Origin of the sequence: Streptomyces sp. NPDC090445 (assembly GCF_044769385.1) — a bacterium.
In the GTDB taxonomy this organism is placed as follows: domain Bacteria; phylum Actinomycetota; class Actinomycetes; order Streptomycetales; family Streptomycetaceae; genus Streptomyces.
Window position 1 is genome coordinate 1 of record NZ_JBIVXV010000045.1, and the last position, 45,022, is coordinate 45,022.

37 protein-coding genes and 5 pseudogenes are annotated in these 45,022 nt (G+C 71.9%); 19 read left to right on the forward strand and 23 right to left on the reverse strand.

Going from position 1 to position 45,022, the window contains the following annotated elements:
• Nucleotides 1-619: 619 nt before the first annotated feature.
• Nucleotides 620-1,051: a VOC family protein gene (locus tag ACIQUT_RS38210; RefSeq protein ID WP_403570091.1), complete on the reverse strand. Its 432-nt coding sequence runs from the start codon at nucleotides 1,049-1,051 to the stop codon at nucleotides 620-622.
• A gap of 110 nt (nucleotides 1,052-1,161) precedes the next feature.
• Between ACIQUT_RS38210 and ACIQUT_RS38215 the strand changes: the two genes are divergently transcribed.
• Entirely contained in the window at nucleotides 1,162-2,151 is a 990-nt protein-coding gene (locus tag ACIQUT_RS38215; protein WP_403570093.1) for a helix-turn-helix transcriptional regulator, read from the forward strand.
• Nucleotides 2,152-2,608: 457 nt separating this feature from the next.
• Nucleotides 2,609-3,502, forward strand: coding sequence for a methyltransferase domain-containing protein (locus ACIQUT_RS38220; RefSeq protein ID WP_403570095.1), 894 nt, complete (start codon nucleotides 2,609-2,611; stop codon nucleotides 3,500-3,502).
• A 33-nt stretch (nucleotides 3,503-3,535) separates the two neighbouring features.
• Here ACIQUT_RS38220 and ACIQUT_RS38225 read toward each other — a convergent pair whose 3' ends face one another.
• The 6 genes and pseudogenes from ACIQUT_RS38225 to ACIQUT_RS38250 form a co-directional block, all read right to left on the reverse strand.
• The gene (locus ACIQUT_RS38225) at nucleotides 3,536-4,156 is read right to left on the reverse strand and encodes a hypothetical protein (RefSeq protein WP_403570154.1); all 621 of its coding nucleotides are present in this window, start codon (nucleotides 4,154-4,156) and stop codon (nucleotides 3,536-3,538) included.
• A gap of 186 nt (nucleotides 4,157-4,342) precedes the next feature.
• Nucleotides 4,343-5,770 (reverse strand): rifampin monooxygenase, encoded by a 1,428-nt coding sequence (gene rox, locus ACIQUT_RS38230; protein ID WP_403570140.1) that lies wholly within the window; start codon nucleotides 5,768-5,770, stop codon nucleotides 4,343-4,345.
• A 786-nt stretch (nucleotides 5,771-6,556) separates the two neighbouring features.
• Nucleotides 6,557-6,760, reverse strand: a pseudogene (locus ACIQUT_RS38235) (transposase); the annotation flags it as partial.
• 103 nt (nucleotides 6,761-6,863) lie between these two features.
• Entirely contained in the window at nucleotides 6,864-7,106 is a 243-nt protein-coding gene (locus ACIQUT_RS38240; RefSeq protein WP_403570097.1) for a hypothetical protein, read from the reverse strand.
• A 449-nt stretch (nucleotides 7,107-7,555) separates the two neighbouring features.
• Entirely contained in the window at nucleotides 7,556-8,401 is an 846-nt protein-coding gene (locus ACIQUT_RS38245; RefSeq protein ID WP_403570098.1) for a hypothetical protein, read from the reverse strand.
• A 1,007-nt stretch (nucleotides 8,402-9,408) separates the two neighbouring features.
• Nucleotides 9,409-10,644 carry a PP2C family protein-serine/threonine phosphatase gene (locus tag ACIQUT_RS38250; RefSeq protein WP_403570100.1) on the reverse strand — a complete coding sequence of 412 codons (1,236 nt, stop codon included), beginning with the start codon at nucleotides 10,642-10,644 and terminating at the stop codon, nucleotides 9,409-9,411.
• A 758-nt stretch (nucleotides 10,645-11,402) separates the two neighbouring features.
• Here ACIQUT_RS38250 and ACIQUT_RS38255 point away from each other — a divergent pair.
• Entirely contained in the window at nucleotides 11,403-13,205 is a 1,803-nt protein-coding gene (locus tag ACIQUT_RS38255) for an amino acid transporter (RefSeq protein WP_403570142.1), read from the forward strand.
• A gap of 61 nt (nucleotides 13,206-13,266) precedes the next feature.
• On the opposite strand, the gene ACIQUT_RS38260 is transcribed toward ACIQUT_RS38255, so the two are convergent.
• The 4 genes and pseudogenes from ACIQUT_RS38260 to ACIQUT_RS38275 all read right to left on the reverse strand — a co-directional run bounded on the left by ACIQUT_RS38260 (nucleotide 13,267) and on the right by ACIQUT_RS38275 (nucleotide 16,015).
• Nucleotides 13,267-14,085, reverse strand: coding sequence for an alpha/beta fold hydrolase (locus ACIQUT_RS38260; RefSeq protein WP_403570101.1), 819 nt, complete (start codon nucleotides 14,083-14,085; stop codon nucleotides 13,267-13,269).
• A 719-nt stretch (nucleotides 14,086-14,804) separates the two neighbouring features.
• On the reverse strand, nucleotides 14,805-15,443 hold the full coding sequence (locus ACIQUT_RS38265) for a LysE family translocator (RefSeq protein ID WP_403570144.1): 639 nt from the start codon (nucleotides 15,441-15,443) through the stop codon (nucleotides 14,805-14,807).
• Between the two features lie 198 nt (nucleotides 15,444-15,641).
• A pseudogene (locus tag ACIQUT_RS38270) lies at nucleotides 15,642-15,686 on the reverse strand (hypothetical protein); the annotation flags it as partial.
• The gene (locus ACIQUT_RS38275) at nucleotides 15,674-16,015 is read right to left on the reverse strand and encodes a hypothetical protein (RefSeq protein WP_403570103.1); all 342 of its coding nucleotides are present in this window, start codon (nucleotides 16,013-16,015) and stop codon (nucleotides 15,674-15,676) included. The gene ACIQUT_RS38275 and the pseudogene ACIQUT_RS38270, both read right to left, overlap by 13 nt.
• A 132-nt stretch (nucleotides 16,016-16,147) precedes the next feature.
• Here ACIQUT_RS38275 and ACIQUT_RS38280 point away from each other — a divergent pair, with 132 nt between their 5' ends.
• Nucleotides 16,148-17,236: a DUF5937 family protein gene (locus ACIQUT_RS38280; RefSeq protein ID WP_403570146.1), complete on the forward strand. Its 1,089-nt coding sequence runs from the start codon at nucleotides 16,148-16,150 to the stop codon at nucleotides 17,234-17,236.
• A 696-nt stretch (nucleotides 17,237-17,932) separates the two neighbouring features.
• Here ACIQUT_RS38280 and ACIQUT_RS38285 read toward each other — a convergent pair.
• Nucleotides 17,933-18,409, reverse strand: a complete 477-nt coding sequence (locus tag ACIQUT_RS38285) for a hypothetical protein (protein ID WP_403570105.1) — start codon at nucleotides 18,407-18,409, stop codon at nucleotides 17,933-17,935.
• Nucleotides 18,410-18,528: 119 nt separating this feature from the next.
• Nucleotides 18,529-18,699: a hypothetical protein gene (locus ACIQUT_RS38290; RefSeq protein ID WP_403570107.1), complete on the reverse strand. Its 171-nt coding sequence runs from the start codon at nucleotides 18,697-18,699 to the stop codon at nucleotides 18,529-18,531.
• Nucleotides 18,700-18,971: 272 nt separating this feature from the next.
• On the opposite strand from ACIQUT_RS38290, the gene ACIQUT_RS38295 reads away from it, so the two are divergent.
• Entirely contained in the window at nucleotides 18,972-19,919 is a 948-nt protein-coding gene (locus tag ACIQUT_RS38295; protein WP_403570109.1) for a PASTA domain-containing protein, read from the forward strand.
• Nucleotides 19,920-20,130: 211 nt separating this feature from the next.
• Here the strand turns inward: ACIQUT_RS38295 and ACIQUT_RS38300 are convergent.
• From ACIQUT_RS38300 to ACIQUT_RS38315, 4 genes and pseudogenes are all read right to left on the reverse strand, one after another.
• Nucleotides 20,131-20,376: pseudogene (locus ACIQUT_RS38300) on the reverse strand (ATP-dependent DNA ligase); the annotation flags it as partial.
• A 285-nt stretch (nucleotides 20,377-20,661) separates the two neighbouring features.
• Nucleotides 20,662-22,125, reverse strand: a complete 1,464-nt coding sequence (locus ACIQUT_RS38305) for a hypothetical protein (RefSeq protein ID WP_403570111.1) — start codon at nucleotides 22,123-22,125, stop codon at nucleotides 20,662-20,664.
• A 274-nt stretch (nucleotides 22,126-22,399) separates the two neighbouring features.
• Nucleotides 22,400-22,753: a hypothetical protein gene (locus ACIQUT_RS38310; protein ID WP_403570112.1), complete on the reverse strand. Its 354-nt coding sequence runs from the start codon at nucleotides 22,751-22,753 to the stop codon at nucleotides 22,400-22,402.
• 4 nt (nucleotides 22,754-22,757) lie between these two features.
• Nucleotides 22,758-23,033 (reverse strand): hypothetical protein, encoded by a 276-nt coding sequence (locus tag ACIQUT_RS38315; RefSeq protein ID WP_403570114.1) that lies wholly within the window; start codon nucleotides 23,031-23,033, stop codon nucleotides 22,758-22,760.
• A 27-nt stretch (nucleotides 23,034-23,060) separates the two neighbouring features.
• Between ACIQUT_RS38315 and ACIQUT_RS38320 the strand changes: the two genes are divergently transcribed.
• From ACIQUT_RS38320 to ACIQUT_RS38330, 3 genes are all read left to right on the forward strand, one after another.
• Entirely contained in the window at nucleotides 23,061-23,537 is a 477-nt protein-coding gene (locus tag ACIQUT_RS38320; RefSeq protein ID WP_403570116.1) for a TetR/AcrR family transcriptional regulator C-terminal domain-containing protein, read from the forward strand.
• Between the two features lie 441 nt (nucleotides 23,538-23,978).
• The gene (locus ACIQUT_RS38325; RefSeq protein ID WP_403570118.1) at nucleotides 23,979-28,235 is read left to right on the forward strand and encodes a hypothetical protein; all 4,257 of its coding nucleotides are present in this window, start codon (nucleotides 23,979-23,981) and stop codon (nucleotides 28,233-28,235) included.
• Nucleotides 28,236-28,405: 170 nt separating this feature from the next.
• On the forward strand, nucleotides 28,406-28,762 hold the full coding sequence (locus tag ACIQUT_RS38330) for a hypothetical protein (RefSeq protein ID WP_403570120.1): 357 nt from the start codon (nucleotides 28,406-28,408) through the stop codon (nucleotides 28,760-28,762).
• 794 nt (nucleotides 28,763-29,556) lie between these two features.
• Here ACIQUT_RS38330 and ACIQUT_RS38335 read toward each other — a convergent pair.
• Nucleotides 29,557-29,802: a DUF6480 family protein gene (locus ACIQUT_RS38335; RefSeq protein WP_403570122.1), complete on the reverse strand. Its 246-nt coding sequence runs from the start codon at nucleotides 29,800-29,802 to the stop codon at nucleotides 29,557-29,559.
• A 64-nt stretch (nucleotides 29,803-29,866) separates the two neighbouring features.
• Between ACIQUT_RS38335 and ACIQUT_RS38340 the strand changes: the two are divergent.
• The 4 genes and pseudogenes from ACIQUT_RS38340 to ACIQUT_RS38355 form a co-directional block, all read left to right on the forward strand.
• A pseudogene (locus tag ACIQUT_RS38340) lies at nucleotides 29,867-30,142 on the forward strand (Hsp70 family protein); the annotation flags it as partial.
• Complete coding sequence (locus ACIQUT_RS38345) at nucleotides 30,114-30,443, forward strand: hypothetical protein (protein ID WP_403570156.1); 330 nt, start codon at nucleotides 30,114-30,116, stop codon at nucleotides 30,441-30,443. The pseudogene ACIQUT_RS38340 and the gene ACIQUT_RS38345, both read left to right, overlap by 29 nt.
• A 176-nt stretch (nucleotides 30,444-30,619) precedes the next feature.
• A complete protein-coding gene (locus tag ACIQUT_RS38350) occupies nucleotides 30,620-31,777 on the forward strand; it encodes a YbdK family carboxylate-amine ligase (RefSeq protein ID WP_403570123.1) in 1,158 nt (385 codons plus the stop codon).
• A gap of 1,007 nt (nucleotides 31,778-32,784) precedes the next feature.
• Nucleotides 32,785-33,021, forward strand: a complete 237-nt coding sequence (locus tag ACIQUT_RS38355) for a sigma-70 domain-containing protein (protein ID WP_403570125.1) — start codon at nucleotides 32,785-32,787, stop codon at nucleotides 33,019-33,021.
• A gap of 390 nt (nucleotides 33,022-33,411) precedes the next feature.
• Here ACIQUT_RS38355 and ACIQUT_RS38360 read toward each other — a convergent pair whose 3' ends face one another.
• The 4 genes from ACIQUT_RS38360 to ACIQUT_RS38375 form a co-directional block, all read right to left on the reverse strand.
• Nucleotides 33,412-33,711: a hypothetical protein gene (locus ACIQUT_RS38360; RefSeq protein WP_403570126.1), complete on the reverse strand. Its 300-nt coding sequence runs from the start codon at nucleotides 33,709-33,711 to the stop codon at nucleotides 33,412-33,414.
• A gap of 973 nt (nucleotides 33,712-34,684) precedes the next feature.
• A complete protein-coding gene (locus ACIQUT_RS38365) occupies nucleotides 34,685-34,888 on the reverse strand; it encodes a CsbD family protein (protein ID WP_403570128.1) in 204 nt (67 codons plus the stop codon).
• 756 nt (nucleotides 34,889-35,644) lie between these two features.
• Complete coding sequence (locus tag ACIQUT_RS38370) at nucleotides 35,645-35,968, reverse strand: transglycosylase family protein (protein WP_403570148.1); 324 nt, start codon at nucleotides 35,966-35,968, stop codon at nucleotides 35,645-35,647.
• A 1,261-nt stretch (nucleotides 35,969-37,229) separates the two neighbouring features.
• On the reverse strand, nucleotides 37,230-37,859 hold the full coding sequence (locus ACIQUT_RS38375; protein ID WP_403570130.1) for an STAS domain-containing protein: 630 nt from the start codon (nucleotides 37,857-37,859) through the stop codon (nucleotides 37,230-37,232).
• A gap of 41 nt (nucleotides 37,860-37,900) precedes the next feature.
• Between ACIQUT_RS38375 and ACIQUT_RS38380 the strand changes: the two genes are divergently transcribed.
• On the forward strand, nucleotides 37,901-38,047 hold the full coding sequence (locus ACIQUT_RS38380; protein ID WP_403570132.1) for a hypothetical protein: 147 nt from the start codon (nucleotides 37,901-37,903) through the stop codon (nucleotides 38,045-38,047).
• 308 nt (nucleotides 38,048-38,355) lie between these two features.
• Nucleotides 38,356-38,559 (forward strand): hypothetical protein, encoded by a 204-nt coding sequence (locus tag ACIQUT_RS38385; protein WP_403570133.1) that lies wholly within the window; start codon nucleotides 38,356-38,358, stop codon nucleotides 38,557-38,559.
• Nucleotides 38,560-38,952: 393 nt separating this feature from the next.
• On the opposite strand, the gene ACIQUT_RS38390 is transcribed toward ACIQUT_RS38385, so the two are convergent.
• Nucleotides 38,953-39,096, reverse strand: coding sequence for a hypothetical protein (locus ACIQUT_RS38390; RefSeq protein ID WP_403570135.1), 144 nt, complete (start codon nucleotides 39,094-39,096; stop codon nucleotides 38,953-38,955).
• Between the two features lie 603 nt (nucleotides 39,097-39,699).
• Between ACIQUT_RS38390 and ACIQUT_RS38395 the strand changes: the two genes are divergently transcribed.
• The 5 genes and pseudogenes from ACIQUT_RS38395 to ACIQUT_RS38415 all read left to right on the forward strand — a co-directional run.
• Nucleotides 39,700-40,365 carry a HemK2/MTQ2 family protein methyltransferase gene (locus tag ACIQUT_RS38395; RefSeq protein ID WP_403570150.1) on the forward strand — a complete coding sequence of 222 codons (666 nt, stop codon included), beginning with the start codon at nucleotides 39,700-39,702 and terminating at the stop codon, nucleotides 40,363-40,365.
• 97 nt (nucleotides 40,366-40,462) lie between these two features.
• A complete protein-coding gene (locus ACIQUT_RS38400; protein ID WP_403570152.1) occupies nucleotides 40,463-40,636 on the forward strand; it encodes a CDGSH iron-sulfur domain-containing protein in 174 nt (57 codons plus the stop codon).
• Complete coding sequence (locus ACIQUT_RS38405; protein WP_403570137.1) at nucleotides 40,633-41,661, forward strand: iron-containing redox enzyme family protein; 1,029 nt, start codon at nucleotides 40,633-40,635, stop codon at nucleotides 41,659-41,661. The genes ACIQUT_RS38400 and ACIQUT_RS38405 overlap by 4 nt, the downstream gene beginning before the upstream one ends.
• A gap of 470 nt (nucleotides 41,662-42,131) precedes the next feature.
• On the forward strand, nucleotides 42,132-43,646 hold the full coding sequence (locus ACIQUT_RS38410; protein ID WP_403570139.1) for a PE-PGRS family protein: 1,515 nt from the start codon (nucleotides 42,132-42,134) through the stop codon (nucleotides 43,644-43,646).
• A gap of 724 nt (nucleotides 43,647-44,370) precedes the next feature.
• Nucleotides 44,371-44,874: pseudogene (locus ACIQUT_RS38415) on the forward strand (YncE family protein); the annotation flags it as partial.
• Nucleotides 44,875-45,022 lie beyond the last annotated feature (148 nt).

Genomic DNA, 45,022 nt, shown 5'->3' on the forward strand with positions numbered 1-45,022 from the left:
AGCCCCGACGAATACGAACGCCGACACCACAGCGTTAAACTCACGCTCGCCGCGTGATCAATCCCCGCGTGCCCACCTTCACGGGGGAAGGCCCGGCCTCTACTCCCGTGGAGGCCGCCTCGGCTACGCCCGTGTCTCGACTCGAACGCAGGAGATCCCGTCGCAGATCGCCTCGATGGAAGCCTCAGGGGTGCACCGCCTGTTCCAGGAACGCATCAGCATCCGCGTGTGGGAGCAGCCGAGATGAAGGCCGCCACCATGCCCGCCGCGAGGGTCGCCCTCATCGTGCACGAGATGAAACGGCTCCCCCGCGGCTTCCTCCTGACCGGGCTGGTCACAGCCGCGAGCGTCTCCGGCAACGCCGGAGGCATCCAGGTGCTCTCACGGATCGTGAACGCCCACCCGAGCGTGACCGAGGCATGGGCCGATACCGGCTACGCGCGCCTTGGAGGACGACTCCTCCAAGACAAAGAACTCCTGACGCGGCGGGGCCGCGCCACGAAGGCCTGGCTCACGCTCCAGGGGGGGTGGGGCGGGCTCGGGCCGGTGTCGGACTCGTGGCCGTGCCCCGTGCCCCGCGCCCGTCGCGTTTCACCAGGGGCCCGGGGACCCGGGGACTTCAGGATTCCCGGGTGAGCGACCGTTCCCGGCCCGGGCGTGCGAACTTCTCGATGGCGGCCGGGGTGACGGGGGTGAAGAAGTTGACGAGGTTGCCGTCGGGGTCACGCAACAGCAGCGACCGGTTGCCCCAGGGCATCGTGGTGGGCCCGTTGACGAAGTCCGTGACGAAGCCGGTCAGGTTCCGGTGGACGCGGTCCACGTCATCGACGAGGAACTCGGTGATCACACTGTGGTTGTCCGCCGCGCGGGCGCAGCCCGGGGCGAACAGCGGGACGGTGCAGGTGCCGGCGATCGCGAGGGTGGCGCCCCCGGTCCTGAGCTCGGCGAAGTCCTCGGTGGCCCATGTCGCCCGAGCCCCTGTGGCCCGCTCGTAGAACGCGACGAGGCGCGCCACGTCGCCGGTGATGATGCGGATCGAGACGAAGTCCACGGGAATCTCCTTGGCCTGCCAGAGGCGGAAGTGGAAGCGGAGGCGTACGCGTCGCAGGCTAGTAGAAATAGTGGACAGAATCGGTCCTGTATCCGGGCTAGTCTGCAGGCATGCCCCGACCGACCGCCCGCGTACTGACTCTCCTGGAGCTGCTGCAGTCGGGCGGCACCCGGACGGTGGCCGAACTCGCCGACCGGCTCGGCGTCGAGGGGCGCACCGTGCGCCGGTACGTGGAACAGCTGATCGACCTGGACGTGCCCGTGGAATCGGTGCGCGGCCGCTACGGCGGGTACCGGCTCGCCCCCGGCTACCGCCTTCCTCCGCTCATGCTCAGCGACGACGAGGCGCTGGCCGTGCTCCTCGGCCTCGTCGTCGGCCGCCGAGCAGGGCTGCCGAGGACGGAGCACACGGCGAGCGAGACGGCTTCGGCCAAGATCCGACGGGTGCTGCCCAAGCGCACCGCCCGTCGACTCGACACGCTCCTGGACGCCCTCGCCTTCACCGACCAGCCCGACGACGTCGACATCCCGGACTCCGAGGTCCTGCTCACCATCGCCGACGCGGTGCGTCACGGCCGACCGGTCTCGATCCGCTACACCGACCGCGACGGACGGCGCAGCGAACGCACACTGCACGCGTACGGGGTCGTCGCCCACGCGGGCCGCTGGTACGTCACGGGTAAGGACGCCCGGATCGACGAGGACCGGACCTTCCGGCTCGACCGCATCACGGACGCACGGACCCTGCCCGGCACCTTCGAGGCGCCCGCCGACACCGATCCGGCGCGGCGCGTACTGTCGGGGTTCGCGACGGCCCCGTACCGGCACGAGGTGACCTTGCGGATCAACGCGACGGCCGAACAGATCCGCGCCCACCTTCCCGCCAGCGTCGCGCGCATGGAGGAGTACGAGCCCATGACGGGCGAGGCCCGGCCCGGCGAACGCTGGCTGCGCGTCGAGCTGCGGGCAGAGCGGCTCGACTGGCTGCCTCCGGTACTCGCCTCCCTCGACCGGCCGTTCGTCATCGAGCGCCCCGAGGAACTACGCACCCTCGTCACCGCGCTCGCCGATCGCCTCGCGTCCTGCGCCCGCAGGGCCTGACTTCGAGGCGGCACCGCCTCATCTCCCGATCTCCGGTCTCCCGGCCGCGCTTCTCGGCCCGCAGGCTCCCACCTCCGCTCGTTCGCCGCGTCCTCGTGCCTGAGCGTCACGCGTACCCTCCCCACCACGGCCGACCACGGGAGGCCGTCTTCCATGGCCGAGGCGGCTCCGGCCGACATCCGCCCTCGTGCTTCGCGCGCACGTGTTCCCCGAGCGTCGTGTGTTCGATGTCAGTCAGCCGGGCCCGTGCCAGGGTCCGGTCGATAGACCGCTCTGGGCATCGCCTCCATCAACGGATGGATAGGCCACAACGGCGAGCTGCCCGGCTACGAGACCATCGTCGTCCGGCTCTCGCAGGACGGCGTGACCCAGGTGATCGTGGTCAACTCCGATGTCGACGGGAAGTTCGGCAAATACATCGTGGCGCTGGTGGCCCGGGAAGGTTGACCATGTAGTCATGACCTCCTCGCCCCGCCCGCCGCATGTCGGCGGCCGACCGGATCCGACAGGCGGGACTACCGCGCTCGGTGGAGGGTCTCCTCCCGCCCGCGGGTACCTGCTGGACAACGCGCGCGCCGAGGCGGGCGAGCGATTCGTTTGGCTGGCCGAGCTGTTCGACGGTGTGACGCGCGGCCACTTCGAACGACTGGGGGTCAGGGCCGGCTCGCGCTGCTGGGAAGTGGGGGCCGGTGGCCCCAGTATCCCGGAGGCGCTCGCCGCGGCCGTCGGTCCCACCGGGCACGTGCTGGCCACGGACATCGACCCGTCGTGGCTGAAGGCAGGGGACGGGTACGAGGTACGCCAGCACGACATCGCCTCTGATCCGCCCCCGGAACCGGGGACGTTCGACCTGGTGCACGCCCGGCTCGTACTGGTCCATGTACCCGACCGGGCTCGCGCGTTGGCCACGATGGCGGCGGCGCTACGGCCCGGCGGCTGGCTGCTCGTCGAGGACGCCGACACCGCTCTGCAGCCACTGGCATGCCTGGACGACAGCGGCCCTGCGCAGCGGCGGGCCAACCGGCTGCGCGACGCGGTCCGGGAGCTGCTGACGCGCCGCGGCGCGGACCTGCGCTACGGCCGGACACTGCCGCGGGCATTGCGTGAGGCCGGCTTGGCAGATGTCGCCGCGGCGGGCTCTTTCCCGGTCGGCGGGCTGGCCTGCGACCGGCTGGAGGCGGCGACCATCCGGCACGTGCGCGGCGAGCTGCTCGCGGCCGGCCTGGCCGACGACGCCGAGATCGACGCGCACCTGGTCGCCGTCCACGCGGGAAGACTCGACCTGACACTCGCGCCGCTGATCTCGGCCTGGGGACGCCGTCCAGCCGAGCACCCTCCGGCACTCGGTTAGGTCCTGTGTGATGTCGTGATCATTCGGCGGCCTTCAGGAGGTCGTCGATCCAGATCGTTGTGGCCCGGAGGTGGAGGCCGGCGAGGCAGCTGCCGGGCGAATTGTCGTCGCGGGTAGCGATCCCCCGGCAGGCAGCCGCGCCGGATCCACCGTTCGCGTCGCCTTTGCCGTGCGTCGACTCCGGCGGGACAGCACGGTGGCCGGCACGAGGAGCACCGCGCCGAGGAAGAAGTAGCCGTTGATCACCATGGTCTTCCAGAAATCCCATGACCCCGTGTCAACGGCCTCCTTCTCCATCCCGAGCAGGCCGTGCGGAGTGAGTCCCGTCGCCGTGGTGATGTTCTCGACGAGGCCGGGCACGCCCCGCACCGTCAGTACCGCGCAGCCGATCCACAAGGGCGCGCGAACCAGCCAGGACGGCGCACGTCGGCCCCACGGTTTGACCGTGGCCAGCACGCACACCACGCCGACGACCGACATGAGGACAATGAGGGCGTCGTAGGAGAGGAAGAGCCACACCGGAGTGCCGTCGTCGGGACCCATCGTGTCCTCGTACATGACGCCCATCTGCACGTGCCACACGAAGCTCACCACCAACCAGGCGACGGCCGCGTATGCCCAGCGGAGGAGAGTTTTCCCGGGTTCGGATTGCATGGCCTCGACGCTACGAGCCGGGACGTGGACGAGGCGTCGGCCCGAAGGAGGAGCGCCTCCGCCGCACGGGGGAGGGCGGGGTGAGGCCGTCCGCGGTCGAACGCAACGAAGAAGGCCGGCCACCGGGCGGCGAGGCCGGCGGCGCCGCGGGCGCGGGCGGCGGCTCGGCGCTGCAACGCCAAATGGTCAATGCAGTGCACACCCGAACCACGTGGGCAGCCGGGCGAGCAGGTCCTGCTGGTCCTCGCCGACCCACGCCACGTGGCCGTCGGGCCGCAACAGTACGGCAGGCACCTGCAGTTCCTCGCTGGCGTCGACCACGTGGTCAACCCGGTCCTCCCAGCCCGCCACCGACAGCCGGCCGGTCTGGTCGAGCAGCAGCCCGCGGCCGCCGTGCATCAGCTCGTAGAGGCGCCCCCGCTTCAGGGTGAAGTCCCGCAGCCGCCGGCCGAGCAGCTCGTGTCCTTCGCCGAAGTCGTAGCGGACCCCGATCGCGGTGATCTTCTCGATCAGGTGCCGGTTCACCTCCTCGAAGGCCATCAGTTCCGCCAGCAGCCGGCGCACGGCCTGCGGGCCCGGCTCGGTGGACATCAGCTCCATCTGCGCGCGGGTGTTGGCCAGTACGTCGGCGGCCACCGGGTGCCGTTCCGCCTGGTAACTGTCCAGCAGCCCCGCCGGCGCCCAGCCGCCGACCTCCGCGGCCAGCTTCCAGCCCAGGTTGAAGGCGTCCTGGAGGCCCAGGTTGAGCCCCTGGCCACCGGCCGGTGGGTGCACGTGCGCCGCGTCGCCCGCCAGCAGCACCCGGCCCACCCGGTAGCGCTCGGCCTGCCGGGTCGCATCGCCGAAGCGGGAGAGCCAGCGCGGCGAGTGCACACCGAAGTCGGTGCCGGCGACCACCCGCAGTTGCTGCCTGAACTCCTCCAGGGTCGGCGGGACCGTACGGCCCTCCGACACCCCCTCGGCAGGCACGACCAGGCGGTACACCCCCTCGCCGAGGGGCACGGCGCCGAACCGCACCTGGGTCTTGCGGACCTCGGCCACCGAGACCATCAGCGTCTCCTGCGGTATGGCCACCCTCATCTCGCCCAGCAGCGTCTCGAACCTGGCCGGCTCGCCGGGAAAACCGACACCGAGCAACTTGCGCACGGTACTGCGGCCGCCGTCGCAACCGACGAGGTAGCGCGAGCGCAGCCGGCTGCCGTCGGCCAGCTCCGCGGTCACCCCTTCCTCGTCCTGGCTCAGCCCGACCAGGGCTCGGCCGCGCCGGATCTCGACGCCGAGCTCGACGGCGCGCTCGGTCAGCAGCCGGTCGGTGACGGGCTGCTGGATGGCGAGGACGTACGAGTGCGCGGTATCCAGATCGGCGGGCCACGGCCTGTCGATGCCGGCGAAGAAACCCCCGACCGCGAACTGCTGCCCCAGCGGCAGGAACCGCTCCAGCAGACCGCGCTGATCCAGTACCTCGACGCTGCGCGCATGCAGGCCGAGCGCACGGACCACCCCGGTCGGCTCCGTGTCCCTCTCCAGTACGACCACACGCACGCCGTGCAGTCGCAATTCGGCGGCCAGCATCAAGCCGGTCGGTCCACCACCGGCAATGATCACATCAAACATGAATCCCCCATTCGGCGACGCTGCGTGCCTAAATGGCCCGCACTCCGCGGATCCCTGGTTTTCGGCAGGTTCCGGCGTCGGTCGGAGATTCTGCAGCACGACCAGGGTCTTGCCGCAAGGCCCCCGGTGCGCTATATGTTGAGAGTGGCAAGGAGTGGGAAACCTCTTTGCCTTTGCCATTTCCAGGCCGGGGAACCACTTGTCGCCGGTCGAGGCCGTCGCCACTGGGCCCGGACCCGTCGACAAGGGACAAGCATGACGTCCGCGTACGGGGCGCGGACCAGGCTGGAAAAGGGTGCCGGTTGCTGCACCCCTCGGGCGGACCATGAAAGGGAGTTGCGGCCCGCATCGGCGCCGGACCTCCTGGGTCCCGTGGAAGGTCCGTACGCCCCACGCGGTACGTACGCCCCACGCCCGCAGCCGCCGACGGAAGCCGTGGAGCCGGGCGATGGTCCGTTCCACGACCGGTAGACGCCGAGGCCGGAGCCGCGCGGTACGCCACGGCGGGCGACCACGGGTTCGACTCCCGTCGCCCAGACCAGGCGGCGGTACGTGTCGTGGTCGTAGCCGCGGTCGGCCAGGAGTGTGTCGGGTCGTCTGCGGGGCCGGCCGACCGGGCTGGGCCCACTTTGGGCCCCGCCGAGCGGCCCGGACGTGGGAGGAGTCGATCACCGCCCGCGACCGGTCCGGCTTCTTCGCGACCCGCAGCCTCTTCAGCAGCGCCAGGTGCAGTTGGACCCACACACCGGCTTCGTTCCAGGCGGCCAAACGCCGCCAGCAGGTCATTCCAGAACCGACGCCGAGCTCCTGCGGCACGTGCTCCCACTGGGTGCCAGTGGGCAAGATGAACAGGATCCCGCACGGGGCTTGCCGGTCTGGCACCCGCGGTCGAACCTCCACCTGCTTCGGTGCCGGCTCAGGCAGCAACGGCTCGATCAGCGACCACAGTTCATCCGACACGATGCACGACCGCGGCTGACGTTTCCCCACGGCCGGACCAACGGCTACCCGAACCGAAAGTCATATGATCAACGGCGCTTCTGTTAGGGCCTCTACCTGAGCAAGGCTGGTCAGCCCTGAGTACCTTGCCGCCTCAGTCCTCGTCCGTGGCGACGACGACCACGGCACGCCCGTTGCCGATTCCCACGACGGCCGCGTCGAAGGTGGCCCCGGTGACCGGTGTCCACGTGACGTTGCCGAGGGCCGACTCCCGGTAGGCGGCGTGGCCGTTGGCACGCCAGTCGGCGTCCGGTCCCAACAGCTCCGCCAGCCGCATGCCGAGGTCGGCATCAGGCCCCAGATCGTATGCCGTGGGCTTCTCGAACGACAGCTTCACGGTTCTCCTTCGGCTCGGGCCTGTAGTGGATTGTGATCACCGGTGGTCCGGGTGAGGTCTTTGATCCAGATCATGGAGGCGCTGAGATGGAGCCCGGCGAGGTAGATCTCGGGGGCGGTGTCCAAGAATCATGCTTGCCACGTCAGTCGTAGCAACTCTCCTACACCCAGGTGACCGCGGTGGCGCCGCACCGGGTGGTTCGCTCCCCGCTCTCGACGTTCCAACTCTCCCCTGAGACAGCCGCCGCGGTCGACCCGATCCGTCCAGAACCCTGGCGGCCCGCGAACAGGAGCAGGCCCTGGTGACTCGTAGCGCAGAACCGCGGCAGGTAGCGCCTCCGGCGACTCTGCCGTACCTGCCCCGCTCCTGAGGAGGAAACCGGCCGGTGGTCCGTCGCGTCTTCCGCCGCTGAGGCACTCCACCCGGGTGGGACGAGGCAGCCCGTAGGGTCAGGGCGGGGTGATGCGGGACAGTAGCGTCCGGACCGCGGCGATGCGGGGGTGGGTCGGGTGCAGGTAGCGCTCGCAGGCCGCCAGAGCCCGGCCGGCTTCCGCCTGGGCCTCGCCACTGCGGCCGAGGGCGTGCAGGGCGGTGGCCCTGTGGAGCTCCAGTTTCCCGGCGGCGTGCGGCGGTTCGGGAAGGGCCTCCCCCGACTCGGCCAGCGCCTCCTCGTGCCGCCCCTGACCTGACAGGCTGCGGACCAACAGGATCCGGAGGGCGCGTACGGCGTCGTCGTCGGCACGCGGCAGGGCTGCGCGGGCGATCGCCTCCGACTCCTCGTAGCAGTCCTGCGCGCACAGGGCGTGCCCGAGGCAGATCAGCGCGTTCAGTTCGAGCTGCTGGTCCCCGGCGCGGTGCGCCCGCCGCGCCAGGGCGCTCAGGACGTCTCGGGCTTCCGCCTCCGCTTCGGCGGGCCGTTCCGCGTCGATGAGCACGAAAGCGCGGTTCAGGCGAGCGGGCAGCAACAGGGCACGGTGGAGGTCGTACGTCTGCTCGGCCTCTGCGATCAGCGCCTCGAATTCGGTCAAGACCGACGGCTCTTGACGTCCGTGTGCGCGAGCCGCAAGGGCGGCGACGTAGGTGGCGTACCAGACGGTGCCCGGTCGGCGGTCCCGTCCCCTCCGGCTCCGCCGGGCCGCGACGAGGACTCGTGCCCGTGCCTCGGCATCCTCGAACCGGCCCTCGTCCATCAGCGCGTAGGCCTCGTCGAGAGCAGCAAGGTGCCACGGGGCCGGGGCGCCACCCGCCCATCCCACCCAGGAGGTGGCCTTCCTCACTCGTTCGAGGTACGTCATAACAGGAGAGGGTACGTGCGCGCCGGGGATGGGGGGTCGGCGGGCCCGACTGCCCGGCTCGCCCCTCTTGGAGGGCCGTCTTCGGATCCGGCCCGCGGCCTCGGCCGAAGCCGCCTGATCGGGCGCCACCCGGTCGCAACCGCGGGGACAGAGGGGCCGGCTGGCGCACGGGGGCGATCGGTGCACATGTGTCGGTGCTGGTGGCGGTGCCAGGGGCGATGGCGTACGGCGTGAGCGCCAACACTGCGGTACGGAGCACGACGACCAGGGTGAGCAGCAGGACGGTGTAGAGCGCGTCGCCGCCGTACTTGGCCACGGTCCCGGTCGCCAAGGCCCTGAGCCCCAGCCCCAGCCCCAAGCCCCAAGCCCCAAGCCCCAAGCCCCAAGCCCCAAGCCGACGGTGACCGCCGCCGCGCCGGCTGCCGCCAGACGGATCCGTACCGGGTGGGCGCCGGCATGATCACGGGTTCCGGATATCAGGCTCGCAGGGCCATACTGCCAGCCGGCCTCCCGGCCGTGCGCGAGCCCCTCGCCGAACTCGGGGTATGCGGCGGTCCTGGCCGGAGGACCACTTCGCGATCTCCGTGGTCGCCCTGCTCCTGGAGCGGTGCACAGTCACCCGCACGACGGCGATGACCCGCAACTCCTTCGCCCATCACAGCTTCCCCGTCCACTCCGGCGGCGTTGCCCTCAGGGCTTGGTCCACGCCCCGGAGGTCGCCCATGTCACGGCCGAGACCTTCAAGGAGCGGACCGGCTCGGATAACCGGGCCAAGACCCTGCCGCACTTCGCTCCTTCCTCCGCGAACACGCGCGCGCCAGAGGACCTCCAGAGCAGCACACCGGTCACGTCGCGCACGGGGCGATCCACCGCAGCCCCGCCCCGGTCGCGTTGCTGCCCCTGGACTGACCGGCGGAACAGAGTCGCTGGTGTGCGCGATCGATTCACCGACCGCGCTGTGTGGCTGGGCCCGCAACGCGGAGGAGTGATCCCGCTGTCGCGTGCTGTCAGAGGCGGACGGCGATCAGTGCGATGTCGTCGCGGGCGCCGCCGGCGACGCCGAGTCGGGCCAGGACGGCGTCCGCGAGGCGTTCGGGGTTCAGGCTGGCATGGCGGGCGAGGGCGTCGGTGAGCTGCTGCAGGCCGACATCGATGTCCCGGTCGCGGCGTTCGATGAGGCCGTCCGTATACAGCACCAGGTAGTCGCCCGGTGCGTAAGGTACGGCGGCTTGCGGGCGCGGGACGTGGTCGGGGCGCGCGCCCAGGGGAGGGTCGGTGGCCTGGTCCAGCAGGTCGCAGGTGCCGTCGGGGTGCAGCAGGACGGGCGGCGGGTGGCCGGCACTGCTGTAGGCGATCTGGTGGCGGCTGGTGTCGACGACGGCCTGGACGGCGGTGGTGGCGAGCGCCCCTTCCACGGAGCGGGAGTACAGGCCGAGCACCTCCAACGACCTGGCCGGTTCGGGCAGGGCTCTGACGGCGGCGCTCAGCGCGCTGCGGAGCATGCCCATGACGGTGGCGGCTTCCAGGCCGTGGCCCACGACGTCTCCGACGGCGACGGCGAATGCGCCGTCGGGCAGATCGACGACGTCGTACCAGTCGCCACACACGTTCAGCGATCCGACCGCCGGCACGTAGCGCACCGCGATATCGGGGTGCCGGTCCAGGTCGGGCGAGTGCAGCATGGCTTCCTGCAGGGTGACGGCGACCTGGCGTTCCCGGGCGTGTGCCTGCCGCAGCTCCTCGTTCAGTCTCTGCAGCTCCCGGGCCCGCGCGTACAGCTCGGCCTCGATCACCTCCCGGCGGCCCAGGGGTCCTCCTGCGTGGCCGGGCGGGCGGGAGCGGACGAACTCGGTTACGTCCTCCACCCGGTGGATGATCCATGCCACCTGTCCGTCAGGCCCGAGAACGGGGGTGTTGATCGGCGACCACCACCGCTCCTCGAACGTCCAGGCCCGGGACGGCACCGGGATGTCGTACTTCTGCACCGCCATCGTGTCCGGCTGCCTCGACTGCAGGACACGGTGCAGCGAGGCGTTCAGGTTCCGCACGCCGTCTGCGTGCGCGTCCGCCGGATTGTCAGGGAAGGCGTCGAACACGTACAGACCGACCAGGTCCTGTCGGCTCCGGCCGGTGGCCTGCAGGTATGCCTCGTTGACGTCGACGATCACCAGACCTGGATCCAGCACCAGATACGGACTGGGCGTCGCCACGAACAACGCCTTGTAGTCAATGTTCGGTTCCACGGGCGTCGCCCCCGTCCTTTCCCCTGCTCAACGAAGACGGCGCCCGTTCCGCGGGGCGTCCTACCGGATGATTGTCCCAGGGCGGACCGGGCTGCACTCGATGAGCCGGTCGCCCAGCCCGGCCCTGACCACGTGCGCCGGCACGAAGGCCCCGTCTTCGGGAGACCAGCGCTTTCCGTGGTTTCTCGAAGCCCGACCAGCAGCAGGGGCGGAAGCGGCTCCGGACGTCGGCAGTGCGCGCAAGGATCCGCCGGGTCGGCCGGTCTCCGCTGCTGCGAGGTGCGTACTGCGGTGATTCGGTCTCGGAGATCTGCGATGCCGAGGCCAAGGCCGCCGGTGACTTCCGAGATGCAGGTGCTCGGGATTCGGGAGGCCAGTCTGTCGGCGTCCTCGTCCCGTGCACCTTGGAGCGGCGTCCCGGTGCGGAGGATGGCCCTGGCCTGGGCTGCGGCATCGTCGACGAGGGCGTGCAAGTGTTCGATGACGGGGTGCGAAAGGGGAAGGCCGTGACCGGGCCGGAGCGGCGCGGGGCCTGCGGGCCCACCGCTCCCGCCCCAGGATCGGGCGAGGGGCTTTTGCGGCGCCGCCAGTCGCCACACGAACGGCGTGTCCTGAAGGGACTGCGCGGTGCGGGACCGGTCCGGCGGCAGCCGCATGCTCGATGCTTCTCCCAGGCCCGGCTGGTGGGCTTGACGCAGGGGCTCGACAGGCCGGGAAAAGGTTTGGTGGGGGCTATGAGGGACGCGGGCCGGTCGGGGATGCCGGAGGTGGTGGACAGCCCTGCCTCGCGGGCCGAACCGTCCGGCGGGCTGGCACGGTGGATGCTGCGGCACCAGGTTCAGCCGGTGGGGCCTGCTGCGGACGAGGGGCATGCCGAGCCGCACGCCTGGTGGAAGGTGATGTGCCTGACCGGAGTGGACTATTTCTCCAGCCTGGCCTACGTGCCTGCGATCGCCGCCCTCGCCGCAGGGGCGGTCTCGCCGCTGGCGACGCTGCTGATCGTGGCGCTGACCCTGCTGGGCATGCTCCCCATGTACCGGCGGGTGGCGCAGGAAAGCCCGCACGGCGCCGGGTCGGTGGCGATGCTGGAGGACCTGCTGCCGTTCTGGCGGGGCAAGCTGTTCGTGCTGGTCCTGCTCGGCTTCGTCGCCACCTCGTGGATCATCACCATCACCCTCTCCACCGCCGACGCTTCCGTCCACGTGGTCGAGAACCCCTTCTTCCCGGCAGTCCTGCACGGGCACGAGGTCGCCCTCACCATCGCACTGCTGCTGGTGCTCGGCGGGGTGTTCCTGCTGGGCTTCAGCGAAGCGGTCAGCGTGGCCATCCCGCTGGTCGCCGTCTTCCTCGCGCTCAATGCGGTCGTCATCGGCGTCAGTCTGGTCGATGTGTTCACCACACCTGGGGCCTGGTCGGCGTGGACGCATGCCGTCGTCGAAGGCGGAGGCGGCTTCGGCGACGTGATGGGACCGGCGCTGCTGGCCTTTCCGCTGCTGGTATTGGGCCTGTCCGGGTTCGAGACCGGTGTGAGCATGATGCCGCTCCTCGCCGCCGAAGGCGCCGATGCCGAGCAGCGGCTGCGTTCCCGGATCCGCAACACCCGCAGACTGCTGACCACTGCCGCGCTCATCATGAGCGTCTACCTGCTGAGCGCGAGCTTCGTCACCACCCTCCTCATCCCGCACGAGGAGTTCGAACCCGGCGGCGCCGCCAACGGCCGCGCCCTGGCATGGCTGGCCCACGAGCACGTCGGAGAAGGCTTCGGCACCGTCTACGACATCAGCACCATCCTGATCCTGTGGTTCGCCGGCGCCTCCGCCATGGCGGGCCTGGTCAACATCGTGCCCCGCTACCTGCCCGACTACGGAATGGCCCCTGAGTGGGGACGCGCCGTCCGCCCGGTCGTGATCGTCTACACCGTCGTGTGCATCCTGATCACGATCGTGTTCAACGCCGACGTCGACGAGCAGGCCGGCGCCTACGCCACCGGCATCCTGGCCATGATGGTCTCCGGAGCGTTCGCCGTCACCGTCTCGGCGGCCCGCCACCGCCGGCGATCGGCCACCGTCGGCTTCGCCGTGCTCACCACGGTCCTGCTCTACGCGCTGGTCGCCAACATCATCGACAAGCCCGACGGCATCGTCATCTCAGCCTTCTTCATCGCCGGCATCATCCTGGTATCGCTGATCTCCCGCGTCTCACGCACCACCGAGCTACGCGCCGACCGCATCGTCTTCGACGCCAACGCCCGCCGGTTCATCGGTGCGCACCACGTGCTGGACGAACATCGTGCGGCTGGCCAGGACACCTGGCGATACCCGTATCAGGGGCGGCAGCAGGACGGCGAAGAGCAGCAGGCCGAGGCCGAGCCACAGGAACGCTCGCGGCCAGCGGACCGAGCCGGCAGCCGCGTCGACGGCCAGCAGTGCCGAGACGAGGAGCCCGGCCACGAGGACCGCGGTACGGCGTTCACCGCCCCGGTGGGCGTCGTGAACGGCAATGGCGCCGGAGGCAGTGAACGCCCTAGAAAGCAAGCGCCGCGTCACGACCGGCCCGCTTGAGCCGGCCTGTAGCTGCGGGTGAGCAGAGTCGCCTTTGTTGGGTCGGGGGACGATCCGAGGATCAGGGCGGCGGGGCGGCCCCGTCGACATGGCGCCAGAAGGAGTGGAGTCGTGCGTTGAACACGTCCGGGGATTCCTGGAACGGCTGGTGGGCCTCCCCCGCCATGATCTCAAAGCGAGCGTCCGGAATGGCATCTGCCACCACCTGCCCGAGCCGCGGCGGCGTCGCGATGTCCCGTTCGCCGGCCAGGACGAGTGTCGGTGCGGTGATGCCCGGCAGCCGGTCGAGCGTGTCGTGCTGCATGAACGGCTCGAGTTGGCGCTGGAAGGCTTCCGCGGACTGCGGGTACGGGAAGGCGAGCGTTTCTTCGATGATCCGCTGCACGGTGCCGTCGGCGTGGGCGCGCGGAGTGTAGATCCACAGGAAGAACGCCTCCAGCATGGCCCGCGCACCGGGCGCTTGCGTCGCCAGCCAGCGCCAGAAGCGGGTCATGGTGGTGAAGTAGGCATCGGCCTGTGCCCAGGTGCTCACCAGAACGAGGCTGCGGACGACAGCCGGGTGACGGAGCGCCAACTCCTGTGCGATCGCGCTGCCACCGGAGTAGCCGGCGACGTGTGCCTCGTCGACTCCGAGCACCCGAAGCAGTCCGGCGGCGTCGTCGGCCATCATCGCCACGGACATGGCCCCCTCGGGCAGCGGCGTCCGTCCGGACCCCCGGTTGTCGAAGGCGATGACCCGGTACCGGTCCGACAGCCCCTCGAGCTGCGCCTGCCACGCCTCGGAGGGATCGCTCAGACCTGCGATCAGCAGGACGTCGGGCCCTTGGCCACGGCTTTCGGTCCAGATCGAGGTCCCGTTTGCTTCGACGTACTCGCCCATGAAAGGCACCTCCCGGCCCCATCGTCTCCCGCTGCCGGTCCGTGGCAACCGCCGCCGCGCCGCACACACGCCCGAACGTTGGCGAGCGGGGGCACTCGACTGCAGCCGGCACCGCAGGTTGAAGGATCTCTGCTCGCTGAGCGAGGCTGCGTGATCCGGTCGTGGTCCGGCGTTTCATCTGTGGGACGCGGACCGTCCGCGTCGGACGTTCGCCGAGCCGTTCCCGCGGTTGGCCGCCCCGTTCGCCGGTTCCCCCTCGGCTCCATGCCCTGCGTGGAAGCCCATCCTGTCGTCGATGCGCTTCCGACGCGTGAAGCCGGGCGGGCGCACAGCCGGAGAGCCAGGGCCGATCGGTTGCTCAGCGCGCGGGGCACGACGCCCGGCGCTCGGTTGCCATGGAGCGCGCTCCAAGATTTGGCGTACAGCGACCTCGACGCGGCAGACCTCGGCCTCCGCCTGCCCATAGCTTGAACCGCACACGGGTTGGTGCCGGCCGGCCGACACCAGCCCGTGTCGTTCCAGCTGGTGCAGCCGAAGCCACACGAACGCGTCCTCCGAGGCAGGCACCTGCTGCCACGGCCGGGAACCTTTGCGCACGACGCTGATCAGCTGCTGGCCCGGGTCGAAGTCGCACTGGCGGCTACCCATCACCTCGCTTGGAATCGAACAGAGCATGACGACGGACAGCGCTCCGCGGCGGCGCAGCGTGGCCGAGGGAGTCAGGGGCGGGTGGCGGCGGCGACGGTGATGCCCAGGCCGATCAGCGCGACTCCGCCCGCGCCGCCGACCGTCGAGAGGCGGCGGTCCGAGCCGGTGAACCAGGTGCGGGCAGCGGTGGCGCCCAGGCCCCACAGGGTGTCGCAGAGCAGGCCGATGACGGCCGGGACGAGGCCCAGGATCATCATCTGGAGTGGGATGCGGCCGGCGTCGTGGTCCACGAACTGTGGCAGGACCGCGGCGAAGAAGACGAGGCCTTTCGGGTTGGTGACACCGACGAGGAGTCCGTCCAGGACGGTGCGCAGGTCGCTGCGTTTCCCGTCTGCTGTGACGGTCATGTCCGCGTGCAGGCGGTCGCGGTGGCGGAGAGCCTGTACGCCGAGGTAGACGAGGTAGGCCGCGCCGGCGAGTTTCACTGCGGTGAGGGTGGTGGCCGAGCTCTGGACGAGTGCTCCCAGGCCGAGGGCCACGGCCAGCACGAGGGCGTAGCACCCCAGGAGGTTGCCCAGGACGGTGGCGAGGGCGGTTCGGCGGCCGTGGGCGAGGGCGCGGCCGATCACGAACAGGACGCTTGGTCCTGGGATGGCGATCACGACGAGCGACATCGCGGCGAACGCCAGAAGGTTGGAGGAGGACACCATGGGACGGTTGCTTCCTTGCTTCGTGCGCGGTGCCGGTGCGGCACGTTGCTGTTGCTGTGCGGTGGGGTCGCCGCATTGGGCTGTACGGATTGGGGCGGGCCATCGGTGCAGGGGTGTGACGTGGGCGCGGGGTGGTCGGGCCAGGACCGCGGGGTGTACGTGGAGGGTGCGGTCGGCGGATCCGGCACCGCAGTGGAGCGGCTGGTCGGATTCGGTGACCGCCGTGTCGATCAGCCACGGCACGTCGGGGCGGTGGCTGATCGGCGGGATGCCTCCGGGGGCCAGGCCTCCTCGCCGAGCAGGTCGGTGCCGGCGGCTCGCAGCTGCGGACGGCTGGTGACGAGGGCACGGGTGAGCCGGACGGCATCGACGCGGTCGTTCGCCCGTGGGGCCACCAGCAGGAGCGGGATGTCGGAGGTGGTGAAGGCGAGCGTCTTCACCACCGCTCGGGACCAGGGGAAAGGCAGTGCTTGACGTTCGGCAACGGTGTGCGCGGCGGCATGCTTGTGGATGACGGACGCGCTGCCGTCCGTGTCGAGCACGGCCTGCCACAGCGCCTTGTGGCTGCTCATACGGGAGGTCGGCTTTCGGCTCGCGACGTGTGAATGCGGTGTCCATGGGAGCTCCAGGGGTTGCTTCCAGGAGCCTGAACGACCCGGCGAGATTCGATCAACTGATTGTGAAATCATGCAATCGTGATCACGATGCGCTTTACCGAGACAGCTGCTGAGGATCTCGCGTTCTCCGTCTCCCCTCTGCTCGAAGCGGTCCATTCCTGGCACGTGCTCACCGACCCCGGACACCACGCCCTGCACGTGCCCTGGGTACGGCGCTGCCGCCGGCTCCCCGCGGCGCTGCGCGGGCAGATGCGGAGGTACGGCTTCGTGGTGGCCGACTACATCCCGGCCTTCTTCGAATGCCTGGCGGACGATCATGGCCAGGACTTCGGCGACCAGCTCGCGGCAGTGCGCGCGCTGCCGACCGAGCAGCTGGCGGCCCAGCTCGCCCAGACCCTCGTCGACACCACCCGCTACGACGGTCACGACCTGGTCGAGGACACCGGCACCCGGGCTGCCGCCCTCGCCGAGCTGCAGCAGACCGACCGCGGTCGCGCCGCACGACTGGGTGACGTCCTCACCGACCCCCTGCCGGTCCTGGAGGGTGCGCTCACCGTGCTCGAGGATTACTGGCGCGCCGCCTTCGCCGAGGAATGGCAGCGCGTCGAACCCACCCTGTATCAGGCGATCGCCCATGCGGGACAGCGGATCGCCCACCACGGCGTCTTGCCCATGCTCCGCACCCTGGTACCGCAGATCCGCATCGACCCGGCACTACGGACGCTGCGCCTGGACCGCCCGCACGACCACGACATCGCCGTCACCCCGGCCCGCCCGGTGACCTTCACGGCCAGCCACTACGTGTGGCCCCACGTCCGCGTCACGTGCGACGACCCCTGGCCCCTCCGGATCACTTACCCGGCACTGCCCCTCGCCCCCGCCTCCGCCCCACGCCCCGCGAGCCAGGAGGAACTCCTTTCCGCACTGAGGGCCCTGGCGGCCGCACCACGCCTGCAGATCGCGACCTTCCTCGCCACGCAGAGCCGCAGCACCCAGGAACTCGCCACCCTCCTCGGCCTGTCGCAATCCGTGATCTCCCGCCATCTGCAGCAGATGACCCAGGCGGGACTGACCACGACCCGACGCGACGGCTACTACGTCCTCTACTCCCTCGACCCAACCCGCCTCGACCAGATCGCCGCGGCGCTCACCGGCCTCGCCGCACCTCACGACTGACGCAGCGTGGGAAGAGTTCAGCCCCGAAACCGGTCGGGACCCGGACCACGACAGAAAAGGTGCAGGTCGCTCTGCTGGCCGCGTACGGTGGAATGGGCCAGCGGGGACCCACCGGACAGCTGGGCGGAGAAGTAGGCCTCAACGTCCTCGACGTCCACTCCCACGGGTTTCCTGCGACGCCTTGGATGCCCCCGCCCCTTGCGACGCCCGGCGCATGGATTCCGTCTGCGCCAGGGGGCGCAGGCCGGAGTGCGTGCAGGGGAGCTTGACCTCGTGCGGGTTCCCTGCCGAGCGTGTCGTTTGCTCGATGAGGGTCGGACCGTCCCACGGCGCTGGAAGTACGTGGGCCGCTCAAGACGCGCGCAACGCACTCACGCCCCGGGGCCCGGGCCCCGGGCCCCGGGCGAGGCTTGATGATGTTCGGGGCCGCTGCCTGTATCCCCGCCGCGGCAGGAGCTGACGAAGCCCCGCCCCATTGTCGCGCAGCGGGGAAATACCGCAGGGCGGTGAGGTCACGCACAGCCGCTACGCGCCACCGTCTCTTCGTGCGGGGCCGTCCGGGTCGCCGGCGCCCCGGTTGCCGGTCGGGGGCGCTTCGGTCCGGGGCCGTCGCGCCGGGCGGCGCGGGAGAGGCGCAGACGGGGGGCTTCGCGCAGCGGTCGTGCCCGCTGCCCTTGGCGGTCCACCACAGTGCGGTCAGGTCGACGTACCTCCGGAGACGTGCACGTGCGCGGAGCCGCGCTCGTCGAAGCGGATGTCGACCCGTAGGTGGTCGGCGCTGTCATCCCCGCCCGCAGGGGCGGCGGGCCACGAGCAGAGATCGGCCTTCACGCAGTCGCGGCTGACCCTTGCATCGGGGTACGCGGTGCGCAGCCACGTTTCCGCCTCTGCTCGCGAGGCCTGGAAGTCGATGTTGTACCAGGTGGTTTGCCATTGGCCCCTCGTGCACTGCTTGTTCCGTGCGGTCGCGGGGGGCTCGGCGGTATGCAGGAAGCGAATGGCTTCACTGCAGGGGACCGGGGCCTTCCCGTCCAGTTCCAGGCCGATCTGGTACAGGAACCAGCCGGCGGACGTCAGCACGGTCCCGACCGCGCCGACCGAGAGCCAGATCGCGAACTTTCTGCGTCGCACAGACAAGGGCACCTCCAAAAGATGATCACTGAACATGTTCAATGATGCGAGTCGACTCCGATCGGTTCCACACCGCTCCCGGCTGGGTGATGCGCCGTTCGGCAAAACCGCTCAGTCGTCACGCGACGGGGCCTCGTCAGGCATGACTGCGAAGCGTCGACTCAAGGTGGCGGCGGCTGCGCGAAGCTACCCATTGCAGGGCCGATCGGCTCGAAGGCCACCACGCGCGACCGCTCGCCCCCCTCACCGAGGGTCACCCAGGCCACCTTGCGGTCGGGTACCCGCTCAGTAATCTCCGCATCGAACTCCCGCTCCACACCGACGATCTTCATCACACCCCCCCCAGGAGCAGTACGTCGGCGCCCAACTGGGCTTCGCCACGCGGCCGGGCCGTACCGCGCCCCTCCCGGCCGTGCACCGGGATCGACGACCCTCGCCGTCAGCCACCTTCGGCCACCAGTACGATGTGGCCGGAATCGCCTGCCCCGCCCATGAGAAGAGCTGCAGCACCTCCATGCCCGACTCGCGCACCGCAGCAATGCCGCCGGATTCCGCTTCGTCGAACCCTTGGTGGCGCACGAACCCCGCGAGGGCCGGAGCCGTCGTGGCGGCGCCGTTGCTCGGTGCCCTGGACGAGCGGCTGGGCGCCATGGCACTCGTCGCCGCGCTCGTGGTGCTGTGGCGGGGCAACCCCTGGCCGCGGGGCGGCAAGATCGCGGCCACGGCCGCCGCGATGGCGCTCCTGGGAGCGGTGGTCCCGGACCAGTCCCGGCCGGCAACCGCGGCGCACCCGTCGGCGAAGGACGCGAAACCGGCCAAGACCTCCCCCGCGTTCCGCCCGACCCCGTCTGCCTCGCCGACCATGCCGACGGAACGGGTACGCGGCTTCGTGGGCGAGCGGCTCGACACGGCGTTCGGACGTTCCCGCAAGTCCGGATACTCCGTCACCTACCACGATGCGTCCAGCCAGGGACGGGCGGTGACGGCCCGGTCCCTGTGGACGGTGTGCTTCCAACGGCCGGAGCCGGGAAGCACCGTCGTGGAGAAGACGGTCGAGTTCGGCGCCGTCCGCACCGGCGAGCCGTGCCCCGAGCGGGACGGCCAGGCCGTGCCGTGGCCGAAGATGCCCGACGTGGTGGGGAAGACCTGGCCCACCGCCCGCGCGGAGGTCGTCGCCGTGGGCGTGCCCGAGCGCCGCGTGCACGCCGAGGCGGCGTACCGCAACGACGTCCTGCCTGCCGAAGGCGAGTACGACGAATGGCGGGTCTGCCGTCAGGATCCCGCGAAGGACGCGGAGTTGCGCAACGACACTTGGGTGAAGCTGTCCCTGTCGTCGCCCGAGAACGGCTGCCCGGACCCGGATCGCGGCACGGCCGTGTACCTCCCGGATCGGGACGGCGACGGTGACCCGGACTACCGCGACCCCCACCCGGGGGACCGGAACCGCGACACGGTCTTCCCGAACGGCCGCCCCCGCGACACCGGCGGCTCGTCGGACGGCGACTCGGACCGGCACGGCTGGAGCCCCTGCCGGCACACCCGCTGGTGCTGACCGGCCACGGCAGACATGCCCGCCCCCGTACCGGCCGTACCTGTGGGATCGAACGGCGTGATGCCGCACAGAGGCACGGCCGACGACGCGGGTGACGGTCCAGGCGCCGGCCGGAGCCCGTGCGGGACCCAGTGCCCGCGACGGACCGGCGGGGCTCGTGGCCCGCCGGTCCGAGCCGCTACTGCTGGCAGGCCTGTTGACGCGGGCTGGTTCATCGGCACTGGCTGGCGAGGGTGAGCAGCACAGCAGCACGGCCGGAGACGTCGGTCCAGGACTCCGGCCACTCGCGTGCCTTGCCCAGGTCGGTGGTCATGGGGCACAGGGTCCACGGGTCCGTCAGGGCGTGGTCGGCGGACAGGGCCTCCAGGCGGGCGCGGCGCTCGGGGTAGGGCAGGGTGAGCAGTTCCTGGCCGTCCTGCTGCAGCACGTCGAACACGACGAAGTGCACCGGCCACCGCGCAGCGAGGTCAGCGGTGCTTGGGCCGGGCGAGGGTGCTGTCGGTGGGCGTCCCGTAGCCGGTCCTGGGCTTCATCGGGCGGTCCCCGGTCAGCGACGGCACCGCTGAGGCCGCCAGCTTGAACCCTGGCGGTGCAGGAGCGGCCCCATGGGGGTCATGGTCCCGAGGACGTTCCGGCGTGCCTGGAGGTCTGCAGTCCAGTCAGTGGGAGCTCGGCGCCGCCATGCAGGCCGGGCCGCGTCAGCTCAACCCGCACCGCCCTCCTGCTACTTCCGGGGCGGCGACTACGCGCGTTCCCGTGTCCGGGCGGGTGGGACGGCATCGTCCAGGGTGCGTATCAGCCCGTCCATGCCCTGGAAGGCGCCGGGAATGAGCTCCAGCAGGCAGCCGCAGCGGGCGACCGCCCGCCGGGCATCTCCCCACCGCTCCAGTTCGACGACCTCGTCGAAGCGGTACTCGTGGTACCAGTCGTCCCGGCACAGGACGAGCGAGTGCGGCGTGCGCACGATGCGGTCGGTTCCCCCCTCCTCGCGACCGAGCCGGGCGCGCAGCGGGCGTCTGTGCACCTCGCCGCGCGGCGGGGGCACGTCCCACTGTTCACAGACCGGGGTGTGCCCCAGGCGCGTGCCGTCCAAGCCGGTAAGGACGGGGAGCGTGCCGTGGGGGACGACGAGCACCGCGCCCGCCACGGCCCGTTCGACGGCTTCGCGCACGTCGGCGGGGGTGATCGCCTCCAGCGCCCGCACCATGGAGGCGCCGTCGAAGTAGGGGACGCCGTACAGCTCGCAGTCTGCGGCCCCGTCCAGCTCGGCCGAAACGGACGGCCGTTCGACCAGCACCTTCTGGCACCAGGCGACCTCCGCCGCCACCTCTTCGGGAGTCGGTGCATGGCGGGCGAGGCGCACGGCCTCCCCCCACAGGGCCGCGGCCACTGCGTCCTCACGGCCCTCCTCGGCGTCGAGCAGGAGCATGCGCTCGACCGAGCCCGGGTCGCGCGCCGTCTTGAACGTCTCGACCGCACTGGAGATGCCCAGCCTGTCCCTGACCAGCCGTTCGACCCGGGTGATGAGGATCTGGTGGCCGATCCGGGCAGCCGCCGAGCCGACCGGCACCTCGTAGGCGAGGGCCACCCCTGTCAGGTCGCGCCGGGCCCACACGTGGCGGGCCAGGAGGCGGGGCGCACACCGCGCAGGCCGTGCCCCATCGGGCAGCGGCAGTCGCAGTCCGGGCGGTACGGTCCCGGCCACCATCAGTACCGCGTTGGCCCGGGTGAAGTACGCGGCGGCATGGGCCCGGACCATCTCGGGGGTCAGCGCCCGGTATTCGGCGCCCTGGTGGCAGGCGAGACCCAGGTCGTGGGCGCCGTACCGGGCCCCCAGCACCTCGGCGATCTGCCCGTCCACGGGGGCGGCGCACTCGATGTCGAGGCGACCGGCGACATGCTCCATGCGGTCCAGGGGCAGGTCCGACAGGGTCCGGCACACCGCCTCCAGGAAGCGGGCGACCTCCTCGGGAGTGCCGTAGCCGTGGAACCGTGTCTCGTCGAGGTCGAAGGACGAACCGAAGTCGGCCTCGTCCGCAGCCTTCAGCCGGTCCATGACCAGGGCTTCCACGAGGTGCGTGACCCCCAGCGTGCGGACCGTCTCGTCCCGCGTACCGCAGCCGAACCGCAACGCGGCGCCGACCAGCAGTCCGTCCCCTTCGGGGATGGCCAGGACCGGTACGCCGTCGACTTGGGTGCGCTGCATGGGGCGACCCTATCCCCCCTGCCGAGCCGCAGGCGGCCGGGAGCAGCCTTCCCGCTCCTCCTGGGACGGCTCGGGATACGCGGACAAACTTGCAATTCCTCCGGCGACGGGCGGCCCCGATGACCAGGGCAAACAGCTGCCGGTACGGAGGGTGGCTCAGCGGTGCGTACCTGCACGGCCATCTCGACGAAGCCGGAGAACAGACCCGGTGGGCTGCCGCCATCGAGCACAGGCCGCCGGGTCTTGATCGCCCTGGCCTCGGCCGCCACCGCACTCAGCCTCCTGGAACGACCCATCCGCCGAGAACGCTCAAGGCGATAGCCGAGCGGGCCAGGACCGGTAAGGAGTCCATCTCCGCGTCCGCCTTCTCCCGCATGCCCGCCCGCGCTCGCGACCGGTCGGAATCCGCCCTGCGGACGCTCCTGGCCGTCCGGCGCAGGCACACCGGTGGGAACGACGTCCACCACACCGTCACCGGTCCCAGCTCCATGCGGTGCAACTCGGCCCGGAAGTCCTCGGCGTGGTCGGTGGTCGCGTCGGTCGCGCGGGTCCGGTCGATCAGTTCCCGCCAGCGCTCGAGCCGCTCGCCCGCCGGTACGTCCTCGCTGCGGAACCGGGTTCCCAGCACTGCTTCACGCCCCCTTTCCGTCTCGTACGGCGGGGAGCGGGCCGTCCTTCGCCGGGCCGGACGAGGGTGCGGGGCCGTAGGTGAGGCGGCGCAGGACCGCCTCGGCCGGGCCGGGGCGGTCGCGACCGTCGCCGCGGCCGTCGAGGAGGCGGGCCAGCAGCACGGTGGCGAGCCAGACGGTCGCGGCGACGACCAGGCCGGTCGCCGTGGGACGGGCGGCATGCGCGGCGAGGTCGAGCGTGAAGGGGGCCAGGAGGGCGAGCCAGGCGTAGCCGAACATCAGGGCGAAGACGGGGTATCCGCGGGCGTGGAGGAGGGCCTGCGGCTCTGGGCCGCCGCGATGCGCTCGGTCCACCGCCAGCGGCCGTGGCTCACCCGGCTGCCCGTGACGGGGCCGCCCGCCGGGCCCCACCGGATCGCCTGGATGGAAGCCGCCCTGGCGGTCCTGGCCCGCACACCGCTCGACTGGGCACACAAGATCGGGGCCCTGTCCCTGCTCGGCGGCTACGTGGTCCAAGCCGTGCTGCAGGAGCACGAGTTCGCCCGGAGCCGTGCCGAAGACCAGAGCCAGGCCGACGCCGAACACGCTTGGAGCCGCGCTCTGGCCCACCTGGTGGACCCCGAACGCTTTCCTGAGTCAGCCCGGTTGTTCGCCTCGGCGATGTTCGACGCGCGCGAGGCGGACGCGCCGCCCGACTCCTCCCTCGCCGACGCCGACTTCTCGACGGGCCTGGAACTCATCCTCGACGGCATCGCAACCCGTATCGAACACGCCACGCCCTGAGGCCCACGCCCTTCCGCCGGCCGGCAGGGTGACCCGCACTGCTCGTGCGAGGTGCGGACGACGGCGGCCTGCTGGATCAGGTCGGCCTCTGCCGGCTCTGCTGGTCCGACGGCGTTTCGTGGCCGAGGACACTCTGGAGGCGAACCGGAAGTGACCGCACGTCCGGGTCGGCTGGGGGACCCTCGGGCGCGCCTTCGGCATCGGCGACCTGCTCGGATTCCTGCGCCGCGCCGGACCGGACCGTCGAGGGCGGTGTGGAAGAGGGGCCGGGCGGTGGCCGCGGCAGGGGCGGGGCGGGGGCGGCATGCGCAGGAACGCTCGCCGGGGCGCGCGCGGTGTACGGGAAAAGGACCGGTTCGCGGGGTACCGCGGGTTCCGGCCCGTCGCGGCGTGCACGATGCCTGCGCATGCGTCCCCCTGACACCGTAGCGCGGAGGCGCGATGGACCGTTCACCGCAGTCGTCACCCTTGCCCGAACCCGGCGCCGAACCGGACACCGGCCCGGGGTCCCTCCCCTCCCCGCGCCCGCCGACACCCCCGGACCCCCCGGACCCGCCGGCCCCGCCGGCCCCGCCGGCACCCCCGGCCCCGTCGACAGATCCGGACCCGCCGACACCCCTGGACCCGCCGGCCGCGCCGCCCGGCGGTCCGACGCCCCGGGAGGAATTCGCCGCCGACCTGACCCGGCTGAGGGAGGAGGCGGCCCTCACCGTGCGGGTGCTCGCCGCCCGCGTGGAGTCCCCCGGCGCGCACACCACCATCGGCGGCTGGCTGGCCGGGCAGAGCCTCCCGTCGCTCGGCTCGCTGCCGATGTTCCGGCGGGTGCTCGAGGAGCTGGGCGTCAAGGATCCCGCGGATACCGCCCGTTGGCTGGAGCGATTGGCCGACCTGCGCCGGTCGCGCACCCCGCGAGCGGCCCGGGGCGTGGTGCCGTACCGGGGGCTCGCCCGGTTCGAGGAGCACCACGCGGACTGGTTCTTCGGTCGGGAGCGGCTGCGGGACGCGGTGGTGGAGCGGCTGCTCGCCGACGGGCCCGACTTCCCGCACCTCCTGGTCGGCGCGTCCGGCTCGGGCAAGTCGTCGCTGCTGAGGGCCGGGGTCCTGCCGGTGCTGCGCGCGGATCACGGGTTCGTCCCCTGTCTGTTGGCGCCGGGGCGGGCCCCGGCGTCGGAGCTGGTCCGGGCCGTACGCACCATGACGTGCGCCGCGGACTCCGCGCCGTGGACGGCCGCGGAAGCAGCCGCTGCCCCCGCGGCGGACGCCGTGCCCGACTCCGCGGTCGGGCTGGCCGCCCACCTGCGGGACTGGGCCGAACGCCGCGACGTCCGCGTCCTGGTGGCCGTGGACCAGTTCGAGGAGGTCTTCACGGTCTGCCGGGAAGCCGCCGAACGGGAGCGGTTCCTGGCCTTCCTGGCCGCGCTCGCCTCCCCCCGTGTGCACGTCCTGGGCGCGCTGCGCGCCGACTTCTACGCCCAGGCCCTCCAGGAACCCGCCCTCGGCACCGCCCTGCAGCGCGGCCAGATCGTGGTCGGTGCGCTCACCACCGACGAGATCCGCAGCACGGTGCACGGACCGGCGGCCAAGGCCGGGCTCGCCGTGGACGAGGGCTTCGCCGACCTGCTGGTCGCGGACCTGAGGGACTCCGGCGCGGGCGGGCTGCCGCTGCTCTCGCACGCCCTGCTGTCCACCTGGGAGCGCGGCCGCGGCAGCGTCCTGACCATCGCCGACTACCGGGCGGGCGGCGGCATGTCCGCCGCGGTCTCGGCCAGCGCGGAGGAGGCGTACGCCGCACTCAGCGAGAGCCGGCGCGACCTCGCCCGGACCCTGTTCCTGCGCATGGTGACGGTCGGGGACGGGGCCCCGGACACCCGCAGGGTGCTGCCCCTGCCGGGCCCCTCCTCGCCCGCGGACGAGTGGCGTGACGAACGCGCCGAGCAGGTGTACGAGGTGCTGGAGTGTTTCGTGGACCGGCGTCTGGTCGGTCTGGACGGCGACGGCGCCCGGATCATTCACGAGGCGCTCCTCACCGCCTGGCCGCGCCTGCACGGCTGGATCGAGGCGGACCGCGCCGGGCACCTGGTGTGGCAGGACCTGGCGCGCGACGCGGAGCGCTGGCGGTCGGCGGACCGGGAGCCCTCGCTGCTGTACCGCGGTGCCCGGCTGGCGCTGGCCGCCCGGTGGGCCGAGAGCGGCGGCCGTGCCCATGAACTCACCGCCACGGAACGCGAATTCCTCGTCGGGAGCCGGGCCGCGGAGGAGCAGCGGGCGGCCCGGGACCGGCAGCACTCCCGGCGGCTGCGGCAGCTGCTGGTCCTGCTCACCGTCCTCGCGACGCTCGCGGGCAGCCTGGCCGCCGTGGCACTGGTGCAGCGGCGGGACGCCGAACAGCAGCGGAGGACGGCCCTGTCCCGGCTGGTCGCGGCCCGCTCGGAGCGGCTGCGCGGCAGCGACCTGGCCCTGGCCGCCCAGTTGAGCCTGGTGGCGTACCGGACCGCACCGACGGCGGAGGCCCGAGCGGCGCTGACGGACGCCTCGGCGATGCCGACGGTCACCCGGCTGCTGGCGTTCCGGGGTGTGGTGCAGGCGGTCGCCCTCAGCCCGGACGGGCGGATGCTCGCGGCGGCCGGACTGGACCGCGAGGTCGCGCTGTGGGACCTGCGCGACCCGGCGCGGCCGCAGCGCCTGGACGTCCCGTCGCCGCCGTTCGCGGACACCGTGTACGCGCTGGCGTTCAGCCCGGACGGCGGGCTGCTCGCGGCGGGCGCGGGCGACGGGACCGTACGGGTGTGGGAGCCGGCCCGCGGCACCGCCACGGCCGCCTCGCAGGGCGGGACCACCTCGCCGGGCGGCGCCGGGGCCGTGTTGCCGGGGCCTTCGTCCGCCGTGTACGGGCTGACGTTCGCCCCGGACGGGACTCGGCTGGCCGCCGGGTCCGCCGACGGCGGGGTGTACGTGTGGGAGCGCGCCGGGAACGCCCGCCCGGCGGCGCCGACACCGGACGGCACCGGCAGCGGTACGGGGGCAGGCACCGCCACCGGCGGCGATGCGGGGGGCGGCAGCAGCGGCGGCTTCGGTGGCAACGGCGGCTTCGGACCCGCCCGCCGGCTCGGCGGCTTCGCCGGGCCCGTCCACTCGGTCGTCTTCCGGCCCGGCGGCCCGGCCGTGCTCGCGGCCGGCGGGGCGGACGGCACGGTCCGGCTGTGGGATGCCTCCGGCAGCGGCGAGCCGGTGTCCCGGGAGCAGCCGCTGACGGGGGCCGGCGGGCCGGTGTTCGGGCTGTCGTTCAGCCCCGACGGCCGCCGGCTCGCGGCCGGCAGCCAGGACCGGTCCACCCGGCTGTGGACGGTCCCCGGGCCCGGGGACGGCGCGCCGCCTCCCCCGGACGTCCTCGCCGGGGCCCCCGCGACCGCGACCGGGCCCGCCAGCTACGTGAACGCGGTCGCCCACAGCGCCGACGGACGGTGGCTGGCCACCGGCAGCGCCGACAACCAGGTGCGCCTGTACGACGCCGCCACCCGCACCTCCCTCGGCTCGTTCCCGCACCCGGGACCGGTGACCTCCCTGGCGTTCCTGCCGGACGGGCAGGGCATGGTCAGCGGCTCCGCCGACGGCACGGTACGGATCTGGCGGCTGCCCTCGCGTCCCCTCCACGGCGTGCAGGGGACCGTCAACGCCGTCGCGTACAGCCCGGACGGGACGCTGCTCGCGGTCGCGGGCCGCGAGGTGCACCTGTGGGACGTCCGCGATCCGTGGCTCCCCCGCCCGGTGGGCACGCCCCTGGCAAACCCGACCGGCTACTCGGGCACGCTGTCCTTCACCCCGGACGGCCGCACGCTGGCCGTGGGCGGCCGCGACGGCAAGGTGTGGCTGTGGGACACGAGCCGCCCGGACCGCGCCGCACCGCGCGGCGAACCGCTCGCCGGCGGCACCGGAACCGTCCAGTCCGCCGTGTTCTCGCCGGACGGCCGGACCCTGGCCGTCGGCAGCGAGGGCCGGACCGTCCGGCTGTGGGACACCCGGGACCCGGACCGGCCCCGACCGGCGGGCGACCTGACCGAGCCGACCAACTTCGTGTACTCGGTGGCGTTCAGCCCCGACGGCCGGCGGCTGGCCGCGGGCACCGTCGACAAGCAGGTGCTGGTGTGGCGGCTGTCGGCGGAGGGCGGCGCCCCGCAGGCGGAAGCCACCCTCCAGGGACCGGGAAGCTACGTGATGTCCGTGGCCTTCAGCCCGGACGGGCGGACGCTCGCCGCCGGCACCGGCGACCGGGACGTGTGGCTGTGGAGGTTCGACGACACGGCGGACGGCGGGCGTCCGGTGAGCGCCGGACCGCCGCTGGCCGGCCCCAGCAGCTACGTCTACGCGCTCGCCTTCGCCCCGGACGGCACGACCCTGGCCGCCGCGAGCACCGACAGCACCGTCTGGCTGTGGGACACCTCGGGGGCCGGCCGCACCGGATCGCCACCACCGCGGGCCCGGGCCGTCCTGAGCGGCCTCGGCGGCAAGGGGTACGCCATCGCCTACAGCCCGGACGGGCGCTCGCTGGCGGGCGGCGGCTCGGCCTCGGCGGCGCTGGTGTGGAGCACCGGGGCCGAGGACGCCGCCCGGCACGTCTGCGAGCGGGCCGGCTCGCCGATCACCCGGGCCGAGTGGGCGTCCCTGCTCCCGGGCCTGCCGTACGCACCACCCTGCCCCTGACCCCCCGCGGCCCGTACGGAGTTGTACGGAGCCGCGTCCGGACCCGTCCGACCTGCGGCTTTTCCCTTCCGCCGGGCGGGTCCGGTCGGGCTTGCTGGTGGAGCGCCGCCGAGCCACCGAGCACGACCCGGCCGGCGGATCCGACCACCACGACACGAAGGAGCACCACCATGCGACGCTTCACCAGCAGCCTGCGGACCCGGACGGCAGTCGCGGCGGCCGCCGCGGGCCTGGCCCTGACCGGCATGCTCGCCGGCGCCGGCGGGGCCGAGGCCGCCGGCAGCTACATCTCGTCCAACAGCGGCGGGGCGAACGTCCGCTCCTGCGCCCACACCGGCTGCGGCTCGTACGGCTACCTCGGCAACGGCACCGGCGTGGGCATGCAGTGCTGGCTGGACAGCCAGTGGGTGTACCCGCCCAGCTCGAACTACGCCTCCAACCGCTGGTTCCGGGTCTCCAGCCCCGTCGGCACCGGTTACGTGCACTCGTCGCTGGTCGCCGCACAGACGTCCGTGCCGCACTGCTGACCGACGCCCCACACCACGCACGGCAAGGGCCGCCCCGGATCCCCCCGGGGCGGCCCCCTGCGTCGCGGGGCGGCGGCACACGGCCAGACGGTCCGCGGACCGGGCGCCCACGAGGCCCAACCCGAAGAGCCATCCGGGGCCGCACAGCCCCTTGAACCGGCAGGACGATCCCGCGTACCGATCGGTAGGATCGGCAAGCGGCGACTGCTGCAAGCCAAAGCGGGAACCTCTGATCTCTCGGAGAACCGGCACCCCTTTCCCTACGAGAGGTCGCTGTCCGAGATCGCATTCCGGGAGGACCCGGAGCGCGACACCGCTTCGATCGTCACGGAGGACCAGGTCCTGAGGATCCCGGGCGGTCGGGAATCTCTCGACCTACTCGCCGACCACCTTGAGAAATCCGCCTCCGAGCAGGAGTACCGCGCACGCTCTGTTCCACGTAGAACGCCTCGGCCACGGAGAACACGCAACGGGGCACACCCCGAAGCCCCGTCGTGCCGCCTGCCCTGCCGCCCGTGGGCACATCCGCTTCATCCGTTCGGCGGCGAGAAACGGCGAGAAACATTCATCGTGCCGGGCTCGGTCGGCGACAGGGCACGGGCATCCCCGTGCTCGGGCCGTGTACCGCCCTCCTCGGGCGCAGCTGCCGGGAACTCCTGGGGAGAACCAGAGTGCCGCCCTGGGGTGGAGGCGTCCCGACAAGAGGGTCGAACCACCGCACGCCGCTCGAGCCGGCCCGGACGTCAGCACAACGGTTCCGGGGCGACGGCCGCGAGTGGGAGCGGCGGCTCACCTCACAGGGCCACCACGATCGCGTAGGCCAGGAAGAAGGCCGCGACGAGCAGCGCCAGCACGACGATAAGCACCAGCGGCCCGCGCGCCCAGCCCCGGGTGAGTGGACGGTAGGGGCCCGTCCCCGTGCCGGTGCCCGATTCCGCCGGCGGCGTTTCCCCGGGTGGTACTGGAGCGGGGGGTCTGGGAGTCCGGTGCGTCGGCCCCGACACCGTGCGCGGGTCCGGATCCGGAGGGTTGGTCCTCATGCCGCACGTGTGCCCGACCTCTGGGGATCATGCGGACATGCGCCCCGCCCAGCGGCGGGCTTTCGTCACGGACGCCGTGATCACCGTTCCGGCGTACTTCAACGACTCGCAGCGCACCGCGACGAAGGAAGCCGGTGAGATCGCGGGCCTGAATGTGTGCGGATCATCAACGAGCCGACGTCCGCAGCGCTGGCGTACGGCTTGGACAAGGAGAACGACCGGACGATCCTCGTCTTCGACCTGGGCGGCGGCACCTTCGACGTGTCGCCTCTTGGAGATCGGCGAGGGGCTGGTGGAGGTCAAGTCGACCAATGGCGACACCCACCTCGGCGGAGACGACCGCGCCGACGGCCCCGGCCCGGTCGTGGGCCGCCCAGCCCCGGGCCCTCGCGGCCCGTGTCCGTACGATCGGAGGCGCCGGGGATGCCCCGGGCCCCCTCGGCCCGGGGCGCCACCCGTACGTCCCGCCAGGTCCGCGGAAGGCGGCGCACGAGGGCGAGCAGGCCGGCCGCGAGCCGGGCCCGGTGCCGAAGAACGGTGAGGGCGGCCGCCTGGCCCCGCACGAGCCGGACGGCTTCGACACCCTCGGCTCCCGTCCCGCCATCCGCGACGACGGGAGAGAGCCCCGGAGCGGGACCTGACGGCTGCCGCCGTCGGCGCGGACACCCGCAGCGGGGCGGACTGGGCGTCCTCTCCGGATGCCGGACCGGCGGCAGGGGCGTAGCGTCGAGGGTCGCGCCATCGCGCGGGCCTCGGCAGACGGCGAGGCTCCGGGACGCCCGACCCGCCGCCCAGTCGCTCGAAAGGCCGGTATGCGATGTCGATCACCGCTCGTGCCCTGCAGACGCCGCCCGTCGGCCGTCGCCCGACCGGACCCCTGACCGTCGGAGTGGAGGAGGAATTCCTCCTCGTGGACCGCGGCACCAGGGCCCCGGCCGGACGCGCGCCCGCAGTCCTGGCCGACGCGCGGCAAATCCTGGGGGAACGCGCGCAGAGCGAGTTCTTCACCGTCCAGGTGGAGACCTGCACCGTGCCCGCGACCCGCCTCACCGACCTGTACGCCGACCTCGCCCGGTCACGCCGCGTGATGAACGAGGCCGCAGCCGCATCCGGATGCCTCCTCGTGGCCACGGGCACCCCGCCGATCGCCCCGCCCGGTCCGCTCACCGTGACGGAGGGTGAGCGCTACCGGCGGATATCCGAGCGGTACGCGCAACTGCTCGCCGACGAGCTGCCGGTGATGTGCGGCTGCCACGTCCACGTCGGCGTCGACAGCCGCGGCCAGGCCCTGGCCCTGGCCAACCACATGGGCCCGTGGCTGCCGGTGCTCGCCGCACTCGCGGCGAACTCCCCCTACCTCGACGGCCACGACACCGGATACGCGGCCCGCCGCGCCGTGGACCAGGGCAAGTGGCCGACGACCGGCCCGGCACCGCTCGTGGACGAGGCCGGCTACGAGCACACCGTCTCCGACCTCGTCCGGCGCGGGGTGCTCCTCGACCGCCGGATGCTGTACTGGTACGCCCGTCCCAGCGAGCACGTGCCCACGCTGGAGATCCGCGTCGCCGACAGCAACGCAGACCTGGACACCGTCGTCCTGCTGGCTGCCCTCGTCCGCGGCCTGGCCGCGACCTGCCTGCACCGCATCGACGCCGGACTGCCTGCGCCCCGGCCCGCCGCGGCACGGCTCCGACGGGCCTACGAGTCGGCAGCCCGGTACGGCCTGTCGTCGCCGGACCGGACACCGACCGGGCCCGGTTGGGCCGGCCGGACCGGCCTGGGCAGGCTGCTGGCCTTCGCGGGCCCGGCTCTGGCCGCCCACGGCGACCTGGCTTGGTGCACGCAGGCCGCCGCACGCCTCCTGGCGGCGGGAACCGGAGCCGACAGGCAGCGCCGCGCCTACCGGGCCGGCGGCGGGGACCTGACCACCGTGGTCGACGACCTCGCCGCCACGACGGCCGCAGCCTGCGGCTGATCCCGCGGGCCGGGTTTCGAGGCCCGGTGACGGGCCAGACGCCGGGCATGGTTGACATCGGATACACGATGATGTCCGAGCAGGCCGGACCCGGGGCGCTCGTGGACGACCCGGTGGGCGCCGAGGCGGCCGGTTTCGACTTCTCCGTCATCTCCGACCACTACGTCCCCTGGCTTGACGAGCAGGGCCATGCCCCGTACGCGTGGAGCGTGCTCGGCGCCGGCGCGGGATGGCCCGGCCCGAGGCGGCGCATCGACCGCCTGGAGGAAGCCGCCGTCATCATCCGCCGCCTCCTCGCCGGCGAGACCGTCGACCACGACGGCCCGCACTTCCGAAGCGGCCACGCCAGGCTCTTCGACCTGCCCGTACCGCCCCCGGCCAGCGGGCTGACCGGGCGTCCGAGCACGCTGATCGCCGTGACGCCAGCCGGGGGGATTGCGGGCGTGAGCGTGAGCGCAGGGCCGCGGATACGCCATGTCGTGTCGACCGCGCCGCGGTGCGACCGCCGGCAGAATGCGCGCGCCGCACCGACCAGCGCCCCTCCCCCGGCGGCAGCCAGGCGGCGCCCCCTGGCGGCTACCCGTACGCCGTCCCCGTCCCCGGGAAGACCCAGGGGTGGCCGTCGCGATGGGCCGGCAATCACGCCCCTGGCGGTCCGCACCGCCGGACCGGCACTGCTGGTCGCGCCACTGGTACGGCGGTCCTGTGCAGCCGGCCCCACGACGGGAACGGTCCGTGGCCCAGCGCTGGACGCGCACCGGGCTTCGCATCCCATACAAGCGCATGCGCCCCTTTTCTGCGGGTGAGTTCGCTGGTTCGGCACGAGGAAATCGGTTCCGCGCCGAGTAGGAGCGCGGAGGTGGGGCAAAGGCGCGGAGAGCTGTCCGCCCGCCGCACGGCGCTCTCGGGACGCGGACGGCCCAGGCGCGGGTCGACCTGGACGACATCGGGCAGGTCGGCACAATCGGACTGATCAAGGCCGCCTCCAGGAACTGCGTGCCGAGCACATGAGGGGCCAGGAGGCGCTGTCGAGCCTGTTCGGCCGGGCGCCGACCGTCGCCGAGCTCGCCGAAGACCTCGGCATCGGGGAAGAGGAGGTACTCGAAGGCATGGTCGCCTCGAACGTCTATCGGTCCCCGCGCGGCCGACGGGTGCCCGTACGGCTATCGGCCGGGGGCCAGCCTGGCGGTGTCGAACTCCGCCCAGGCGGTCTTGCCCACGGTCCGACGTCCGCTGGACGATGAAGAGGCCGTGTCCGCCGGGTACGGATGGCCGATGGGGCCGGCACGGGGTGGGCGGGGCGATGTCTCCGTCGCTGACCTCGACGCGCAGACGCGTTTCGGAGGCGTCGAGGACGATGTCGTCCACGACGTGCTGGTCGATGCCGTAGGAGCCGACGGGGGCTCCAGTCCCAGAAGGCCCGCGCGGTGAACGCTCGGGCTCCGGCCACCGGTTTGGGCAGCCCGGCCGGCGGCATGCGTCGACGCTGGCCGCCCTCGGTAGGGCGCCCTGCCCGGGGCGGCCGTCGTCCACGGTGCCCGGGATGGTCGTCATGTGCGGTGCCGTGCCACTTCGGTGTCGGCTTCGCCGTCGAGCCGGCGGTTCGTCCGCTCGGATGCGCCGTCGCGCTCGGATCATTGGTCGTCGGCGTTGTGCCGGGAGCGTGCCTCCAGTTGGCCCCGGGCGTAGGGGTCGGCCTCCGGGTCATACGGGCCACCATGCGTGGTGAGGTGTGCTTCGATGCGCTCCCACTCGGCCACGACTGCCGGATCTGCGCCTTCCTCGCGAGCCGCCTCCAGCGCGGCCTCGGCCTGGTGATGGTGCATTCCCGTGGCCTCCGCCCGCACCCGGTCGCGAACTACCCGCTCGCCTGGTGCGGGATCGTGCGGTTCGTGCGCCGCCTCAACGGCGGCCTCGTCCGGATGTCCGGTCATGATGCTGCTCCTCTCTCGTGGCACGGCCACCGGCGTTCTCTGCCCGGCCGTGGCACGGACACATGCCCAAGGCTTGGCCCGGCAGCCCGCCGAACGAACAGCTCGCGTGCCGTCGCCCACGTCCACAAAGGCCTGGTGGGGCCCTCGTCGGCGCCGGCCGGGCGAGCCGCGCAGCCGGTCCTCGGGCCGACGCCGACCGCCTGCGCGCCTCCGCCGACCGCCTGCGCGCCTCCGCCGGACCACCGCTGCCGCCCGCCGAACGCGGCGTCTTCCGGACCCACTGCCGGACAGCGTTGCCGGTCAGCCGCTTCAGGCGACCGATGAGATCGTGCGACAAGGCGGCAATCCATCGCGGCCGAGATGATGCGTTCGCCAGGTCGGCTGGCGTCGGCCCGGGTCATTTCCACCTCGCCGGCCGTGACCAGCCGCTGGATCGCGCGGCGGGCCGGCTCCATCAGAGCGCCCAGCCGTCGTCGTCCACTCGGTACACCGCCCGGGGCGTCACGGAGGGGCAGATCGTCGTGGTCGGGCCCGGACGCTCCAGCGGTTCCTGGAGCTCCAGGACGGCTCGTTGCCAAGCGCCGGTCCGTCATTGCCGTTCGCTGTCCGTCACTTCTCCAGTGTCGTACCCGCGATGACCGGGCCCTTGGCCTTGGCCACCATGCTCGTTGCAGCCTCGGTCAGGCTTGCCTCCATGGGACGGCAACACCTCGTACTCGCCCGAACCGCACTGTTGGTTCGGCCCTCGGCAGCCGGTCAAGCGCGCGGCTCGGACCCCAGGCCGACTTCGGGTCTTCGTGCCGGCCAGCGGAGGGCGCGTGAACGCGCCTGCGGCGCGGCACCGTGCGGCGGACAGCGGGCCTACCCGTCGCTCCTTCGGGGCCCAGAGGCCGCGGCAGCCTGCACCCAAGCCGACGCAGAAGCAGCGGCCCCCGACGCTGTGCACGTCAAGGACCGCGCGGGTACAACTGGGTCAGGTCTCCTGGCTGCGGCCGCGCAGAGAGTCGTCAACTCCGCGAGCCTGTTCCTCGGCCTTTCCCGCGGCTTCTCGCGCCTTGCCTTTGGCCTCGTCCATCTTGCCTTCGGCTTCCATCCGCTCGTTGCCGGTCACCTTGCCAGCGGCTTCTCGCGCCTTGCCCTTGGCCTGCTCCATCTTGCCCTTGGCCTTCTCAGCCATGAAAGAGTCTCCTTCTCGAAGAACGCGCCTACGCCCAAAAAATAGAGAAATCGGGATGTTTCGCGCGGCGAGGCGAGGGCCTTCGCGGGCGCAGAGCGCCCGTCGGCGGCTCATCGCGAGGGTCCACTCACGCCCGAGCACGACTGCGTCGGGGGCGCACCCAGGGCAGCGACGCTGTCGTGAACCGCTCCTCCGTCAAAGGCCAGGGTTCCTGGCGGGCTGCCGCTGACCGGCCACTTTGCCGCATGGGCAGGCGGACGAGGCTGTGTGCTCGGCAGAGCGCCGACGCCCAGGTCGGTCATCTTCTTCGCGACCTCCAAAGGCGACGCAACGCCGTGACGACTCCGTGCGGCTCAGCGCGACCGGGGTCCTCGACGGGACTGCGGAAGCGCCCGCCCGGACCACGGCCGTAATGATCGATCTGCGCCGGGTGCCGGAGATGCATACTCGCGGCCCTCTGCTGGTCCTGGATCTTCACCAGCAGGTCGAGGCGCAGGGAGCGCGGGTCACGGCAGGCTACTCCCGTCGCGCGCGGGCAGTGGAAGATGACGTGAACGCAGAGGGGGTCGGTCCTCCCGTAGCGGATGCACCGGTGGGGCAGCGTTCGCAAAATGCTGGCGGGCCTCAGCCCGCCAGCTGACGGCCGGCGAAGGTGTGCGGTGAGGTTCCGATGCTGCACCCGCCTCGCCGAAGCAGTCTGAGGGCAGTGCACCGGGGGCAGGGCACGGCAACCACCCATGCATACCGGCACTGGGATCAGCGACGGGCACAGGTCCAAGCACCCATGCCCTGCATGGCAGCCAGTTTCCGGGCAGTAGCGATCTGCTCCGACCTGGTGGCGAGGTCGGCTCGAGGTGCGTAGCGGGTCCCGCCGGCAGCCTTCCAACTCGACTGGGTGAACTGCAGACCCCCGTAGTGGCCGTTGCCGGTGTTGGCACGCCAGTTGCCACCGGACTCGCACTGGGCGATGGCATCCCAATTGACCATTGGTTTCGACAAGTGCTCAGCTGCATGAGCGGTGGAAGCACTCAGTGGCACCAGCTGGCAAAGGACCGACGCGCACAACAGGGGCCAAGCCATGCGTGCGGTTCGGCAGCGTTCCTGAAAACGGGACACGGATCCTCCGTAAGTCGTCAGTCGGCCCGGAAGGGCCAGGTGTGGCTGATGGGGTTCTTGCCTTCAGTGCCTTTGAAGGAGTGGTCTCGCGGCTCGCTTGGTCGCCGACCTGGCCACGCAGATCCTGGCACTGGGCGACTGCCTGTAGCGGATCGACAAGAGGTCTGCAATCACGTCCAAGCCGTCATCGGTCCGGACGCCTGCCGACGAGGCGGCTTCCAGGGGGAACGGCCCTGCGACAAGCGCGTGTTCACCCCCGTCCTGCCGGTCGTGCAGACGGCATGACTTCGCCATGGAGACTCCTTCGCTGTCCGGGCGAGCGCCGATCCGCGTCGATGGTCCGCCTACTGCTGATACAGCCATACACGGAGCACAGCACGGTGTCCTTGCACTCCCTGGCTTCTCGGGCAGCAAACCGAGCGGAGACACCCGAATGGCGTCGCATTGATCGCCCGATTCCACAGCACGGAACCGCACCAGGGGCGTCGGCGTACGGCGAGAACCACCCGGCAGTTCCCCGGCCGGCCCGTAGTCGGCGTCGACCAGGAGTACGATCGTGTGCCCAATGCGCTCAGGGATGCCGCAGGTGAGGGGTACATCGCGGAGCTGCGCCGCCCAGGCATCGCGACGCCGCGCGGTTCCCAAGTTCCAGCAACGAGCCACCACATCGCCCCGGGTTGGCGCCACGCCGACCTCGATTGCGATTCATCCGCTGTCGTTGCGGACCCGGCAACGGACACGGCCCTGGCGGGGAAGGAGCGTGCCACCGCGGCGCCCCGGCGCCTCCGGAAGGAAAGGGGAGTCAATCCGGACCGAGACGCAAGGGAACGAAGGAAGAAGAGGACAGCGAAATGACGCACAGACAACCGAGTGCCACCCGGCCCCGGCCCGGCCCCCGTGGGACGCAGTGATCACGGCGTTGGCCGCCACGCCGCGCTCCCGCGCCGGCACCCGGCACTGGGCGGGCCCGGTTCACCCCCGACCCGCAGGTGGCGGGGGCGTGCCCCGGGGCGACGCGGCCAGGGCAGCGTGATCATTCCCGACCACGCTCGCCTTCGCTGAACGGGCGCTTGCGTGCCTGAGAGACAAGGGTCTACAGGCGTGGAGTGGGGTGCCGGGATCGATGGCCGAGAAGTCGGCCACGTGCGTGCGCAGCGGGGTGGACGCGGACGTTCCGCACAGCTCGCAGATCGCGGGGAGGACCGAAGCGGTGCGGCTACGGCTGTCAAGGGCGGCACCGGCGGGCCCATGCGCGTGGGGTCGACGCCGGTCGCGGGTGTGGTCGGAAAAAGGTTTCGGGTCCCGGTGAGCTGCAGGAGGTGGAGCACCTGGCGGCTGGCCGGCCCCGAGGTGAAGGGGCGGAGGACCCGTCCAAGTGCTGCCGGCGGACCGCGAAGAAGGCGCGGAGCCCGGGGCGGTCACAGGAGGTGACGGCCGACAGGTCGAAGGTGACCCCGTCGGGGTGCACGTGCAGGGCGGCGCTGAGGACCGTCTGCAGACCCGGGGCGTTCGTCTCGTCGATGGCGCCGACGACGGTCACAACGATAGCGCCGCCGAACTCGGTAACCTGCACCGCCATCGCAGGGGCGGGGTGGAGCGGCTGACGTGTGTGCCGGGGCAAGCGGGGCGTGGAGGGGGAAACATGGCAAGCTCCCGTACCAAACCTGGACGATTGCCCCCGGCTACTCGACCTCTTCCGCAAGCCAACCGTGCCGACGCCGGCGGACGAGCCTGCCGCGCTCCGTCTCGTGGGGCTCCACAGGGCGAGCCGTCCCCCCACCGTCGGCGCTGCCGTTGCGTGCCCCGCAAGTGTCCCGCCCACGTCACGGCGAGGAGATTTCGTCACCCAGTGCATTTTTCGAGGTTTGGAATCCAGTAAAGGGCGCAGATGGATTCATGACGATTCATGCATTGGGCTTTGACAAGAGGCACTCCATGGGCATCATCGGTTGGATTCTTTTGGGACTGCTGGCCGGGATGATCGCGAGGGTCATGATGCCGCTGGCTGTCTACCGCCTGGTGGCCGGCAGGAGACACTCGTGAACTTCACGCCGGGGCGGCGCCGACACAAGCGGGGCAGGCGGCGGACGCTCGCTCGCTGGGCGCCTCGCGCCGTAATCCGCCGCGCCTGTCTGCGCATGTCGGTCTGGGGCGTGCGGCTGGTGGTGTGGGGCGTGGGACTGGCGATCCGGCGTGCGCTACGGGCCGTTTCACGCGCCGCGTTATGGAGCATTGCACATCGGTAGGGCCACTCGGGCAACAACGCCGCTTCGGGAGGCATACGTGGCGCCTCAGGGGGCAGCGGCCAGGAAGAAGCTCGGAGGTGACTCGAGGGAACGCCGGGTTGCACCATGAACGGTGACCCCGCTCCCCGGCCGGTCCCCGCAGCTCCCGACCTGCGCGCAGTCGGCGACGCGATGGCCGATGCCGTGCGACTGCGGCCGCCCTCCCCGGCGGACGCGCCACCAGCCGGCCGCTCCCGCCCGTCCCGGATCCGCACCGGCTCCGACACGGTCGGGGAGGACCTGGTCAAACTGGTACTGCGCCCCGGGTGAGCCGGCCGAGGCCGAGAACCCGTGCCACCAAATCCTCCACTGGTTCACCCGCGTCACCGTGTGGGAGGCAAAGGCGGAAACGGGGCTGCCGGACGACGAGGGACGGGGAAAGATCTGGCAGGGCTATGGTGCCGATACCGGAGACCTGGGCGTCTGGGCCACGAAAGCCAAGTACGTTCGTGTCTCGAGGCACGCAGCAGGCGGCACACCCGACACTGCCGTCCTGAGGCCATCCTCCGGGGGCTCGTTTCCGATCACGATCGTGGAGTTACGTGCGATGTGATGCGGCCGGATGGCCGAGGAGGCCCGGGTCTGCCGGGTCTGCCGCGCGGCGCCGAAAGCGCTGGTCACCAGCCGCAAAGCCCGACGACCTGGACGCGTTCTGTTCCGCCCTCACCGATTTCCGGCAAGTGCGTTCCCGCCGCGTGACCAGCGCGGCTTCACGGTCTCGTCGAACCAGCCCGATTTCTGCTGGGAGGCGCGTGCGACCAGCACGCTCACCGATGCGTCGGCGCCGTGGGTCTGCCTTTCCGCCATGCTCATAGCGTGGAGCGCCTCCCGGGTCGGCCATGCGGGCCGGTATACGCCGCGGCTACCCGGCAATCAGCCGGGCACCCACCATGCAGACAGCGGGCCACCTTGCGGGTTCCGACCTCACTGGCAAGGCAAAGCAGCAAGCGGCAGTATCAGCACGGTCGACCAGCACCCCGGGGACGCGGGGAACCGCGGGGAGCTCAGCACGTACGACCACGCGGACATCCCGTTCGGCGGCCGGCCCGTCTGTTGGCCGGCCCGGATGGACCCGCATCGTCCCACAGTGCCGGGAGATCGGTGAACGGAGCACAGCAGCGGGGGCGCAGTACAGGTCCGCCGAGCCGCGGAAGTCTCGGGCCCGCGCGTGTAGCCGACGGCCTGCACCAGAACAGGCCCAGCACCGACTGTCGCCGAGGGGCGTCGCAATCGCGTTACCCGGTGCTTGCTCCGGAGCCGAGTCGGCCGCCAGTCCGGCACGAGACCACCGAATCAGGGATGACTTGGCCCATACCGGGCAGCCGCAGGGTGCGGCCGACGGCCCGACGGCCCTACGGCCTGTTCGAGCAGGTCGCAGACGCCGAGGAGGTACCCGTGGTCATTACGGGCATGAGGCCGGACACGCTGCCCGCCGATCTGATCGCCCTGCCCGGTGCATACCGGCCGCAGGCGGACACCCGCCTGCTCGCCGAAGCGCTGGCTCTGGAGGAGAGCGGGCCCGGAACGGATGTCCTGGAGATCGGCACAGGAACCGGAGTCCTGGCGCTGCAGGCCGCCGGACGGGGCGCACGCGTTACCGCCGTCGACGTCTCGTGGCCGGCCGTGATCACCGCCCGGCTCAACGCGATCCGCCGCCGGCTGCCCCTGCGGGTCCTGCACGGCGACTTCGCGGGGCGCACCGCCGGCCACCGGTTCGACCTGATCGTCACGAACCCGCCCTACGTTCCGGCACCGGCCGGCCAGGTCCCCGCTCGGGGGTCGGAACGCGCCTGGGACGCCGGACCCGACGGGCGTGCCGTCATCGACCGGGTCTGCGTGAGGGCTCCGGCTCTGTTGCGCCCCGGCGGCGTACTGCTCATGGTGCACTCCGGGATGTGCGGCACTGACGAGACCCTCCAACGGCTGGCCAGGACCGGGCTGGCTGCCGAGGTCACCCGTAGGGCCTCAGTCCCGTGGGGACCCGTCCTGTGCTCCCGCAGGGCCTGGCTCGAGCGGCGGGGCTTGGCCGCCGAGGCCGAGGAGACGGAGGAACTGGTGGTCATCCGTGCCCGGTGAACGCATCCTCCCGCAGGCCAGTGCCGCACCCACGTGCCCGCCTTCCGCCGGCCCCGCGCCGCGCCGGGTGGCCGTCGAACCCGGCGGTCCCGTCCTGGTGGAGGGACCTGTCGAGATCGTCCTCGACGACGGTACCGTCGCTCGGTCTGACCGGTTCGTGGTCGCGATGTGCACCTGCCGCCGCAGCCGCACCTACCCGTGGTGCGACACCAGCCACCGGCCCCGCGCGCGAGCCGCCGCGCCGAACCCCGAGGAGGGAACCGCGTCATGACGTTCGCCGGCCCGAGCCCCACCGCCGCCGCTCCGGGGCCCTGCCTGGGCGAAGCGCGCGGCGAGCTGTCCGCAGCCGTGATCGACGGTCTGCGGACCGACCACCCCCTGCGGCATGGCGCCGAATCGGTACGGGAGGCCGACCCGTGGGGCGAGGATCTCCAGCTCGCCCTCTACCTCCTCTACGAGCTCCACTACCGCGGCTTCGCCGGTGTAGACGACGCACGCGAATGGGACCCGGACCTGCTGCGGCTGCGCCGGGCCTTGGAAGACTGCTTCCTGCACGGCCTGCGCACCGAGCTGCACGCGGCCCCCCACACGATCGAGGCGGCCTTCGCCCCGCTCCTCGTCGAGCCCGTCGACCTCTCCGGGAGCCTCAGCCGCCGGCTGGAACGGGAAGGAGAGCTGTGGCAACTGCGCGAGTACGCAGCGCTGCGCTCCCTCTACCACCTCAAGGAGGCCGACCCGCACCTGTGGGTGATCCCGCGCCTGACCGGCCGCGCCAAGGCCGCCATGGCGGCCATCGAGTACGACGAGTTCGGTGCGGGCCGGGCCGAACGGGTCCACGCGCGGCTGTTCGCCGACCTCATGACGGACCTCGGCCTGGACACCTCGTACGGCAGGTACCTGGACTGCGCACCCGCGCCCTTGCTCGCCACCGTCAATCTGATGTCCCTGCTCGGCCTCCACCGTGCCCACCGGGGAGCCCTGGTGGGTCACTTCGCATGCATCGAGGTGACCTCGTCTCCGGGCTCGCGACGGTTGGCGAAGGCGATGCGGCGCTGCAGGGCGGGCGAGGCCGCCGAACGCTTCTACGCCGAACACGTCGAGGCCGATGCCGTGCACGAACAGGTCGTGCGCCACGAGGTGATCGACGGCCTCCTCGCCGACGAGCCCTCACTCGAAGCCGACGTCGCCTTCGGCTGCGCTGCCACCCTCTTCTTGGAGGACCGCCTCACCGACCACATCACCAGGGCCTGGTCCCGGGGCCTCAGCGCACTGCGCGCCCCGCTGCCCGAGGTGTGACACCCCCAGCCCCCGGCCGGCGCCGTGCGCACACGTGCGGACGCCCGCGCCGGAGGAGCGGTGGGCGGCCACGGGCATCGTCCCGGTGCCCCAGAGTCCCGGCCGGTACGTGCTTCGCGTGAGCGGTGACAGGGACCTCGACCACGCGGAGCAGCTCAGTGCTCGCTGACGGCGGCTCTGCCCCGAGCCCCCAGGGACACGGGATTCGTCGTCCGCCTGGACGACCCGCTGCTCATCGAGTGGCGCGTGGTGACCAGGACGACGCAGGGCTGCGGAAAGCATGTGCCGGCGGGGATGCTCTGGCCGCCTCCGGACACGCGGACCAGCCGCATGAGAGCGGGGATGACCGTGAGCTGGTGGGTGGCAGGCGGGATTGTCCGAGGGGTCGAGCCGGGCCTCGGCGAGGAGTTGCTCGGCGGGGGTCGAAATCTCGTGCGACTGAGCTGGAGCCGTCCGGCAGGATGGTGGGCATGACGGACATGCTCACGGGACTGGCACGGCACTGGTGGAACGTGGGATTCAACCGGGCGGTTCCGGAAGATCTCCTCCTCCGCCTGCTCGATGTCGAGCCCGGTTTCCTCTTCCGGAAGGACCTGCCGCCGGCCGTCCTCGACGCGGCCGTCGACCACCCGGACCGGAACGTGCGGGGCTTGCTCGTCGAGGGCCGGCCTGCACTGACCCCCGAGCAGTGGGGCCGCCTGCTTCTGAACGAGCCGGGTTCGGCCCGGCGCCAACTTCTCGTCGAGGACGCGGCTCGGGCCGGTGTCCGGCTTACCGCCGACTGCCGACAAGCCCTCGCCGCCGACACCTCCCCCTTCGTCCGGGCCGCGGCCGCCGGGCTGCCCGGGATGCACGCGTCGCTGCTCACCGGACTCGCCGCCGATCCCGTTCCCCGCGTTCGGGCCGACGCATGCACGCCTGCGTGGGCGCATCTCGCACCGGCCGTACGCGACGGACTGCTCGCCGATTCCGACGGGAGCGTCCGGACCGCCGCGCTCCTGCGGCACCACCAGGACGTGCCCTTGGCCCCGGCCGCACTCTCCGCCTTCTCCGCCCGCGCCGGCCTTGGCGAGGAGCTCCGCGCCCGGGCTCTGGAGAGCTGCCGACTCGAAGCGACCTGGGCTGTCCGCCTCGCCGGCGGCCGGGACGTGGACGTACGGCGCGCGCTCGCCCAGAATCCGCGGCTCCACCCGGACGCGCTCGCCCTCCTCCTCGTGGACGAGGACGAGGAAGTGCGCGAGACGGTCGCCCTGCGCGCCGATCTGACGGAAGAACAACGCGCCGGTGTGCGCACCAGCATCGTGCCCGGCGCCAGGCGCGGGTACGTTGTGCCATGGGTAGCCGACCTCCACCACGACCCGGAGGCCATGCGCAGGCTCGCCGCCTCCAGCCACCCGTTCATCCGCAGCAGCGTCGCCCGAGCGCCCCGCCTCCCCGCCGACGTGGTCGAACGGCTCGCCCGGGATGAGGACCCGACCGTGCGGCTGTTCCTCGCCGAGTCCTGCGACGACGCGCCCGCCGACATGCTCCTGGAGGTGTGGCACTGGTGGGACGGCAGCCTCGGCTTCCCGGGCCGGCCCCGCAGCCATCCCAACTTCCCGCGCGCGGGCCTGCTGCGGTTCGCCGCCGACCCGAACCCTCGGCTGCGGCGGCTCGCCCTTTCCGACCCGGAGTCGACGCCCGAACTGGTCGAGAGGTTCAGCCGGGACGATTCGGAAGAGGTACGGCGGGACGTGGCAGAGGACCCGCGGCTCGCGCCCGCCACAGCGGTACGGCTCCTCGACGACACGGATGCAGGCGTCCGGACACGGGCCGCCCGGAACCCGGCAGTACCGCCCGACGTACTGCCGCGCCTGCTGGCCGATCCCGTGACCGCGCGTGACGCCTCGTGTAACCCGGCACTCCCCCTCTCTGTCCTGCACCGCATGGTCGAGCTCCTGGAAAGAGGGGCCGAGGGGTCCAAGGCAGCTACACCCGGTCGCTGAACCGGTGTGCTGCAGGCTGACGCGCGGTCGTTCCGCTCCGACGGAGATCCCGTAGTACGGCACGCGCCGGCAAAGCGGCCCTTCGGGCACACTGAGACGTCCAGCGTGGTGTTGGCTCGCGGGATTTCGGCGGCCGAACTGACTGTGCGCATGCGGGGTCCTCACGGTGTGACCGAGCCGATCACCGATGTCCAGGTGCGGGAGCTCAGGATGGAGGTCTACCGGCCGGTGACGGTGTCGTGCGTGTCGGGGAGAGCGCCGGCTGGGCCTCCGCTGTGGAGTACGGGGATTCCACCGGCTCCGATCGCCCGGTGGACATCTCCCGCAACGGCGTCGAGGCCATTCAGTACCACCCGATGGCGGACCACCCCCCGGCCACCGTGGACTGCGCCCGCGACGGGGCATACCTTTGCGGTTTCGGTCTCGAAGAGGAAGACGATCGGTGGGGGAAGCAACCCGACCTGCTGCTGCCCGAACTCGTCGCCGCACAGATCCTCCAACCGGACGGGAGCAAGGACGTGTCCGCTTCGGACAGGTCGCCCCGGTGTGCGGCCGGTGGAGACGGAGCCGTCGTAAGCAGCCCCGGTGGACGGTGTGCCATTCGGTCGGCCTGAGCGTGAGCCTCACGTGGCCTTCCGCTCCGGAGCCCTAGCGTGGCCCCATGACGAGGCGACAGGACATGGGGCGGCGAGCAGCCGTGGTGCTCTGTGTGACAGCGGCGCTGATGGGACCGGGAAACCCGGTCGGCGCATCCGCCGGGACGACGGCAGCCGGGCTGTCCCCGCGGCCCGATGCCCTCGTTTACGTCGCCAACCTCCACTCCGACACGGTGTCGGTCGTCGACGCCGGCACCGCCATGGTGGTGGACAGCGTTCCCGTCGGGGACGGGCCGGACAGCGTGGCCGTCAGCCCGGACGGCTCCCGCGTCTACGTCACCAATTCCGCGGCGGACACCGTGTCGGTGATCGACGCCCGCACCCGGACGGTCATCGCCACCGTAGCTGTCGGGGACGAACCGAGCAGAGTGGCGGTCTCCCCTGACAACCGGAACGTCTACGTCGCCAACGTCGGGTCGGACAACGTGTCCGTGATCAGCACCCGCACCCGTGCCGTCACGGACACCATCGCGGTGGGTGATGCCCCGCTGGGCGTGGCGGTGGCACCCGACGGATGCACGCTGTACGTCGCCAACGCCGCGTCCGGCACCGTCTCAGTGGTCCGGACCGCCACCGGAACGGTCACCGGCACCATCCCCGTCGGCAGCGGACCGACCGCCCTGGTTGTATTGCCCAGTGAGGTTGGGGACGCGGCTGGCGGGTGGTTTGCCTGCGAGCGCGGTGTGTCCGCGGTGGTGATTGTAGGTGTGCAGCCATTGG

Excerpts from the sequence above, each read along its gene's own strand:
- ACIQUT_RS38375 (WP_403570130.1), bottom strand. The coding sequence starts at position 37,859 with ATGCACTGGGTGACGAAATCTCCTCGCCGTGACGTGGGCGGGACACTT.
- ACIQUT_RS38360 (WP_403570126.1), bottom strand. The coding sequence starts at position 33,711 with ATGACCGGACATCCGGACGAGGCCGCCGTTGAGGCGGCGCACGAACCG.
- ACIQUT_RS38225 (WP_403570154.1), bottom strand. The coding sequence starts at position 4,156 with ATGCAATCCGAACCCGGGAAAACTCTCCTCCGCTGGGCATACGCGGCC.
- ACIQUT_RS38365 (WP_403570128.1), bottom strand. The coding sequence starts at position 34,888 with ATGGCTGAGAAGGCCAAGGGCAAGATGGAGCAGGCCAAGGGCAAGGCG.
- ACIQUT_RS38305 (WP_403570111.1), bottom strand. The coding sequence starts at position 22,125 with ATGCAGCGCACCCAAGTCGACGGCGTACCGGTCCTGGCCATCCCCGAA.
- ACIQUT_RS38380 (WP_403570132.1), top strand. The coding sequence starts at position 37,901 with ATGACGATTCATGCATTGGGCTTTGACAAGAGGCACTCCATGGGCATC.
- ACIQUT_RS38265 (WP_403570144.1), bottom strand. The coding sequence starts at position 15,443 with ATGGTGTCCTCCTCCAACCTTCTGGCGTTCGCCGCGATGTCGCTCGTC.
- ACIQUT_RS38395 (WP_403570150.1), top strand. The coding sequence starts at position 39,700 with ATGAGGCCGGACACGCTGCCCGCCGATCTGATCGCCCTGCCCGGTGCA.
- ACIQUT_RS38325 (WP_403570118.1), top strand. The coding sequence starts at position 23,979 with ATGGACCGTTCACCGCAGTCGTCACCCTTGCCCGAACCCGGCGCCGAA.
- ACIQUT_RS38390 (WP_403570135.1), bottom strand. The coding sequence starts at position 39,096 with ATGGCGGAAAGGCAGACCCACGGCGCCGACGCATCGGTGAGCGTGCTG.
- ACIQUT_RS38220 (WP_403570095.1), top strand. The coding sequence starts at position 2,609 with ATGACCTCCTCGCCCCGCCCGCCGCATGTCGGCGGCCGACCGGATCCG.
- ACIQUT_RS38275 (WP_403570103.1), bottom strand. The coding sequence starts at position 16,015 with ATGAGCAGCCACAAGGCGCTGTGGCAGGCCGTGCTCGACACGGACGGC.
- ACIQUT_RS38350 (WP_403570123.1), top strand. The coding sequence starts at position 30,620 with ATGTCGATCACCGCTCGTGCCCTGCAGACGCCGCCCGTCGGCCGTCGC.
- ACIQUT_RS38345 (WP_403570156.1), top strand. The coding sequence starts at position 30,114 with ATGGCGACACCCACCTCGGCGGAGACGACCGCGCCGACGGCCCCGGCC.
- ACIQUT_RS38330 (WP_403570120.1), top strand. The coding sequence starts at position 28,406 with ATGCGACGCTTCACCAGCAGCCTGCGGACCCGGACGGCAGTCGCGGCG.
- ACIQUT_RS38370 (WP_403570148.1), bottom strand. The coding sequence starts at position 35,968 with ATGGCTTGGCCCCTGTTGTGCGCGTCGGTCCTTTGCCAGCTGGTGCCA.
- ACIQUT_RS38315 (WP_403570114.1), bottom strand. The coding sequence starts at position 23,033 with ATGTTCGGCTACGCCTGGCTCGCCCTCCTGGCCCCCTTCACGCTCGAC.
- ACIQUT_RS38405 (WP_403570137.1), top strand. The coding sequence starts at position 40,633 with ATGACGTTCGCCGGCCCGAGCCCCACCGCCGCCGCTCCGGGGCCCTGC.
- ACIQUT_RS38385 (WP_403570133.1), top strand. The coding sequence starts at position 38,356 with ATGAACGGTGACCCCGCTCCCCGGCCGGTCCCCGCAGCTCCCGACCTG.
- ACIQUT_RS38215 (WP_403570093.1), top strand. The coding sequence starts at position 1,162 with ATGCCCCGACCGACCGCCCGCGTACTGACTCTCCTGGAGCTGCTGCAG.
- ACIQUT_RS38355 (WP_403570125.1), top strand. The coding sequence starts at position 32,785 with ATGAGGGGCCAGGAGGCGCTGTCGAGCCTGTTCGGCCGGGCGCCGACC.
- ACIQUT_RS38260 (WP_403570101.1), bottom strand. The coding sequence starts at position 14,085 with ATGGGCGAGTACGTCGAAGCAAACGGGACCTCGATCTGGACCGAAAGC.
- ACIQUT_RS38335 (WP_403570122.1), bottom strand. The coding sequence starts at position 29,802 with ATGAGGACCAACCCTCCGGATCCGGACCCGCGCACGGTGTCGGGGCCG.
- ACIQUT_RS38280 (WP_403570146.1), top strand. The coding sequence starts at position 16,148 with ATGCGCTTTACCGAGACAGCTGCTGAGGATCTCGCGTTCTCCGTCTCC.
- ACIQUT_RS38290 (WP_403570107.1), bottom strand. The coding sequence starts at position 18,699 with ATGAAGATCGTCGGTGTGGAGCGGGAGTTCGATGCGGAGATTACTGAG.
- ACIQUT_RS38255 (WP_403570142.1), top strand. The coding sequence starts at position 11,403 with ATGCCGGAGGTGGTGGACAGCCCTGCCTCGCGGGCCGAACCGTCCGGC.
- ACIQUT_RS38245 (WP_403570098.1), bottom strand. The coding sequence starts at position 8,401 with ATGACGTACCTCGAACGAGTGAGGAAGGCCACCTCCTGGGTGGGATGG.
- ACIQUT_RS38410 (WP_403570139.1), top strand. The coding sequence starts at position 42,132 with ATGACGGACATGCTCACGGGACTGGCACGGCACTGGTGGAACGTGGGA.
- rox (WP_403570140.1), bottom strand. The coding sequence starts at position 5,770 with ATGTTTGATGTGATCATTGCCGGTGGTGGACCGACCGGCTTGATGCTG.